Raw genomic sequence first — 57671 nt, 5'->3', positions numbered from 1 at the left:
TCAGCTAATATTTCAGGAAGACCAAGTCCGACAGAAGTTGAAAGATGTATTGAGGATTTAAATGGAAGAGTTGACTATATTGTTGGAGGAAAAAGAAGCAATGTTGGAGTGGAATCTACTATAGTTGATTGTACAGTTAATCCACCAGTAGTATTGAGACCTGGTGGGATAACATTAGAAATGTTAAAGGAAGTTAATAAATATATAGATATTGATGAAGCTATAAAAGGAAAACCAAATGAAAATTTAAAGCCCAAAGCTCCTGGAATGAAGTACAGACATTATGCACCAAAAGCAAAATTAAAAATAATAAAGGGAAATAAAGAAAAAACTATTGAAAAAATTAATGAAATGGTACAAAATTATATAGATAATCAAAAAGAGGTTGTAATATTATCAACTGATGAAATATATAATAATTTTAATGGTTGTAAAGTAATTTCTTTAGGAAGTGAAAAAAATCTATACGAAGTAGCAAGGAATCTTTTTGAATCACTTAGAACTTGTGATGATTTAAATGTTGATGTTATTTTATGTCAGGCTTTTGATGAAAAAGGTGTAGGGCTAGCTATAATGAATAGATTAAATAAGGCATCAGGTTTTGATATAGTAGAAGTATAATTAGGGAGGGAAGGGGGAGACCTTTTCCTTTTTATTATATAAAATTTACCATTATAATGGTTAGGAGGTACATTCTTATGAAGATAGCATTAGGCTCAGATCATGGTGGAGTTGAATTAAAGGAAGAAATAAAAAAATATTTAACTCAAGAAGGATATGAAATAAGGGATTTTGGAACTAGTTCCAATGAATCATGTGATTATCCAGATTATGCTATACCAGTAGCAGAAGCAGTAGTAGCAAAAGAATTTGATTTTGGAATTTTAGTATGTGGAACAGGAATAGGAATAGGAATTGCAGCAAATAAGATTCCAGGTGTAAGAGCAGCTTTATGTAGTGATACGTTTAGTGCACATGCCACAAGAGAACATAATGATGCAAATATATTAACTATTGGACAAAGAATTGTTGGGCCTGGATTAGCTTTAGACATAGTAAAAACATTTTTAAATACTAAATTTGAAGGTGGAAGACATCAAAATAGAATTAATAAAATAACAGAGTTAGAAAAAAGATATAATAAATAATATAATTGTTAATGCAATAGGAGGAATATAAATGAGTAAAGTAACACAAATAGATCATCCATTAATATTACATAAGTTGGCTTTTATAAGAAGTAAGGAAACTGGTTCAAAGGATTTTAGAGAACTAGTAGAAGAAGTTTCAATGCTTATGGCTTACGAAGTAACAAGGGATTTAAGTACAGAGGAAGTAGAAATAGAAACTCCAATTTGTAAAACAAAGTGTAAGATGTTAGCAGGTAAAAAAATGGCTATAGTTCCTATCTTAAGAGCAGGCCTTGGAATGGTAGATGGTATGCTAAAGCTTATACCAGCAGCAAAGGTTGGTCATGTAGGATTATATAGAGATGAAGAAACTCTTCAACCAGTAGAATACTTCTGTAAGTTACCTCAAGATATAGCAGAAAGAGATGTAATAGTAGTAGATCCAATGTTAGCTACAGGTGGATCAGCAGCAGATGCTATAACTATGCTAAAGAAGAGAGGAGCTAAGAATTTAAGACTTATGTGCTTAATAAGCTCTCCAGAAGGTATAGAGTTTGTTCAAAAAGCTCATCCTGATGTAGATATATATGTTGCTGGAATAGATGAAAAATTAAATGAACATGGATATATAGTTCCTGGGCTTGGAGATGCAGGCGATAGATTATTTGGAACTAAATAATTAAATTAATATAAATAAGGAGTAGCTTTTTATAAGTTGCTCCTTATTTAATGTCGAGGAAAGTATAAAAATTTAAAGTTTTGAAAATGTGATTATATAAGGCTTTTAGTAATTCAATGTAAAAAAGTAGAGTTGTTTTATACTTTCCTAACCTTCAGTTTGTAAGTGACATATGTAAGTTTGCGTTGACTTGGAGCGGAGCGAAGGAATAAGTAAACTTACATATGGCTACTTTTTTATTATTGAGCATAAAAAAGATATCTCAAATATATTTAAAAAAGTTAGATTAATAGAGTTTAAATGTAGAAAAATTAAGGCTTAAGATAGAGCAATATTTGTTTATTTGCTAGTAAGAGTGTATAATTATATAAGCATTGAATTTACGAAAATATGTAATAATTAAACTAGAATAAAGCTTATAAAAAATAGAAATAGTAAATATTAATAATGGAAATAATTTAATTTATATATAAATCAGGAGGAATCTAGAATGAATAAGAAAAAAGTTATAACTATATTTGGAACCAGACCAGAAGCTATAAAGATGGCTCCTTTAGTAAAAGAACTAGAAAAAAGGGAAGGAATAGATTCAAAGGTTTGTGTAACAGCACAACATAGAGAAATGTTAGATCAAGTATTAGATTATTTTGATATAAAACCAGATTTTGATTTGAACATAATGAAGAGCAAGCAAACTTTAACTGGAATAACTAATAGGGTTCTAGAAGGATTAGAAGAAATATTTTTAGAAGAAAAGCCTGATATGATACTTGTTCATGGGGATACGACTACTACATTTTCAGGAGCACTTGCAGCCTTCTATCAACAAATTAAAGTTGGGCATGTTGAAGCAGGTCTCAGAACCTTTGATAAATATTTTCCATTCCCTGAAGAAATGAATAGAAAACTTACGGGAGCATTAGCAGATTTACATTTTGCACCAACAAAAGGTTCTAAAGCAAATCTTTTAAGAGAAGGTGTTAATGAGAGAGATATCTACATAACTGGTAACACTGTTATTGATGCTATGCTTCACACAGTAAAGGAAGAATATATATTTGAAAATGATATACTAAACACGATAGATTTTGAAAATAAAAAAGTTATAATGATTACTGCTCATAGAAGAGAAAATTGGGGGCAAGGAATAGAAAATATATGTGATGCATTAAGTAAGATAGTAGAAGAAAATAAGGATGTAGAGCTAGTATATTTAGTGCATTTAAATCCAGTTGTTAAGGATGTTGTAAACAGAAAATTAGGAGACAAGGAAAGAGTTCATTTATTATCACCATTAGATACTAAAGAAACTCATAATTTAATGAATAAGTGCTTTATGGTAATGACCGATTCAGGTGGACTACAAGAGGAAGCACCACACCTAGGAAAACCAGTATTAGTTCTTAGAGATGTAACAGAAAGGCCAGAAGCAGTTGAATATGGAACTGTAAAATTAGTAGGTACTGATATTGAAAAGATAATAACTGAAGCTAATAATTTAATAAATAACAAAGATGAATATACTAAAATGAGTAAGGCGGCTAATCCTTATGGAGATGGTTTAGCATCAAAGAGAATTGCAAATATAATTGAAAATTATTTTAACATAAGAACGTTAGAAATAGAGGAATTTTTAAGATAGATTTTGAAAATTATGGTTGAATAAAAGGGATAAAGTGATATAATTAAATTGTGTTAATTGTTTAACAAATTAGATGATTCTGACTATTATATGGAGGAGATGTGGATTATGAGAGAAGTTATAATTGCAAGTGCAGTAAGAACTGCTATTGGTTCATTTGGAGGAGCATTAAAAGACGTATCAGCAGCAGAATTAGGAGCAGTAGTAATAAAGGAAGCTGTAGCTAAAGCAGGTATAAAGGGTGAATTAGTAGAAGAAGTTGTAATGGGTAATGTTATTCAAGCAGGACTTGGACAAAATGTTGCAAGACAAGCAGCTATAAAAGCTGGATTACCAGTAGAAGTACCTGCTATGACAATAAATAAAGTTTGCGGATCAGGTTTAAGAACGGTTGCATTAGCAGCTCAAATGATAAAAGCAGGAGACGCAGACATAGTTGTAGCTGGTGGTATGGAAAATATGTCTCAAGCACCTTATCTATTAAAAACATCTAGATGGGGCCAAAGAATGGGCGATGGAAAAATGGTTGATTCTATGATAAATGATGCCTTATGGGATGCATTTAACAATTATCACATGGGAGTAACTGCAGAAAACATATCTAAAGAATGGAATTTAACAAGAGAAGAACAAGATGAATTTGCACTTAACTCACAATTAAAGGCTGAAGTTGCTATTAAGGCAGGTAAATTTAAAGATGAAATAGTACCAGTTGTTATACGACAAAGAAAGGGAGAGCCAAAGGTAGTTGATACTGATGAATATCCAAGATTTGGTGCTACAATTGAAGGAATGGCTAAGTTAAGGCCTGCATTTATAAAAGATGGCACAGTAACTGCAGCTAATGCATCTGGTATAAATGATGGAGCAGCAGCTTTCGTAGTTATGAGTGCTGAAAAAGCAGAAGAATTAGGTATTACACCATTAGCAAAAATAGTTTCCTATGGACAAAAAGGATTAGATCCTTCAATTATGGGATATGGACCTTTCCATGCAACAAAAAAAGCTTTAGAAGTAGCAAATTTAAAAATTGAAGATTTAGATTTAATAGAAGCCAATGAAGCTTTTGCAGCTCAAAGTTTGGCAGTTGCAAAAGATTTAAATTTTGATATGAGTAAAGTTAATGTAAATGGAGGAGCCATAGCATTAGGCCATCCAGTTGGAGCATCAGGTGCAAGAATATTGGTTACATTACTTCATGAAATGCAAAAGAGAGATGCTAGAAAAGGTTTGGCAACTTTATGCATAGGTGGAGGAATGGGAACAGCTCTTATAGTTGAAAGAAAATAACTTTATATATAAAAGCTCTCGATATAAAATCGAGAGTTTTTATTTTGATATGAATTATAAAGATATTAATAGATAATAATAATAAATGAGAAAATATAATATTTACAATATAAAAGTGATATGTAGAACTGTATAAAATTTAAAGTAATATCTATAATAAGATTATTAAAACCTATATAACTGTTATATATATATAAAATATAAATACATACAAAAATATTTAGGAAAAATTATAAAGAAAAAAACTAAAAAATGAATAATCGAATAAATATTTATTCATCCTTTAAAATAGGCACTAATAAATTATTACAGTATAAATGAATAAAAATTCATATAAACAAACAAAAATTGAAAAAAATGTAAATTTAATTTGAAAAAACTATTATGAAAATGATAACAACGGTAAAAATCTATATTTATAATATTCTGAATATTCTTTAAAATGAATAATAATTCTTTGATATTACTACACTAGAAGAAAATAGATGTAAAAATGAAGTTTGTTAAGTAAATAGAACTTAAATACTTAAAATCGTTAAATATAGATGTTAAATGTATTATATGAATAAATATAAGATTTTCATTAATGTTTTTAGAGTAATATAATAACAAGAGTTAGTTGGGAGTGAGGATAAAATGAGTAGAGAAATGAATAAGTTAATTTCTAATATGATAAAATATGATTTAATAGCAGGATTCATTTTTGTACTTATATTATCCTTTCTAATAGACTTAAAAGTGGCTTGTGTATTTTTATTAGGATTAATAGTATCATTAACAAATTCTATAGTTAGTGGATTAATCTTAGAATATTCTTTAAATAATGGTAAAAGTATATTTTTAATTCTTGGATATATTATAAGAATATTTACTATCATTGTTATAGCATTGCCATTTTTAAATAACTTAATACAACTTATATCATATCTTACAGGATATTTATCACATTTTGTTTTGATAGTATTCTATTGGATAAAAACAGGGAAAGGAAGTGATTAAGTGGAACCACTAGAACCAATATGGTCTTATGTTGCTGGGCCAATTAAGATTGAAATAGTTCCAGAGGTGGTAATGCAGTGGATAACCATTGTGTTAATAGCTATTATTGCTATATGGTCAACAAGAAATATGAAGCTCAGACCTAATAAAAAGCAAGCAATAGTAGAATCTATATATACTATGTTAAAAAATGTAGTAACGGCTAATATGGGAGAAGAGTTTTTAGACATTATTCCTTTTATAGGAAGTTTAGCGGTATTTTTATTGTTTATGAATTTTACTGGATTAATAGGACTTCCTGTACCAACAAAGAACTTTACTGTAACAGTGGCATTAGCCTTAATAACTTTTTATATGGTACAATTTTATACTATACGAAAATACGGTTTGAAAAGTTATTTCGGAGGGTATACATTCCCTCTTGCTATAATTACACCAATAAATATATTAGAGAGAATAATGCTTCCAGTATCATTGGCACTGAGACTATTTGGTAATATACTAGCAGCTACATTCTTAGTAGAATTGTGTTATGAAGCATTGCATCACATAGGATTTATAGCACAGATAGGAGTTCCTGTACCATTACATGCATATTTTGATATTTTTGACGGTGGTATTCAAACAGTAATATTTGTAATGTTAACGATGATAAATATTAAAATGATAGCAGAACATTCAGGACATACAGAACATTAATTTTTAGTTAAGTATTATATTAATTTATTAATTATATAATTATTATATTGTTTTATATTAAAGGAGGATTTTATTATGGAAATATCAATGAGAGCATTAGGAGCAGCTATAGCTGTATTAGTAGGTATAGGAGCTGCAATTGGAATAGGAAATGCAACAGCTAAGGCTGTAGAAGGAATATCAAGACAACCAGAAGCTAGTGGTAAGATAACTACTGCATTAATGCTTGGATCAGCTTTTGCAGAAGCAACTGCGATTTATGGCTTATTAGTATCAATCCTTTTAATATTCGTTGGAGTAAAATAGTGTCTTATGGCTCCAGAAGGGAGGTAGTTATATATGTTAATGGAAATAAATCCTAGCACCCTTATAGCCACTATAATTAACTTTATTATTCTTTTTGCAATTTTAAAATATTTCTTTTTTGCTAAGGTTGAGGCTATTGTTAGTGAAAGGGAAAATCTGATTAATGACCAACTAGATAATGCAGAAGAAGAATCAGAAAAAGCAAGAATGCTAGCAATAGAAAATGAAAGAGTATTAAAAAATGCTAGAGAAGAAGGTAAAAAAGTTACTGAAAGATATAAACAAAAAGCAGAAAAAATATATGAAGAAATAGTTGAAGAGGCTAATCAAGAAGCTAAGGTTATTTTAGAGAGGGCAAAAGTAGAAATCAATAGAGAAAAGGAAAAAGTAGAATATCAATTAAAGAAAGAGGCTATAGATTTAGCTATTGAACTTTCTAAAAAGGTTATAGAGAAAAATATAGATGAAGAAAAGAATAGAGAGTTAATTGGAGAATTTATAACCAAGGTAGGTAATTCATAATGTATGAATATTTAGACCGTAGATATGCATTAGCTCTTTACGAAGTAGCAGAAGAAAAAGGAAAAGTTCAACAGTATCTTCAAGATTTAAGAGAAATTTGTAACCTTATAGAAACAAATAAAGAATTCTACGAAGTAATTAAACACCCTCAAATTAGTACAAAAAAGAAAAAAAGGACTTTTATAAATATATTTAAAGGTCATATAGATGAGGAATTATTATCATTTTTATTAATTCTTATAGAAAAAGATAGAATACTTTATTTAAAAGAAAAGTTAAAGGAAATGGAAAAAATAGATTTAGAGAGAAAAAACACTCTAAATGGAATAGTAAAGACTACAGTTCCTTTAAATGAAGAAGAGTTCAGTAATTTAAAGTCTAAATTAGAAGAAAAGTATAATAAGAATATTATACTTGAACAGATTATTGATGAAAGCATTCTTGGAGGAATATACGTAAGAGTTAATAATGATGTTATAGATGGAACAGTTAAATCTAAATTAGATGAGCTAAGAGATTTGATGCTTAGAACAGAATAGAGGTGAAGGTATGAATATTAAGCCTGAAGAAATAACTTCCATAATCAAAAAGGAAATAGAGAGATATGAAAAAGAAATAAAAACTGTAGACTCGGGTACTATAATTCAAATTGGTGATGGTATAGCAAGAGTTTACGGGTTAGATGATTGTATGGAAGGTGAATTATTGGAATTCCCTAACAATGTTTATGGAATGGCTTTAAACTTAGAGCAAGATAACGTAGGTTGTGTTCTTTTAGGATCAGAAGAAGGAATAAGAGAAGGCGATATCGTTAAAAGAACTAATAAAATTGTTGAAGTACCAGTAGGTGAAGCTTTATTAGGAAGAGTAGTTAACTCATTAGGAGATCCTATAGATGGAAAAGGTCCTATAAATAATTCTGGTTATAGATCGATAGAAGTACCAGCTCCTAGTATTATAGACAGAAGCTCTGTTAATGAGCCTTTACAAACAGGTATAAAAGCAATAGATTCTATGATACCGATAGGAAAAGGCCAAAGAGAGCTTATAATTGGAGATAGACAAACAGGTAAAACAGCTATAGCTTTAGATACAATATTAAATCAAAAAGGTAAAGATGTAATTTGTATTTATGTTGCTATTGGACAAAAACAATCAACTGTTGCAAATATAGTTAATACTTTAGAAGAGTTTGGTGCATTAGATTATTCTATAGTAGTAAGTGGTACAGCTTCAGAATCAGCACCATTACAATATTTAGCTCCATATGCAGGATGTAGTATGGGTGAATATTTTATGCATCAAGGAAAAGATGTACTTATAATTTATGATGACCTTTCTAAGCATGCAGTAGCTTATAGAACAATGTCATTATTACTTAGAAGACCACCAGGTAGAGAAGCATATCCAGGAGATGTTTTCTATATTCACTCAAGATTACTAGAAAGAGCAGCTAAGCTTTCAAAAGAGAATGGTGGAGGATCTTTAACAGCTCTTCCGATAATTGAAACCTTAGCAGGTGATGTAACAGCATATATACCAACTAACGTTATCTCAATAACAGATGGTCAAATATTCCTAGAAGCAGATTTATTCCACTCTGGACAAAGACCAGCAGTAAATGCAGGTATATCAGTATCAAGAGTTGGGGGAAATGCTCAAATTAAAGCTATGAAACAAGTATCTGGTACTTTAAGATTAGAGCTTGCACAATATAGAGAGCTTGAGTCATTTGCTCAGTTTGGATCTGACTTAGATAAAGATTCTAAGAAGAGATTAGAAAAGGGCAAGAGATTAGTAGAGATATTAAAGCAAGATCAATATTCACCTATGGCAGTTGAAAAACAAATAGTAATTTTATATGCAATAGTGAAAGACTTTTTATCAGATGTCAAAGTTAGTGATGTTAGAAAGTTTGAGAGAGAGCTTTTAGAATATATGGATACTCATAATAGAGAATTATTAAAGAAAATAGTTGAAGTTAAGTCTTTAACTGATGAAATAAATGTAGAATTAGAAAAATCTATATTAGAGTTTAAGAAAATATTCTTACAAGATGCATAGCTTAAATAGCTATGCACTTCTTTAGGAGGTGGAAATTTGGGATCAGCAGGACTTATAGAAATAAAAAGAAGAATAAAGTCGGTTGAAAGTACAAGAAAGATAACAAAAGCTATGAATCTTGTAGCCACTTCTAAACTTAGAAAAACAAGGAAAGAACTTAATGATAATGAACAATACTATAGTTTATGTCAAGAAATATTAGATAATCTAATGGCTGTTTTACCACAAGATTATGAAAGTCCTTTCTTTAAAGAAGATTCTAAGAATTTAGATAAACTATATATTGTTATAGCTTCAGATACAGGTCTTTGTGGAGGCTTTAATGGTAATATAGCTAATATAATGAATGAAATGATTAAAGATAAAGGGTCATCAAAGGTAGTTGTGGCAGGAAGTAAGGGAATTTCTTATATGAAAAAATACGGATTTGATACTGTAAGAGAATATGTAGAAATTCCAGATATCCCTACTATAAAAGAAGTAAGGGCTATATACGAAGATTCTTTATATATGTTTAAAAGGGGAGAAATTGGAGAAGTTAATATAGTTTTTACAGAATTCATATCCCCAATAAAGCAAGAGGTTAGAATAGAGAAATTATTTCCTTTGGAAATAGAAAGTAAAGAGTCACAACAATTTTTAATTGAGCCTAGTTTAGAAGAGGTTTTAAATTCAAGTTTAGATGCATATTTTAAAAGCAAATTAAGAAGAGCTATGTTGCATTCAAAAGTTAGTGAGCAAAGTGCTAGAATGACTGCTATGGATGGAGCAACACGAAATGCTAATGATATATTACAATCTTTAAATCTTAAGTATAACAGAATAAGACAAGGAATGATAACACAAGAGATATCTGAGATTGTAGGAGGAGCAGAAGCTCAAAAATAGTAAGGAGGTATTGCTATGCCTGAAAAAGTAGGAAAAGTAGTTCAGGTAATTGGACCTGTAGTAGATATAAAATTTAATTCAGATGATTTACCTAATATCTATAACGAAATAAGAATAGATATGGAAGAAAAGTTATTAGTAGTTGAAGTTGAACAACATATGGGAGATGACATTGTTAGAACTATAGCTATGGAATCTACTGATGGATTAAAAAGAGGTATGAAAGCTGTTGACATGGGAAGATGTATATCTGTTCCCGTAGGTAGGGAAGTTTTAGGAAGAGTATTTAATGTTCTTGGTCATCCTATAGACAATGCTGGTAATGTAGAAATTAAAGAGATGTATCCAATTCATAGACCAGCGCCTAGCTTTAAAGAACAAGCATTAGAACCACAAATGTTTGAAACTGGAATTAAAGTTATAGACTTATTAGCTCCATATCAAAAGGGTGGTAAAATAGGTTTATTTGGAGGAGCTGGAGTAGGTAAAACAGTTCTAATACAAGAGCTTATTAATAATATAGCTAAAGAACATGGAGGTCTTTCTGTATTTACAGGGGTTGGAGAAAGATCAAGAGAAGGTAACGACTTATATTATGAAATGAAAGAATCAGGAGTTATCGATAAGACAGCTCTAGTATTTGGTCAAATGAATGAGTCACCAGGAGCTAGAATGAGAGTATCATTAACAGGTCTAACTATGGCTGAATATTTTAGAGATCAAGGTCAAGATGTTCTTTTATTTATAGATAACATATTTAGATTTACTCAAGCAGGATCAGAAGTTTCTGCTTTATTAGGAAGAATTCCTTCAGCTGTTGGATATCAACCAACTCTTGCAACTGAAATGGGAGCACTTCAAGAAAGAATAACATCAACTAAGAATGGATCAATAACATCTGTTCAAGCAGTATATGTACCTGCAGATGACCTTACAGACCCAGCTCCAGCTACAACATTTAGTCACCTTGATGCAACAACAGTTTTATCAAGAAGTATAGCAGAGCTTGGAATATATCCAGCAGTTGATCCATTGGAGTCTAATTCAAGAATATTAGATCCAAGAATAGTAGGAAGAGAGCACTACGATATAGCTACAGAAGTTAAAAATATTTTAGAAAGATATAAAGAGTTACAAGATATAATTGCAATCTTAGGTGTAGATGAATTATCAGATGAAGATAAAAAAGTAGTTGCAAGAGCAAGAAGAATTCAAAGATTTTTATCTCAACCATTTACAGTTGCGGAGCAATTTACAGGAATGCAAGGTAGATACGTTCCAGTAAAAGAAACAGTAAGAGGATTTAAAGAGATTTTAGAGGGCAAGTATGACGATCTTCCAGAATCAGCATTTTTATTTGTTGGATCTATAGAAGAAGCTATAGAAAAAGCTAAGACCTTAAGATAGGGGATGATGTTATGAGTAAAACTTTTAGTGTAACTATAATAGCCCCTGGAAGAGAAGCTTTAGTAATGGAAGCAGAAAGATTGACTACTTTAACTAAAGATGGTGAAATTGAATTTAGAGCAAATCATACTCCAATAATAGTAAGTACTATTCCAACTACAACATTAGTAGTTAATGGAGGTAATAAGCAAGAAATGTTTACATCATCAGGAATAATTTATATAAAAAATAATGAATTAAAGTTCTGTTGTGATGCCGTAGAGATGCCTTCAGATATTGACATTGATAGAGCACAAGAATCAAAGGTCAGAGCGGAAAGAAGATTAAAAGAAGGTAAGGATATAGACGTTGAAAGAGCTAAAAGATCATTAGCAAGAGCAAATGCAAGAATTGGTACCTTAGATACGAATAATTAACTTTAAGATTAAAAATAGAGTAATAAAAGAATTATGAAATTCTTTTATTACTCTATTTTTCATTTTGCTAAAATACTATAAGTGTAAATAGTGACAATTAATCACAAAATTCAACCTAATCTATATATTATATTATAGCTATAGATTTTGAATAAAAAAGAATAAATTGGACAATACTTAAAAAAGAAAGGTATGGGGGGGAATTTATGAAAAAAGTCATAAAAGTTATATCTTCTTTAATCTTCTCTTTGTTAATTATTGGGGCATTTCCAATTAAATCTGAGTCCATTTCCAATAAATTTAATTTAATAGAAACTCAGTTAATGGATACAAATGACTTTGTTGAAAATGGCGTTAAGATCGAATATAGTGTAAATAAATCTATATATAAAGAGAAAATTCTAATTGAAGAGCAATTAAAAAAAGCCTTTGGAGAAAATGTAGATATAAATAATAATAGTATTATTTATAGAGATGACTCCAAAGAAATAAAAGTATTATTATGGAGTGATAATGAAAATACAAAAGTTCAAATCACTTATATAAATAATAATAAAAACACCAATACTCTTGAAATTAGAAAAAAATTAAAAAAAATCCAAAATATTTCGGCAAAAAATATAAAATATTTTGATTTTGTAAGGGTAAAAATAATAGAGGATCAAAAACAACATCTGTTGGAGGTACTAAGGAACAATATAAAACAGGATACTTTAGAAATATTAGATATTTATAATGGTTCTGTAGCAAAGGGAAGATTATATGATGGAAATAGAATCAGTATAGGTCATATTAAATATGATACAGGAGAATATCTAATTATAGGAACACCAGTGATATTCGTAACATACTAACAATTCATTATGGAGGATAATATGGAAAAAATTGTGGTTGAAGGTGGTAATAAACTAAGAGGTGAAGTGAATATTAGTTTAGCTAAAAATTCTGTTTTACCAATAATAGTTGCAGGTATTTTAAGTCCAAATGATATTATTATCAATAATGCACCTATGTTAGAAGATGTAGTAGTTTTAACAGATTTGTTATTAGGAATGAACTGTGATATAGAAAATGACTCAAAAGGTAATTTAAAGATAAATACTTCTAATATTAAAGCAATTGATATGAATACTGAGTTAATAAGAAAAATGAGGGCATCTTTTCTAATTATGGGACCAATGCTATCGAGATTTGGAAGATGCAAAATTTCCATGCCTGGAGGGTGCAATATAGGTAGTAGGCCTATAGATCTACATTTAAAAGGATTTAAGCTTTTAGGAGCAGAGATTGAAATAGGACATGGTTTTGTAGAAGCAAAGGCTAAAAAACTTAAAGGAAATAGAATATATTTAGATTTTCCATCTGTAGGGGCAACTGAAAATTTGTTAATGGCGTCTGTTTTGGCTGAAGGCACAACAATTATAGAAAATGCTGCAGAAGAACCAGAAATATGGGACTTAGCTAATTTTTTAAATTCAATGGGAGCTAAAGTTCAAGGAGCAGGAATGGGGAAAATAACAGTAGAAGGCGTAGATTCTTTGACTGGGATAAGCTATAAACCTATATATGACAGAGTTGAAGCAGGAACCTTTATGGTTGCAGCAGCTATAACAAATAGTAAGATAATCATAAATGGAGCTAATGAAGACCATTTAAGACCTACAATAGAGAAATTAAAAGAGTGTGGAGTAAAGTTTGAGAGTATAAAAGAAAATGTTATGTTAGTTGATGGAACAGATAAAAAGAGACCTGTTGATATAAAGACATTACCGTATCCTGGTTTTCCAACTGATATGCAAGCTCAAATGATGACATTATTGTCGGTAACAAAAGGATCAAGTATTATAACAGAAACGATATTTGAAAATAGATTTATGCATGTTGCAGAATTAGTAAGAATGGGAGCAAATATAAAAATTGATGGAAGAACAGCAATTATAGAAGGAGTAGATTCTTTAACAGGATGTGATGTTAAAGCTACTGATTTGAGAGCTGGAGCAGCTATGATACTAGCTGGGTTAGTGGCTCAAGGAAATACAGAAATTAGTGATATATATCATATAGATAGAGGTTATGTGAATATAGAAGAAAAATTTAGAGGCTTGGGAGTTAATGTATATAGAGTTGATAAATAGATATATTATAAATAATTATAGCTATATTAGCCTAATTAAAGAACTTAGATTTATTCTAAGTTCTTTAATTTTATACTTTAATATATAGGAAAGCATAAAGATTTGAAATTTTGAAAATATCAATATATAAGGCTTTTAGGAATTAGATCTAGAAAAGTAGATTTGTTTTATACTTTTCTTACCTTCAGTTTGGAAGTGGACATATGTAGGTTTGTGTTGATTTGGAGCGGAGCGACGGAATAAGTAAACTTATATATGTTCACTTTTTTTATTATAATGATTTAAATAACTCAACATAAAGAATAAAAAATAAAGTATAATTAGGAAATTTTAACATATATTAAATTGTATTAGTTAAAGGGAGGCGATGTTTTTGAAAAATAAAATAAGTTCAATGAGAGATTTAGTAGAACTTGGACTTTTCAGTACTTTAGTTTTAATATTTATGATTGTAATTCCAATGATTGTAATCAAATCTTCTTCAGTAAGTGCATTAGAGGAAATTTCTCAAAATGGTATAGAAGATAATGTTGGTTCAAACGAAAATAAGTTTATAACTTTATCTGGAAATGATGTTATAAAAGTTTATATAACTAATGAAGACAAGATAGTAGATATACCTTTAGAAGAGTACGTAAAGAGCGTAGTTTCAGGAGAAATGCCAGCAAGCTTTGAAATAGAAGCTTTGAAAGCACAAGCTATAGCAGCAAGAACTTATGTATCTGCAAAAATAACTAGACCCTGTAATAATGCTAAAGGTGGCGATGTTTGTGATACTACACATTGTCAAGTGTATATAAGTAAAGAAATTAGGTTAGAAAAATGGGAGAATAGTAGTAGTGAGAACTGGTCAAAAATTTCAGAGGCTGTTGATGCTACAAAGGGACTGGTTTTAGCATATAATAGTGAATTAGTTCAATACCCACAATTTTTCTCTACAAGTTCAGGAAAAACAGAAAATGCTGTGGATGTATTCTCGAGCGATGTTCCTTATTTAGTTTCTACTGAAAGTAAAGGGGAAGAAATAGCTCCTAAATACACAGATGAATCCAAATTTAACATAGATGATTTTGTAAATAAAATAAATTCCAAATACGCAGATGCAAATATTAGTAAGGATAATTTACAAGGTAATATAGAGATTTTATCTAGAAGTGATGCTGGTGGGGTAAAAGAAATAAGATTTGGTAAAGCAAAAGTAAAGGGAACAGATTTCAGGTTATCTTTTGGCCTAAACTCAACAAATTTTGATTTTAAAATAAGTGGAAATGAAGTAATATTCAATTGCAGGGGCTATGGACATGGAGTTGGTATGAGCCAATGGGGAGCAAATGTTATGGCTAAGGATGGTAAAAAATATGATGAAATTTTAAAACATTATTATACAGGTATTGATTTAAAGGAAGTAAAATTTAATTAAGAATCATAAGTATGTTTAAGTAAGTAGTAAAAAGTAATGGAAATTTAATTAAAAGTTTTAATTTTTAAAAGACAATATACATGTTTATTTTAAATAGGCATATATATTGTCTTTTTATATTTTACATATTTAAAGTGAATACAACAACTAGTTAGATGATAGTTTAGATGAGGTTTTTTGTTATTAAATGTAGAAATTTGATGTAAATAAATCAATTTGCATTTGTATTAATTTATGATAACGGGCAAGAATACAAAAAGGAGGTGTTGATATGGACCAAAATAAGAAAGACAAGGTAAAAGACTTTTTCAGAAAGGAGGGCTTTTATTTAGTACTATTCCTTTGTTTGTGTGTAATTGCAACTGTTGCAGTAGTTACAACGAAAAGAAATAAAGCTTTAGAACAAAGTAATAAAGCAGAAAATGAATTCACTTTAAATATTGATGATAAATCTACTTCAGAAGTTCAAAAGCAAAATGCTGACAGGGTTGAAAATAATCAAAACAATGAATTAGCACAAGAACAAGAGGTAGCATCTACAGAACAAGATGTTAATGTTTCTGCTGGAACGAATGTAGAGGTTAAATTTAAAAAACCTTTAGAAGGATCAATTGCAAGAGAATATTCTTATCCAAAGCCACAAGCTATGAGTGATGGAAGCAGTAGGAATATTAGAGGAATAGATATAAAAGCTAGTGTTGGAACTGAAGTTAAATCTGCTGCAGTGGGAGAAGTGAAAGAAGTTTCAAGCAAAGTTGAAGAAGGAAGCTATGTAGTTATTGCTCATGCTAATGGATTATATACAAAGTATTGTAATTTATCCAAAGACATAAGAGTAAATGTTGGAGATAAAGTAACAGAAGAAACTGTTATAGGAACTGTTGGAAACAGCTCAAAAATATTTACCAATGATGAATTCGGTGAACATTTGAATATACAAGTTCAAGATGTAAATGGAAAAGATTTAAATCCAACAACATATTTTACATTTAATCAAGAATAATAAATAATTCATCAGTCATTTGGTTTAAATGACTGATGAATAAATTAGATACTAATGGTCACATATTAATAGTTTATCCAAAGGGAGGTAATATTTTGAAGGATTATATAGAAGAAAGAGTTTTAGAGGTTGCTAAATATATAATAGATTCTAAAGATACAATTAGGAAGACAGCTAAGGTATTTGGAGTTAGTAAAAGCACTATTCATAAAGATATGACAGAAAGATTACCAAAGATAAATCCAGCTATAGCAGAACAAACTCACTCTATATTAGAGTTAAATAAAGCAGAAAGACATATTAGGGGCGGAAAAGCCACTAAAATGAAATATAAAACAGCAGAGTAAGTAAATGATTACGAATTTAAGTACAAACATATTGAAGGATTACCATATTCCATATATAATAATAAATATGCTAATAATGCAAAATAAGAGAAATTTTGAAAGATTTTATAGTGCGAAAAGAGTAGGAGTGAACAAGGAATGTGGTTTTGGAGAAGTGGGAGCGATCTAGGAATAGATTTAGGAACAGCAACAGTTTTAGTTTATGCAAAAGGTAAGGGGATAATATTAAAGGAACCATCAGTTGTTGCAATAAATAAAAATAATAATAAAATACTTGCTGTTGGAGAAGAAGCAAGGAAGATGATTGGAAGAACTCCAGGTAATATAGTTGCAGTAAGGCCATTAAGAGATGGTGTTATATCAGATTATGACATAACTGAAAAAATGTTAAAAGAATTTATTAGAAAAGCATATGGAAAAAGTAAAATTACAGCTCCTAAAGTAATGGTATGTGTTCCATCACAAGCAACGGAGGTGGAAAAAAGAGCAGTTATTGATGCTGCCAGAAATTCTGGAGCAAAGAAAGTACATTTAATAGAAGAACCTTTGGCTGCTGCAATTGGTGCAGGATTAGATATAACTAAACCTAGTGGCTCTATGGTAGTAGATATTGGTGGTGGAACTACTGATATAGCTGTAATATCCTTAGGGGGAGTTGTAGTAAGATCATCAATAAAAGTAGCTGGAGATTCATTTGACGATGCTATAATAAAGTATGTACGAAATAAGTACAAGATAATGATAGGTGAGAAAACGGCAGAAGAGTTAAAGGTAAATATAGGATCAGCATTTAATGGATCAAGAAACTTAACTGCTATGATGAAAGGTAGAAATTTAATTACTGGATTACCAGATGAGGTTTCTATTACATCAGAGGAAATAATTTATGCACTAAAAGAATCAGTATCGTTAATTGTCGATAATGTTAAATTTGTATTAGAAAAAACACCACCTGAACTTGCTGCTGATATAATAGAAAAAGGCATTTTAATGACTGGTGGAGGATCTTTATTAGATGGATTAGATAAGCTAATAGAGCATGAAACAGGAGTCAATGTCGATGTTGCTAATAACTCTGTAGAAGCAGTAGCAGAGGGTACAGGCAAGGTTTTAGGATATCTAGATAAAATAGAATCTAGTCTATCAGACAAGGAAATAACTTTGATAGAGTAGTAGAATATTATACATAGTATATATAATTGATTGTAAAAGGGAGTATTTTATTGCTCCCTTTTATTTATTAACAATCTTATATGCTTCAATAATTGAAGAAGAAATCACTTTAGCCATTTCCATAACTAAATTTAGACGAATGCTTCTAGATGTGAAAATTTCTGCATTTTCACTTGAATCTATTATTCCTATTATTGAGGCAATTCCAACATCAGGTAAATTTTTACCAACACCTTTTCCAGGATGTATTGGATAATCTCTGGTATGTATTTCACCAATTGAGCTATATTCACCTAAGCAAGCATCTATACCTATAGTTAAGGATTTAGGATGCAATTTATTAATTTCATTCAATCTTTTATTTATATTTAAAGCATGTATTGGAGATTCTATTGTTCCGTACACTGGGAGAGGGAAGGCTTTTTCTGTTAGAAATGTGCCAACCATTGGACCTAAGCAATCACCAATACATTTATCTGTTCCTATACAAACTATTATAGTATTTTCCGTAATATAATTTTTAATAGAATTTGCTATTTCAATATGAGAATTATAAGAGTTATATAATACTTTACGCTTCACTAAAATTCACCCCCGCCATAAAAGTATATGTTTGATAAAGATTAATTATAATAAAATGTATAAAAATCATAAAAGAGGAAATTAATCAAATAAAAGGAGATGAAATAGAATGAAGAGATTACTATTTTCTACCATTACCATAATAATTAGTATAGTTATCCCAATATATTTTTTATTAGTGTGGGAGCCATTAAAAAGTGAAGAAGTTATTAGTGAAAATGTAGTAAAATACAATAAAGAAGAAGAGTTTATTAGTGAGGAAAAAAATAAATCTACAATTATTATAAATCAAGTAGATTCCTCTAATAATTTGTTTGGACATTTAGATAAAGCTAGAAAAGAAAAAATAAATGTATTAATTAGAAATTTAGCTATAGTAGATATAATAAAAGTTAATGACTATTTTTCGTATAGAGAAAATACAGTTAACATTACAAAAGGTATGTCTTTAGTAAAGCAAAGAATGTCAAATAAAGAATATGAAGAGTTTAAGGATATTATAAGTGATTATATTGATTTAGATATTATAGAAAAAGAAGTATAAGAAATTATTATTTAAAAAATTATTTTACTTATAGCAATATATATTTATTAAAAATTATTACAAGTTGAAGGGATGTTTATTTAATATCTAATATAGAATAATTATGACAGAAAAATTGTTAATAAAAAAGATATTAGTATTAATTAGAAGAAAATAAAAGAAAAACAGAATAAATTAAATATAGTTTCTTTAAATGAGTGAAAATTGTACTTGAAATTAAGATATAATAAATATATACTAATCATTGTCGGTTGAGAAGATACAAAGTTTACTTAACTGAAATTAAATAAATTTTAAACGGGGGAGTTCCCGAGTGGCCAAAGGGGGCAGACTGTAAATCTGTTACGTTTCGTTTCGATGGTTCGAATCCGTCCTCCCCCACCATTTGAAATTTATTAATTTATAATATGCTGGCATGGCTCAACGGTAGAGCAGCTGACTTGTAATCAGCAGGTTGTAGGTTCGATTCCTATTGCCAGCTCCATAAAATGGGGGAGTTCCCGAGTGGCCAAAGGGGGCAGACTGTAAATCTGTTACGTTTCGTTTCGATGGTTCGAATCCGTCCTCCCCCACCATTTTATAAAATTTTATTCTTATGGAAGCATAGCTCAGCTGGGAGAGCATCTGCCTTACAAGCAGAGGGTCACAGGTTCGATCCCTGTTGTTTCCACCATTTTAAAAATTAAATATGCTGGCATGGCTCAACGGTAGAGCAGCTGACTTGTAATCAGCAGGTTGTAGGTTCGATTCCTATTGCCAGCTCCAAATGTGGGGGAGTTCCCGAGTGGCCAAAGGGGGCAGACTGTAAATCTGTTACGTTTCGTTTCGATGGTTCGAATCCGTCCTCCCCCACCACAAAAGGCAAGTTTACTTGTCTTTTTTTATATTTTTAAATAATTTAATATTTTATCAGTTAAAGAATCTAAATATGTAATTATTTTAGGTTCTGTAGTTGACTATTAATATTAAAGATGATATAATCTGAAAAGTAAAATTTGATATTAGTTCTTATCCAGAGAGGCGGAGGGAAAAGGGCCCGATGAAACCCGGCAACCTACTTCAGTAATTTTGAGTGTGGTGCCAATTCCTGCAAAGTAATTTTGCAAGATAAGAAAGATTATGACTTTTAACATCTCTTCTTATCGAAGAGATTTTTTTATTTTATAAATTAAATTAATTAGAATTAATATCAAATAAAATGAAAGGAGAAATGAAAATGAGAAGATTATTTACATCAGAATCAGTTACAGAAGGGCATCCAGATAAGATCTGCGACCAAATTTCAGATGCTGTATTAGATAGTATTTTAGCTAAAGATCCTATGGCAAGAGTTGCTTGTGAAACAGCTGTTACAACAGGAATGGTATTGGTTATGGGAGAAATATCAACTAATTGTTATGTTGATATTCCAAAGTTAGTTAGAGAAACTGTAAAAGAAATAGGCTATGATAGAGCTAAATACGGTTTTGACTGTGAAACATGTTCAGTACTAACATCAATAGATGAACAATCAGGTGACATTGCTATGGGTGTTGATGAAGCATTAGAATCTAGAGCAGGGCAAAAAGATGATGTTGAAGCAGTTGGAGCAGGAGACCAAGGAATGATGTTTGGTTTTGCAACAAATGAAACAGAAGAGTATATGCCATTACCAATAGCTATGGCTCATAGATTATCAAGAAGATTATCAGAAGTAAGAAAGAACGGAACTTTACCATACTTAAGACCAGATGGAAAGACTCAAGTTACAGTTGAATATGATGATAATAAAGTTATAAGAATAGATGGAATAGTAATATCAACTCAACATAGTGAAGATGTATCTCAAGAACAAATAAGAGAAGATTTAATGGAGCATGTAATTAAAGCTGTAGTTCCAGCAGAATTATTAGACGATAGCACAAAGTATTACATAAATCCAACTGGAAGATTCGTTGTTGGAGGACCACAAGGAGATAGCGGATTAACTGGAAGAAAGATAATAGTTGATACTTATGGTGGATATGGAAGACACGGTGGTGGTGCTTTCTCAGGGAAAGATCCAACTAAAGTTGATAGATCAGCAGCATATGCGGCTAGATGGGTTGCTAAGAATTTAGTAGCAGCTGGAGTAGCTGATAAATTAGAAATTCAATTAGCATATGCAATTGGTGTTGCTAAGCCAGTTTCTATAGAGGTAGAAACATTTGGAACTGGAAAGAAATCAGAAGAAGAAATAATTTCAATAGTTGAAAAAGTATTTGATTTAAGACCAGGAGCTATAATAAGAGATTTAGAATTAAGAAGACCAATCTACAAGCAAACAGCTGCATATGGTCACTTTGGAAGAAATGATTTAAACTTACCTTGGGAAGATTTAAATAAAGTAGAAGAAATAAAGAAGTATCTTTAAAATAAAAAATGCTCCAATTTTGAATTGGAGCATTTTTATTTATACTAATACTTTACCAGCAACTATAACATTTTTTACATTTATGTCTTCATCAAATAAAACCAAATCTGCATCGAAGCCTTCTTTTATAAGACCTTTTCTATCTTCAACTTTACAATGTCTAGCAGCATTAAAAGTTGCCATTTTTACAGCTTCGTTTAATGAAAGACCAACATTTTTATATACATTTTTAATAGCTTTATCTAGAGTTAATATTGAACCAGCTAAGCTTCCACTTAAAAGTCTTGCAGCTCCATCTTTAACAACAACCTCTTGACCTCCTAATGCATACATACCATCAGGCATCGCACATGCCATCATTGCATCAGTAACTAATAAAACTTTATCAGTTGTCTTTTGATTGTAAGCTATTCTAAGTGATGGATATGATATATGGATACCATCAGAAATTGTTTCTGTAGTTACTTCGCTATCAAATATAGCACCTACAACTCCAGGTTCTCTATGAGCAAATGGTGTCATTGCATTAAATAAGTGAGTTGAGTGGCAGCAACCACATTTAATTCCTTCCATAGCTTCATCGTAAGTAGCTTTAGTATGACCTATAGAGCAAACTATTCCTTTTTTTGATAACTCTTTTATTAATTCCTTAGCGCCAGGAACTTCAGGAGCAATTGTAATTGATACAACAGCATCTTCAGCATCTCCTACCATAGCATTAAAGTTTTCTATTGTTGGAGGAATCAAAAAGTTAGGGTTTTGAGCTCCAATAGCTTTTGGGCTTATGAAAGGTCCTTCAAGATGAGCACCTAAAACGATAGCACCATCAGTACCATTTTCTTTAGCTTCTTTTATAATTTCCATTGATTTTCTTATATCATCTATTGCTACAGTCATTGTAGTTGGAGTAAATGAAGTAGTTCCATGTTTAACTATAGTTTTAGAAATCTCATTAATTGCTTCAAATGTGCCATCCATCGTATCATGACCACCAGCACCATGGATATGAACATCTATAAAGCCTGGAGATAAATATAATCCTTCTGCATCAATTATTTCATTATCATTCGTATTCTTTGGGTTTATTTCTTTGATCTTTCCATTTTCAATTAAAACAGATCCCTTTTCTATCTTATCAAGATATATTATGTTGCAATTTTTTATTATCATGTAAGCACCTCCATATTGCTAATATTGTATAATATTAAGAATTTAAAATTTTTAAATTATGATATAATTATATAATAAAATTGTAAATATTAAAATATCATTGAAAGATTTGGAGAGATAGCATGGAATTTCTAAATGGAATAGTAGAATCTATTGTATTCAAAAGTGATGATACAGGTTATGTAGTATCAAAAATAAGATCAGATAAAGAGTGCATAAGTGCAGTTGGGATAGTTCCTTTTTTAAAAGAAGGGCAATATGTTAAATTAAAAGGACAATGGGTATTACATAAACAATTTGGGCGTCAATTTAATATAGAAGAATATGAAGAAATACTACCAGATTCTGTGGAGGGGATTGAGAAATATTTAAGTACTGGAATAATTCACGGAATAGGGCCTATAACAGCGAAAAAAATTGTCAAAAAGTTTAAAGAGAAAACATTAGATATATTAGATAACAATATAGAAAGATTACAAGAAGTTGAGGGTATTGGAGAAAAGAAGTTTAAGATAATATATGAATCATATATAGAACAAAAAGATTTAAAAGATATAATTATATATTTTCAAGGGCATGGTATGACTACAAATCAGTGTATAAAAATATATAAGAAATTTGGAGTAGATGCTAAGTCTATAATTTTAGAAAATCCTTACATACTTTCAGATGAAATATCAGGGATAGGGTTTATAACTGCAGATAGGATAGCAAAAAGCCTTGGTATAGAAACAATATCACCATTTAGAATACAAAGTGGCATAAGATATATATTAAATCAATTTTCAGCAGCTGGAAATACATATATGCCAAAAGAAAATTTAATAAATGAAGTATCAAAGATTTTAGTAGTTCCATCAGAGCTAGTAGAAGAAAGTTTGTATAATTTAGCTTTAGAAACAAAGATAAAAATTGAAAAGATAAATGATATAGAAGCAATATTTTCGCTACCATATTATTATTGTGAGCTTGGAGTAACAAATAAAATAATAACATTAAGCATAGAAAATTTTAGGACTATAAATTCAGACATTGAATTTGAAATTGAAGCTTTTGAAAGAAAAAATAATATAAAATTTGCTTCTTCACAAAGAGAAGCAATAATTGGAGCGTTTGAAAATGGAATAGAAATAATAACAGGGGGACCAGGAACAGGTAAAACTACGATAATAAAATCTATAATAGAAATATATGAGAATAGTGGAATGAAGGTTTTATTAGGAGCCCCAACAGGAAGAGCGGCTAAGAGAATGACTGAATCTACTGGAAGAGAAGCAAAAACAATACATAGATTGCTAGAAATGGGAGTAAGTGAAGAGGAAAATTCTTATTATGGAAAAGGAGAATCAGAACCATTAGAGGCAGATGTAATTATAATAGATGAGGCATCTATGATAGATATAATGCTTATGCATAGTTTGCTTAAAGCTATAAAGCTTGGAACAAGATTAATAATAGTTGGAGATGTAGACCAACTTCCTTCTGTTGGTGCTGGAAATGTATTAAAAGATTTAATAGAAAGTAATTTTATAAAGGTAGTAAGACTTAGAGATATATTTAGACAAGGAGAAGAAAGTCTAATTGTGACAAATGCCCATAAAATAAATAATGGAGAAATGCCATACATAAATAGAAGAGATGGAGATTTTTTCTTTGAAAATAAGGAAGACCTTGATGAAATATTACTTACAATAATTGATTTAATAAATAGAAGATTACCTAATTTTAATAAATCCTGGGATAAATATAGAGATATTCAAATACTAACACCTACAAGAAAAGGGATACTAGGAGTACAAAATTTAAATAATAAACTTCAAGAAATCTTAAATCCTAAATCTAGTAATAAAAGGGAAAAGGAATTAAAAGATGTTATTTTTAGAGAAGGTGATAAAGTGATGCAAACTAAAAATAATTACTCTTTAAAATGGATTAGAATCAATGGAGAAGGAGATAATGAAGGTGTAGGGGTATTTAATGGTGATATGGGGTTTATAAAAAGTATAAACGAAGAAGAAAAAACAATGACAATAATATTTGATGATGAAAGAAAAGTAGTTTATGACTATATTTATCTAGATGAATTGGAGTTAGCTTATTCCATAACAATACATAAAAGTCAAGGAAGTGAGTTTAAAGTAATAATTACACCTGCTTTTATGGGATCTCCATTTTTAATGAATAAAAATTTATTATATACAGCTATAACTAGAGCAAAGGAATTAGTAGTTGTGGTTGGAATCCCTAAGGCTTTAAAATATATGGTTTCTAATACAAAAAGTATGGAAAGATATTCTTCACTTAGAGATAGAATTGTAGATATTACAAGTAAAGATATTTTTATTGAATAATGAGGAGAGGTTAAATGTTAGATAAAAGGTTAATAAGCCTTAAAGAATTGAATGATTGTAAATCTAAGATAAATAAATGGTATAACAAGCAATCAAAAATATTAACTATTATAACTAATCCATACAATACTGCATTAGTGTATTTAGATCTAATAAGTTCATTATTAAAAGAGAATAAAAGAATATTGTATGTATGGGGTGAAACAGATGTAAATAAAGAAATAATAGAAGGTTTAAAAGAGAATGAATTAAAGTTTAAATATTCTTATATAAATGAAAAAGAAGGAAAAGAAAATTTAATTTTTACAAACTTTAAAAATATTAATAAAATAAATGATTATTATGATTTATGTATAATTGATGATATAAGTAAATTTTCTACAACTTCAAAAGAAGAGATTAGAGAGTACATGGAATACTTATACCTATATAGCAATAGAATTTTAATATTATCTGTAGAAAAAATAGTTAGTATGGGAAGAAGTATATTTTTATCAGACTTAACAAGAAATAAACCTTTTGTAGAGCCTAGGATAATAACTACTAGAGTAAAATTAGATGAAGATATGCCGTACACGCTATATGACTATTTAATGTGGTTTAAAAATAACAATAGAAAAGTTATAATTTTTATTCCATCGGAGGAAAAAATAAGTAAACTATATAATTACTATACAGAGGATTTAAAGATTGAAGATGTAAAAATAATCAAATTTTTAAAAAATGATAACCTAAAAAAAATAGATTTGCTTTACAAATCAAAAAACAGAAGCATATTTGTAATTACAAACAATATAAGAAGTTATGTTAAAGATACAAATGATATAGATATAGTAGTACTATTTTCAGACGATATATTTTATAGTTACAAAAAGATAATATATTTTTGTGCTGAGGTAGGAAAGAACATTAGTAATGATAGTAGAATAGGGGAAGTTCTTTTGGTGTCTAAAGAAATATCAGAAGACATGGACAAGGCTAAGGAAATAACAAGGGGTTATAACAAAGAGATATGGGAAAAAGGTTTATTAAATTATTAAAAGTATTTATTAATGAAGTATTAGATATACTATATCCACCTAAGAATAAATGTATAAGTTGCGATAATGAGTATATTGGTTTGTGTAAGACTTGTCAAAAGAGAATAATGAGAGTAAAAGAAAGTTCTAAAGTTTTATCATATGGATACTATAGTGGAGTAATGAAAAATTTAGTATTAGAATTTAAATATAGGAAAAACTTTTTGGCAGGAAATATATTAGCAAATTATTTATATGAATTAATAAAAGAAAATAATATTAAAGCTGATGGGATTTTTTTTATTCCAAGCAGTAAAAAGTCACTAAAAGAGAGAGGATTTAATCAGTGTGAATTTATAGCTAAAATATTAGGGGATAGACTAGATGTACCAGTTTATAAAGATATAATAAAAATAAAGAATATAAAAGAACAAAAAACATTGTCTAAAGAAGAAAGATGGAAAAATATAAGTGGAGCTTTTGAGGTTGTAAGCAATATTAATATAAAAAATAAAAAGGTAATTTTAATAGATGATGTGGTAACAACTGGGGCAACATTATTAGAATGTGAAAAATTATTTATAAAAAATGGAGCTTGTTCTATAAAAATGTTGACAGTTGCCAAAAGTTATATATAATAATTAATGTAAAGCTAGGTCTGTGGATGAAAGTCGATGCTAGTCGCAGGCGAAACGATCCACGTAAGTTGGAAAAAATTTCTAATGAGCATGGTGCGGTATAGAAGTAAGTCCTACCAAGAAAATTGAGAGAGTTAGTAGTGAGAGGTTAATTCCGAGTAGCAAAAGCTCCAGTAGGCGAGTGTGGGGGCAAAAGCCAGGTCAGCTAGTTTTAAAAAATATCCATTAGTTTTAAAAACTAATGGATATTTTTTTAGCAAAATTTATAAAATATAGAGAAAATAGAAGTTATGTTGAGTAAAATAAAGCGAATTTTCTGTCAATTAGCCTTGAACACTCTTGCTTAAAAAGATTTCAAGGTGGTATAATATATATATAAAACAAATAAAAATTTTAAATCTACTGAGTAAGATTTAATCTTACAGAGAGGGGATGAACTTATATGAAAGTTTCAGTAATAGCAAAAAATACTACAGCAACACCAGCATTAAAGGATATGGTGGAAAAAAAGCTTTCAAAGGTGAAAAGATACTTTGATCCAGAAGTAGAGGCAAAAACTACTTTATCAGTACAAAAAAATAAACAAAAGGTAGAAATTACAATACCATTTAATGGAGTAATATTAAGAGCAGAAGAATCAACTGAAGATATGTATAAATCAATAGACTTAGTAGTTACAAAATTAGAAAGACAAATTAGAAAGCAAAGAACAAAGTTATCTAGAAGAAATCATGAGTCATTAAGATTCCCGCAGTTAGATGAGGCTACTTTAAGTGATGAAGTGGTAGAAACCAATGGGGAGGTTGTTAAGGTTAAAAAGTTTGGAGTTAAGCCTATGTCAGTAGAAGAAGCTGTACTTCAAATGGAATTAATAGGACATAACTTCTTTGTATATCAAGATTCAGATGAAAATAAAATATGCGTTGTATATAAGAGAAAAGATGGAGATTATGGTTTATTAGAGCCAGAATACATTTAATTAATAAAAGGAAGTGCATTGCGCTTCCTTTTTAGTTATAATATTATTAAAAAGGAAGTTATTCCTTGAATTAATTGTTATTAAAATGGTATAATTTATAAATGAAATTTAATAATTAGAATCTTTAGGTACGATAAAACTAATCAAATAAAATAAAACGATTGGAAGGAAAATAAGTATGGGATTTTTGGAAAAAGTATTTGGTTCATATAGTGAAAGAGAAGTAAAAAAGTTACAAAAAGTAGCAGATAAAATAGAAGAACTAGATGAAAGTATGCAAAAGTTATCAGATGAGGATCTTAAAGCTAAAACTGATGAATTTAAAAAAAGAATACAAAATGGAGAAACTTTAGATGACATCTTACCAGAAGCCTTTGCAGTTTGTAGAGAGGCTGCATGGAGAGTTCTAGGAATGAAGCATTATAGAGTTCAACTTATAGGTGGTATGGTTCTTCACCAAGGAAGAATTGCAGAAATGAAAACTGGTGAAGGTAAGACTTTAGTTGCAACATTACCACTATATTTAAATGCTTTAACAGGAGAAGGAGTTCATTTAATAACAGTTAATGATTACTTAGCAACAAGAGACGTAGAATGGATGGGTAGGCTATATAATTTCTTAGGTTTAAGCACTGGCTGTATAGTTCATGGTTTAACATCTGAACAAAGAAGAGCAGCTTATGGAGCAGATATAACTTATGGAACTAATAACGAGTTTGGTTTTGATTACTTAAGAGATAATATGGTGATTTATAAAGAGGAAAAAGTACAAAGAAAGTTAAACTTTGCAGTTGTTGACGAAGTTGACTCAATACTTATTGATGAAGCTAGAACTCCACTTATAATTTCAGGAGCTGGAGAAAAATCAACTAAGTTTTATAATGTTGCAGATAACTTTGTAAAGCAATTATTAGCAGAAAAGGACTATACAATAGATGAAAAAGCTAATTCTGTAATGCTAACTGATTCTGGAGTAGAAAAAGCAGAAAAAGCATTTGGAATAGATAACTATGCAGATGCAGAGCATTTAGAGTTACAACATTATATAACTCAAGCATTAAAAGCAAATTATGGAATGAAGATAGATAAGGACTATATGGTAAAGGATGGTCAAGTAATAATAGTTGACGAGTTTACAGGTAGACTTATGGAAGGTAGAAGATACTCAGATGGACTTCATCAAGCTATAGAAGCTAAAGAAGGAGTTAAAATAGAAAGAGAATCAAAAACTCTTGCTACAATAACATTCCAAAATTACTTCAGAATGTATAAAAAGTTATCAGGTATGACAGGTACAGCATTAACAGAAGAAAATGAATTTAGAGAAATCTATGCACTAGATGTTATAGTTGTTCCTACAAATAGAGCTATTGCAAGAGCAGATAGAAGTGACTTAATATATAAAAATATAAAAGGTAAGTATAATGCTATTATAGAGGATATAATAGAAGCTAATAAAAAGGGTCAACCAGTTTTAGTAGGTACAGTAAGTATAGAAAGGTCAGAATATTTATCATCTCTCTTAAAAAAGAGAGGGGTTAACCATAAAGTACTTAATGCTAAGTATCATGAGCAAGAAGCTGAGATAATTTCTCATGCTGGAGAATTAGGTAGTGTTACTATAGCTACAAATATGGCAGGTAGAGGTACAGATATTAAGCTTGGAGAAGGCGTAAAAGAATCTGGTGGATTAAAGATAATTGGTACAGAAAGACACGAATCAAGAAGAATAGATAATCAGTTAAGAGGTAGATCTGGTCGTCAAGGAGATCCAGGGGAATCTGTATTCTATATATCATTAGAAGATGACTTAATGAGAATATTTGGCTCTGAAAAGATTCAAGGTTTAATGGATAAATTAGGTTTAGAAGATGATGAAGCCATTGACCATAAAATGGTGAGTAAGGCTCTAGAAAATGCTCAAAAGAAGGTTGAAGGTAATAACTTTGATATAAGAAAGAATCTTATAGGGTATGATGATGTTATGAACATGCAAAGAGAAGTTATTTACAAGCAAAGATCTGAAGTTCTAGAAGGTAAGGACTTAAGGGAACAAATTAACGGAATGGTAAATGAAATAGTTTCTGATGCTGTTAAGGCTCACTTAGATGGTGTAAATGAAAATTATGAAGAGGAAATAGGAAAACTAATTCAATACCTAGAAGATATATGTTTACCTCATGGTACAGTTAAAAGTGAAGATTTAATAGATTTATCTAATGATGAAATAATTACTAAATTAATAGATATATTAATGAAAGTTTATCTTGAAAAAGAATTAGAATTTGGTGAAGAGCAATTTAGAGAAGTTGAGAGAGTAATACTTCTTAGAGTAGTAGATCAAAAGTGGATGGATCATATAGATAATATGGATCATTTAAAACAAGGAATTGGATTAAGAGCATATAAGCAACTAGATCCAATACAAGCATACCAAATGGAAGGTAGTGCTATGTTCGAAGAAATGATAAATGGAATAAAGTTAGATACAATTAAGTTCCTATTCCATATTCAAGTTCAAAAGCCTGTTGAAAGAGAAAGAGTAGCAGAAGAAACTTCAGCAAGTCATGGCGAGGGTGGTTCAGAAACAAAGAAACAACCAGTTAGAAATGAACCTAAGGTAGGTAGAAATGATCAATGTACATGTGGAAGTGGTAAGAAGTATAAAAATTGTTGTGGAAGAGAAGTTTAAAAAAGTGCCTACATGGCACTTTTTTAAAACTTTAATATATTAATAATAAATAAAAAAAGATAGGGTGATTATATGATAATTAAGTTAGAAGCAGAATTACTAAAACTTAATGATATAAAAAAAGTTACAAAAGAAATGGGGGCTTCTCTTTGACAAGGAAGCACTTGAAAAGCAAGTAAAAGAGTTAGAACTTCAAATGCAAGAAAGTGGATTTTGGGAAGATATAAAAAGAGCTGAAGGAGTTACAAAGGAAAGTAAGAGAATTAAGGATAAAATAGACAGATACGAGTCATTAGTTTCTAGAATTGATGATGTTGAAGTATTATCAGAATTAGTTGATGATGAGGATCAAGAATCTATTGATGAAGTAATAAAGGAAATTAGATTAATAGAAAAAGATGTAGAAGAATATAGAGTAGAATTACTTTTATCCGGGGAATATGATAGAAATGATGCTATATTGAATTTACATGCTGGAGTTGGCGGTACAGATGCAAATGATTGGACTGAAATGCTTCTTAGAATGTATACAAGATGGTGTGAGAAAAAAGGATTTAAAGTTGAAACCATTGATTATCTAGAAGGTGATGAAGCTGGAGTAAAAAGTGTAACATTAAAAGTTAAGGGTGAATTTGCTTATGGCTATTTAAAAGCAGAAAAGGGAATACATCGATTAGTAAGAATATCTCCTTTTAATGCTAATGGTAAAAGGCAAACTTCTTTTGCGTCAATTGAAGTTCTACCAGAGCTAACAAAAGATCAAGATATAGAAATAAAATCAGATGACTTAAAAATAGATACATATAGGGCAAGTGGAGCTGGTGGTCAACATGTTAATAAGACAGAATCTGCAATAAGAATAACTCATATACCAACTGGAATAGTTGTTCAATGTCAAAGTGAGAGAAGCCAATTTTCAAACAAGGATACAGCAATGTCGATGTTAAAGTCTAAGCTTATAGAATTAAAAGAAAGAGCACATAAAGAAAAGATAGAAGACTTAACAGGAGAGTTAAAGGATATGGGATGGGGAAGCCAAATAAGGTCATATGTATTCCATCCATATAATTTAGTTAAAGATCATAGAACAAATGAAGAAACAGCAAATTTAAATGCAGTTATGAACGGAGAAATAGATAACTTTATTACAGCTTATTTAAAAAATAGCAATTAAAAGGATTTAGCAAAGCTAAATCCTTTTAATTATCCTAATTTTCTCTTTTTTATATGATTTATAAAAGGTGCAGAAACTAAGAAGCCGAATAGAATAGCAAATATAAATAAAGAAGCTTTACTATGAAAAAATACAGTAAACGGACTATAACAGTAGGCATTTATTTTATCTTCTATAACATTATAAGCACTATCTATAGCATCAGTACTTATATGTTCAACGGTGTCATTAGGGGTATGAATTTTAGACATATCGCTATGACAAAAGCTTAGAGCATCTATACCTAAATTATTAAAGCTTGCATGATCACTTGAATCCTCATATATAACATTTGTAGATACATTATTTTTCTTAGAAATCTTTTCAATAGACTTTAAAAGCTCTGATTCATTATCTTTAAATGAGGCTCCAAGCATTAAAGTAAGAGGATAGTCTTTACTACCAATCATATCAAAATTTACTACTTGAGCTCCTTTTAATTTATCAATATTGCTTTCAGCAAAACTTTTAGAGCCTAGCAGTCCAAATTCTTCTGCATTCAAAGCTGCAAAAATAATATCTCTCTTAGGAGTTCCATAATTAGATAATGTTTTTTGAAGTTCTAATAAAAATGCAGTGCCTGATGCATTATCTAAAGCCCCATAATAGGTATTCTTAAGTCCATCTTGGCCTAAGTGATCGTAATGAGCAGTTAAAACAAGTGGAGGAAGATTCTTAGAAGATCCTTTTAAAACTCCAACTATATTTACTAAGTCTTTTTCACATGTTGAAAATGGTAAATTAACAGATACAGTCAATCCTTCTCTTATAGAGTCTAATATTTTATTATAGGTATTAGTAGTTATTAAAACCATCATGTCATACGGGAAATTATTTATAAATGAACTTCTAAATGAAAATTCATTATTAGGAGCAACATAAAATAAACAATTACCGTCTTTTGTTATTACTTCTATAGAGTTTGTATAAATATTTACCTTATCCTCTTTAGAAAAACTTAAATTATGAATTCTAAAGTTAATCATATCTTCTTTATAATCAACACCATATTTTAAGGATTCTATAACTTTATCCTCTGAAGAAACTTTAAGATAAGGAGAGCTATTATTATTTATTGGACATGTTGTTTTAAAGTTTTCTTTAAAACTTTCATTAAGTGGAACTAATTTATTATCTTCAAAGTTTTTTCTTATTATTTCTCCCACAAGTAAATTTCCATTACTACCTGCTAGTCTACCGCCGTAAGTTTCTGAAGATAATATAGCAATATTTTCCTTTACGTTATCAGCATTAAATGGCGAATATGTAACGTTAAAAAATATAGAAGTACATAAAAGTACTAGACTGGTAATTAGTGATATTGAATAAAATATTTTCTTTTTCATAAAATATACCTCAAATAATAGTTATATTTAATACTATTACGTGAGGTATAAAATTATGAAAATAAATAAAAATAAGGAGATATATTTAAGCTTTTTTATAAATGAGCTCTATAAATCCATAAATTAAAGAAGACAGAATACAAATATAAATTAGAATGTTTATTTGATTTGTAACAATTGAAAAAACACCACCAACTATTGATGAAAATAATATTATACAATTTATAAATTTGGACAATCCTGATTTATTAATTATTATTTCTTTAGTTGATGATATAAGAATTAATATTAAGGTTAAGAAATATAAAACATATCTTAAAGTATTAGAAAATTCAATTATGTAATATTCATTTAGAATTATAAAAACTATGAAGAATATAAGTAAAATATTTATTATCTTATTAATTAAAATTATAAACTTATTCATATACATCACCCATCTGTAAAAATTTTACAATTATAATTATAAACCTTATTTTACATAATATCAATATTGTAATTGTATTTAATATTTAATATTTTATATATGTGTGCACAAAAAATGAATTATATGTTACATAAATGTGCAATATTGTATTATAATATCATTATGTAAATTTTGGAGAAAAATTTCTAATATATTTTAGGAGGACTTTATGGTTGATATTGTTGAAAGATTATCATCTGAATTAGGAATAAGTATGACTCAGGTAAATAACGTAATAACTTTACTTGATGATGGTAATACAGTTCCGTTTATTTCAAGATATAGAAAAGAGCAAACAGGTGCTTTAAGTGATGAAGTATTAAGAAAATTTCAAGAAAGACTTACATATCTTAGAAACTTAAAGGATAGAAAAGAAGATGTGTTAAGACTTATAGAGGAACAAGGGAAATTAAATGATGATATATTAAAAGCTTTAAAAAGCGCTAAGACATTGACAGAGGTAGAGGATATATATAGACCTTATAAACAAAAAAAGAGAACAAGGGCTACTATGGCATTAGAAAGAGGGTTAAAACCACTTGCTGATATAATATCTGGTGGTGAATTTAAGGGAGATGTTAATAGTGAGGCAGTTAAGTTTATAAACGAAGAAAAAGATGTTAGTAGCATAGAAGATGCAATTAATGGTGCTTTGGATATAATAGCAGAAGAAATATCAGATGAAGCAAAATATAGAAAATGGATAAGAGAATTAGTATTCAAAGAGGGAAAGATACAATCAACAGGAGAAAGTGATGAACATACACCTTTTGAAATGTATTATGAATATGGTGAAGAAATATCTAAAATACCACCACATAGAATTTTAGCTATAAATAGAGGAGAGAATGAGAAAATATTGTCTGTTAAGATAGCTGTAAATGAAGATAAAATAATAAATTATTTAGAGAAAGAAATATTAAAAAACATTACAGCTACTGATGAATATTTAAAAATAGCAATAAGAGATTCATTAAAAAGACTAATATATCCGTCTATTGAAAGAGAAGTTAGAAATGAACTTACTAACAGAGGTGAAGAAGGAGCTATAAAAATATTTAAGGAAAACCTAAAAGCATTATTAATGCAACCACCTATTAAAGGAAAAGCTGTTATGGGGTATGACCCAGGGTTTAGAACAGGTTGTAAAATAGCTATACTAGATAGTACTGGAAGATTTTTAGATAAGTCTACAGTATATCCGACAGCACCACAAAATAAAGTTAAAGAAACTAAGAAAATATTAAAAGAATTAATAAACCAATATAATGTTGAAGTTATTTCATTAGGTAATGGAACTGCTTCAAGAGAATCAGAAGAAGTAATATCTGAAATAATATCTGAAGTAAAAAAAGAAGCAGGAAAAGAAATAGCATATGTTATAGTATCAGAGGCAGGAGCATCAGTTTATTCAGCTTCAGAACTTGCTACAAAGGAATACCCAGATTTAGATGTTACGGTTAGAGGAGCTATTTCTATAGGAAGAAGATTACAAGATCCTATGGCAGAATTAGTTAAGATAGATCCAAAGGCTTTAGGTGTTGGACAATATCAACATGATGTTACTCCTAAAAAGCTTGATGAATCTTTAAAAGGTGTTGTTGAAGATTCCGTTAATAAAGTTGGAGTAGATTTAAATACTGCAACACCATCATTACTTACTTATGTTGCAGGAGTAAATTCAAGTATCGCAAATAATATAGTAAGTTACAGAGATGAAGTTGGTGCATTTAAAAGTAGAAAAGAATTATTGAAGGTTAAAAGGCTTGGACAAAAAGCTTATGAGCAATGTGCAGGTTTCTTAAGGGTTATGGAAAGTAAAGAATCTTTAGATAATACATCAGTACATCCAGAGTCTTACGATGCTGCAAGAAATTTAATACAATTACTGGGATATACTAAAGATGATTTAAAAGAAAATAATCTTAAAGATATAGATGAAAGAGTAAAGGATAAAGGGCTTTTAAATATTTCTAAAGAACTAGAAATTGGGGAACTTACTCTTTCTGATATAATAAAAGAGCTTAAAAAGCCAGGCCGTGATCCAAGAGAAGAAATGCCAAAGCCTATTTTAAAGACAGGAGTAATTGATTTAAAAGATTTAGCAGAAGGTATGATACTTATGGGAACAGTAAGAAATGTATCAGACTTTGGAGCTTTTGTTGATATTGGAGTTCACCAAGATGGTTTAGTTCATAAAAGCCAAATGGCAGATAGATTTGTAAAGCATCCGTTAGATATTGTAAAGGTTGGAGATATAGTAAAAGTTAAAATATTGGAAGTAGATAGTAAAAGAAACAGAATTTCCCTATCAATGAAAGGAATAAAAGAAGAAGATTGTTAAAAATCTGCTTGCAAAAATGTATAATTAAACATATAATAATAGTATAAATAAATTATCTTCAGGGCGGGGCGTAATTCCCCACCGGCGGTATAGCCCGCGAGCTAAATTTTAGCATGATTCGGTGAAACTCCGAGGCCGACAGTATAGTCTGGATGAAAGAAGGTAAGTGGTTAGATATTGCTTGATATTTATTTTAAGCACATCTTATTTCTTATGGATTTTATGCCCTGATATATTTTATATATCAGGGATTTTTTTATTAACATGAATCTAAATAAGATAAGATGGTAAAATTAATAAAGAAAATTGTTAAAATAATATCATTTTATTGAAGTGATCTAACCTATTGCCCCAGAGGATAGACTTTTGGGAGGAGAAAAAATGAACAATCAACAAAACAAAAACCTAAACAAATTTATTAAAATTTCACTTTTAGGTGCAATAGCAGTAGTGCTTATGTACTTCGATTTTCCAATACCGTTTTTACCATTTCCATGGCTTAAGATTGACTTAAGCGATATTCCAGCACTTATGGGAGCATTTGCATTTGGACCAATGGCAGGTATTGTTGTAGAATTGATAAAGAACTTATTGATTTTAATAGTTAAGGGAACAGCAACAGGTTTTGTAGGAGAAACAGCTAACTTTATAGTAGGTATTTCTCTAGTAGCTCCAGCGGCATGGGTTTATCACAGAAATAAAAGCAAGAAAACAGCTTTACTTGGAATGATTTTAGGAATAATATCAATAGAAATTGTAGGAATATTGGCAAATGTATATTTCTTATTACCGGCATTCGGAATGCAAATGGCAAAAGAAGAGTTAATAAGATATGTTACTTTAGGATTACTGCCGTTCAATGGTATAAAATCAATATTAGTATGTGGAATAACTTATGTTTTATACAAAAGGGTTTCAGTAGCAATTTTTAATGTAGATTCAAATTTTGACAATTGTAAAAAGAGAAAGTTAAATTCAATATAGCAATAGGGCTAACTGTTAATTTGTTTAATAGTTAGCCTTATTTATATTTATTATGTTTTTTAGATGTTTATTTTAATACACCGTATTGTATAAATAAAAATATCTTTATTAAATTGGAAATATAAAATAGTTGCATATACAACTAAATATGATATAATCTAAAATGGTTGTATATGCAACTATTTTGAAAGGTAGGTAAACATAGTGGGAAACTTGAAATGTGAAAATATAGCTAGATATATTTCTCAAATACAAAGGAAAGCAAATATATTTTTCTTAAAGGAATTATCCCATTTAGGAATTGGATATGGGCAATTTCTTTTTTTAATGGAACTATATAAAGAAGATGGCGTAAGACAAGAGGATTTATCCGAAAAACTTAATATAGATAAAGGCACAACTGCAAGAGCTATAAAAAAGTTAGAATGTGAGTCATTTATATATAGAAATGAAGATAAAAATGACAAAAGAGCTTATAGAGTTTTCTTAACAGAAAAAGGAATTGAATTAAAGGATGATATATATATAGTAGGTATAAAGTGGGAAAATAATCTCACTAAAAATCTAACATTAGAAGAAAAAAATATTATGTTAAACTTACTGAAAAAATGTATATAGATAAAATGTATATAGACAAAATGTTAAAAAAGAGGTGATTTAATGGGAACTCAACAATTACTTGCAAATGAATCAATAGGTAAATTATTATTGAAGTATTCTGTACCTGCAATAATAGGTATGATTGTAAATGCTTTATATAATGTTGTTGATAGAATATTTATTGGAAATATACCAGAGGTAGGTTCACTAGCTATTACGGGAGTTGGCGTAACTATGCCTATTACAACTATAATTCTTGGGTTTGCAATGCTTATTGGTATTGGTGCTACTACATCCATATCAATAAAACTTGGGCAAGGCAAAAAAGAGGAAGCATCTAAGGTAATTGGAAATGCAATAACTTTATCAGTAATTATTTCAGTTATATTAACTATTATAGGATTAGTTTTTGGCGATGTAATACTAAGTAAATTTGGAGCAAGCAGTGAAACTTTATATTATGCGAAATCATATATAAACATAATTTTACTAGGAACAATATTTAACTTAATAGCATTTACTATTAATAATACAATAAGAGGTGATGGAAATCCTAAATTATCAGCAATTATCATGGTAATTGGGTGTATAACAAATATAGTTTTAGATGCAGTGTTTATTTTTATATTTAATTTAGGCATACAAGGTGCAGCAATAGCAACTGTTATATCTCAGTTTTTAACTGCAGCTATAGGAATTGGCTATTATGTCAGTGGAAGATCTAACTTAAAATTTGTTAGATCAAGCTTAAGGCTAGATAAAGAAATAACTATTAAAATATTATCAATAGGGGCAGCTCCTTTTTCTATGCAAATAGCAGCAAGCTTAGTTCAAGTTATATCTAATAATGTTTTAAAGACATATGGAACTGATTTAGCAATAGGAGCAATGGCTACTATATCATCAGTAGCATTAATGTGTTTAATGCCTATATTTGGTATAAATCAAGGAGCACAACCTATAATTGGATTTAATTATGGAGCAAAACAAGAGGAGAGAGCTAAGAAGGCTTTTAAGCTTTCAGCTTTAGTAGCTACAATAATATTAACATTTGCATTTATAATAGTTCAAACATTCCCAGAAGCCATAATAGGAATATTTAATAAAGATCCTAAGTTTATGGAAATATCAGTTAAAGGGATGAGAATATACTTGCTTATGCTTCCTATAATAGGAATATCAATAACAGGATCAAATTATATTCAATCTATAGGAGAAGCAAAAACAGCAATGTTTTTAAGTTTACTTAGACAAGTAATTTTATTGATTCCATTTATATTAATCTTACCAAGAATTTTTGGATTAGGACTAAATGGAGTTTGGATTGCACAACCAGTTAGTGATGTTTTATCAACTATAATAACTGCATTAATATTAGTAAAAAGTATGAGAACAAAAGAAGAAAAAGAAGAGCCATTAATAAAAAAGGCTAATTAATAGAAAAAAGGTATAAACTTTACATAGAGTTTATACCTTTTTATTATTAAAGTAAGTCATTAAAATAGCATCTTCTTTAGTATCTTCATAATATCCTTTTCTAAGACCATTTTCAATAAAAGAAAATTTTTTATAAAGATTTTGAGCAGAAATGTTTGAAGCTCTTACTTCTAAGTTAATTAATGAACAACTTAGATCATCACATATGTTTATTAGTGAAGATAATAATTTACTACCTACTCCAAGTTTCCTATAGTTTGGATGAACAGCTATGTTAGTTATATCAGCTTCTCCAACTATAATCCAAACTCCAACGAAACCTATAACAGAGTTTTTTTCTATATCTTTAGCTATTATATATTTAGCTAATGGATTACTTAATTCACCTGAAATGGAACTTCTACTCCATGGGGTAGAAAAACATAAGTTGGTTATATTTAAGACGCCATCAATATCTTCGTCAGTCATTAAACTATAGCTTACCTTCATTTTCTAAAGCTAACCTCTTTTCTAGTTCCCTCTGAGCTTGAGGCTTTTTTAAATAAAATGGAGAAGAATTTAATTCATCATATTTATTATCTAGTAATAATTTAATGCCTAAGTCACCTAAAGATGAGGCTCTTATTACACTTAAATGATTAGGTGCAAAAGAAGCATTAGGAAGATTTTTTGATAAATAATCTCTATGCTTAATTAATCCATCACCTGTAAATATCACTTTTTCATTTTTGATTTTTAATAACTCAATTAATTCATCTAACTCAAGGGCAGAATAATCAATTAAAGCTTCTAAGTTTCCATTATTGTTTCTGTATAGACAGGTATATACACTATCTCTTAAAGCATCCATTATAGGGCATATTATTCCATCAAAGCTTATAAGAGAATATGCAAGAGCATCTAAACTTGATACACTAATATAAGGTTTATTTGACCCAAAACTTAAGCCTTTTATTGTAGCCATGCCAATTCTTAAACCTGTAAACGAACCTGGACCTTTTGAAACAACAAATCCATCTACATCATCAATCGATAGATTTGAATCTTTTAATAATTTATCTATAATATCCATTATCAAAGTTGAATGTTCCATTTTATTATTTAATGTATATTCGGCTATTAAAGCATTTTCACTTAAAAGTGCAGCGGTTGCTACTTTAGAAGCTGAATCAATACTTAAAACTATCATAAATTTAACTCCTTTATATAATTATATCGGTCTCCATATGGAGCAATTGAAATTTTTCTGAAATTTTCGCCTTTTGATAAGTCCTTCTCTATTAAAATATGTAAATATTCCTTAGGTAAAATTTCTTCTATGTAATTAGCCCATTCAATTATAGAAACACCTTCTGAGAATATATAGTCATCAAATCCAATTGCATAGATTTCATCTGGATCACTAACTCTATAAACATCAAAGTGATATAGTTTAAGCCTACCTGAATCATATTCATTAACAATAGTAAAAGTGGGGCTAGTTATATGTTCATCAATGTGTAATCCTTTAGCAATTCCTTTAGTTATATGTGTTTTACCAGTTCCTAAATCACCAGTTAAACAAATTATATCACCTGGATTTAAAAGTTTACCTATGGAATAACCTATATTAGTAGTTTCTTCCAAATTATTAACGTAAAAATGCATAAATGATCTCCTCTCTAAATATTCTATATTAATATATTCTATCCAAAATAATAAAAAAAGGAAAGTTAAAATAATATACATAATATGGTAAAATGAATTGAATTGTAGTAAAATATAAATAATTTACTGTATAAGTAATTTGTAATTTTTATATATTAATGATAAGATATGATAAAAGTAGAGAGAGATTATACATTCCTCGGAGGAAAATTTTATGAAAAAATTAACATATGCGTTAGTTATTTTTACTTCTATTTTATTTTTAGGACTAACTTTTTCTTATAATCCATTAATGGCTAATCCTACTGATGAGTTAGATGAGCAAAAGGATATTTTTTTAAACATATTAACTGTTAATAAAGAACAATATAAAATGGTTAAATCATTAGTTGGTGATAAACATAGTATTGAATATCTATTAAATACTGAAAAGGACATTAAAGCTTTTCAGGTTAATGATAATGTTCTAAATAATATCTTGAATATGGATTTATTTATATACAATGGATTGGGATATGAAAAATGGGTAAATGATATAATAGAAAGTTCTAAAAACTCAAATTTAGGAATTATAAATATGAGTAGAGGAATAAGGCCAATGGTAACAGAGTTAAAAGCAGTAAATGAAGAAAATCCATATTACCTATTAGGGTTTAATGAATATAAGATTGCACTATATAATATAAAATCTTCACTACAAGAGAAGGACATTAAAAATAGAAGCTATTATGAAGATAATTATAATAAGGTTGTTAAAGAATTAGATGATTTCTTGGCAAAGGCAAAAGAAGATTTAAAGAAGTATAAAGATTATATTATAGTTACAGATACAGATAAATTTGACTATTTGTTTAGAGATCTTGGAATACAAGCTAAGAAAATAAAAGATAATAGCATAAAAAATATTATTAATGATAGAGATATAAAGGAATCTAACATTGTATTTGTTCATGATAATGAATTAGGTGACATAGATGATTTAAAAAATAAAATAAAAGTCGATTGTATTTATATAGAGTTAAACACAGAAAGCAATGATAATGTATTAATTGATAATACAAGCAAGTTAATTAATAGCATAAAAACAAAAACTAATATTAATAGTTGATTTTTATGTCTACATAAGATATAATAGTTATTGTTGCAAAGGGGTATAGCTCAATTGGTAGAGTAGCGGTCTCCAAAACCGTTGGTTGTGGGTTCAAGTCCTACTGCCCCTGCCAAGTAAAAGCCAGCGATTTTAAATCGTTGGCTTTTTGTTTTGTTATGTTATATTATATAGTTATAGTTAATAGGTAATATAGTATTAAAATGAGACTTCATTATAAGTAATGAATTATTATCTTGACAAAGATTAAAATATCATGATAGAATAATTTTTGTTGGAGGGGTATAGCTCAATTGGTAGAGTAGCGGTCTCCAAAACCGTTGGTTGTGGGTTCAAGTCCTACTGCCCCTGCCATAAGAGAGTGTAAGATTTTACACTCTCTTATTTTTTCATGTTTTTTATTAGATTAAAGTCAACTGCAATTATTTATATAAAATTTGCCAAAATCTGATATAATTAATAATATATTTTAAAATTTATCTATGAGGGATGAGTATGAGGAAAAAACTATACAAGGTATCGTTTATAATTTTTATAAGTATTACTCTATTAATAAATATAAGTTATGATGCATTAGCATTAACTAATGAAGATAAAAATATTAATTTTAAAAGAATTACAATAGAGGATGGTTTATCTCAAACATCTGTTGAGTATTTATTTCAAGATAGTAAAGGGTACATGTGGATTGGTACAGCTGATGGATTAAATAAATATAATGGTAATAAATTTGAAGTATTTAGATATAGAAAAGATAAACCCAATAGCATAAGTGGTAATTATATTTCTGCGATAAATGAAGATAAAGAAGGTAATATATGGGTTGGAACTTCTAGGGGATTAAATAAAATAGATATTAATACAAAAGAAATAAAAATTTATTTACCTGGAGTAGACGGATGTAATTTGTCAAACTATAATGTAACAGAAATTTTAGTAGATTCAAAAGGTGAGATATACATAGCTACAGAAGATGGGTTAAATATTTATAATAAAGAAAGTGATAACTTTGAAAGGCTATATAACTCTAGTGAAGAAAAGAGCTCTTTAAGTAGTCAATTTGTTTATTCTATTGTTGAAGATTCTTATGGGAATTTATGGGTAGGAACAGAGGATGGATTAAATAAAATTGTAAATAGTTCAAAAGAAATTATAAAATATTACTCTAATGAATCAGTTAATTCAATTAGTGATAATTTTATTTTTAAATTATATGCAGATAAATCAGATAATTTATGGATTGGTACATATAGTGGAGGGTTAAATAAATTAAATTTAAAAACGAATGAAATAGAAACATTTATCAATGATCCTAAAAAAGATTCATCTATACCTGGTAATTTTGTAAGGTACATATTAAGGGATAGTAGAGGTCTTTTATGGGTAGCAACTAATAATGGATTAAGCAGATTTGATGAGAATGAAAAAAAGTTTATAACATACGAATCAAAAATATATGATCCTCAAAGTATAGTAAGTAATAATACATTAAGTTTATTTGAAGATAAATCTGGAACTTTATGGGTGGGAACCTATGATGGAATAAGTTTATTTAATCCAAAAACCTCATTTAAAAATTATAAGAATGATCCTTTTAATGCTAATTCGATAAGTGAAAACATGATTGCTGGAATATATGAAGATGATGATGGGCTTTTATGGGTAGGTACAGTACACGAAGGATTAAATGTAATAGATAGAAAAAAAGGTGATATAACAAAATTTAAAAGCTCAGATGATTTTAATTCCTTAAGTAATGATTATATTAGAGATATAGCGGGAATTGAAAATGAAATTTGGATCGCAACAGAACATGGATTAAATAAATATGATAAAAAAACCAAAAGCTTTACTAGATATTTTAACAATCATGATGAAAATAGTTTAGTCTCTAATGACGTAAGAACTTTATATATTGATGATGAGGGACTTTTATGGATAGGCACTAGAGATGGGTTATGTACTTTCGATAGAAAAGAGACCTTTAAATCATATAAAAATATTTTACTTAGTAATGAGATAACAGAAAATATATTTTCTGATATAGTACAGGATAAATCTGGAGTTATATGGATAGCATCTGGCTTAGATGGAGGTCTAATAGGTTTAGATAAAAAGACAGGAGTTATAAAAAACTATAGAAATAATGAAGACGATGAAGAAAGTATAAGTTTTAATGCAATAAAATCAATTGGAGTAGATAATAAAAATAATCTTTGGATAGGAACGCAATATGGACTAAATAAATTTAATAAATACACAGAAAAATTTCATAGATACACAGAAAGTGAAGGTTTATCAAATAACTTTATATATGGAATTTTAATAGATGATAATGGAAATCCATGGATGAGTACAAATTATGGAATATCTAAATATGATGTAGATAAAAACAAGTTCATAAATTTTAATGTTACTGATGGATTACAAGGAAATGAATTTAATGGTTTCGCCTCCTTTAAAAGCAAGAAAGGCGAAATGTTCTTTGGTGGAATTAATGGACTTACTTGTTTTTATCCATATGAATTAGAAGAAAAAAAGTTTTCTCCAAATGTAACTATAGATAAAGTTTATAATGGCGAGAAGGAATTATTAGATTTATCAGATATAAATATAGATTATAAAAATAACCATATACAATTTAATTTTTTTATGCCTGATTATAGAAATGTTAGTAAGATTCAGTATTCGTATAAATTAGAAGGACTGGATGAAAATTGGATTTTTTCTGATGATAGAAATTATGCAAGTTATACAAACCTAGATTCGGGAATATATACCTTTAAAGTAATTGCTAGAAACTCAAGTGGTGAATGGAGTATTCCAACTTCTGTAACATTTAAAGTTGGAATGAAGCCTTGGGAAACACCAATAGCATATTTAATTTATGGAATAATTATAGTTATAATAGTATACATAATATGGAATAGAGTGAAAATATTAGATAGCTTAGTAGAGCAAAGAACACAAGAGTTAAATAATAAGTTTAAAGAGAATAAGGATCTGTATGATAAACTTATTAAAAATGAAAAATATAAGAATAATTATTTTGTTAACTTATCTCATGAGCTTAGAACTCCACTTAATGTTATTATATCTACTCAGCAATTAATAACAAAACTAAATGAAGAGGATAAATTAATATCTAAAGAAAAGTTAGATTATTATATGACGACATTAAGAAGAAATTCGGATAGATTACTAAAATTAATAAATAATATAATAGATACATCAAAAATTGAATCAGGTTCATATAAGCTTAAAATAGAAGAAAATGACATAATTTATTTAGTGGAAGAAGTTGCATTATCTATGAAAGACTTTGTTGAAGCTAATGGAATAGAGCTCATTATTGACCCAGAAGTAGAAGAAAAGGTAATAGAATGTGATGAAAGTGAAATAGAAAAATGTATAGTAAATTTAATTGGAAATGCTGTTAAGTTTACTCCAAAAGGAGGAAAAATAGAAGTAAGAATAGTGGATATGGGGAAATTAGTAAGAATATCAGTTAAAGATTCTGGAATCGGAATAGATAAAAAATATCATAAAGCAATATTTGATAGATTTGGACAAGCTTATAATGATATATCAGAAGAACATGGTGGAAGTGGACTTGGATTAACACTAACAAAACAATTAGTAACACTTCACAATGGAAATATAGTTGTTAAGAGTGAGCCAGGATTAGGTAGTGAGTTTATAATTATATTACCAACTAAGCAAAATACCAAGTAATTAGAAATAGATTGAATATTAAAATGGTTACATTTTTTTATTGTCTGATATAATATACAAGAGTAATACTATCTTGACACTACATATTCTCAATGATAATATGATAGATATATGGGTACATGGATTTTTACTGTAAAGTAGATAATACCTAAATTAGGGTGATTTTTATCTTAATTTAGGTATTTTATTTTCCAATGCAAGGAGAATGAGAGAATATGATTGTAGAAAAAATATTAAACAATAATGTTGTTGTCTCAATAGATCCTAAAACTAAAAACGAAGTTATCGTTATGGGATCTGGAATTGCTTTTAAAAGAAAAGTAGGTCAAGAAATAGAAGAAGACAAAATTGAAAAGATATTTGTAGTAGATGATAAAAGAATGGGAAATAAGCTTAAAAAACTTATAAACCAAATACCAGATGGTATATTTGAATTGTCACATGAAATTATATCTTATGCTAATAAACAACTAGGTAGAAATTTGGATAAGCAAATATATATTTCTTTATCAGATCATATTGCATTTGCAATTAAAAGATATAAAAGTAATGTGCAAATAAAAAATGATTTTCTAAATGAAATAAGAAGAATACATAGGGAAGAGTATAAAGTTGCATTATGGGCTGTTGATTATATAAATAAAAGATTAAAGATAAACTTGCCAGAAGACGAAGCAGGGTTTATTGCATTACATTTAGTTAATGCAAGTTATCAAGAAACAGCAAAAGAATCATTAATATCAACTAATATAATTAAAGGGATTTTGAATATAATACGATATTATTATTCAGTTGAATTTGATGAAGAAGATATAAACTATGATAGATTATTAACCCACCTTAAGTATTTTGCGAAAAGAGTGATTACAAATAATCAAAATGAAGATAATAATAGTGAATTTTTAGAAATGGCATTAAAGAGCTATCCAGAGGCTTATAATTGTGCTGAAAAAATAAAATTATATATAGAAAGTAGTTATGATTACAAAGTAAATGAAGATGAAATAGTATATCTAACAATGCACATACATAGAGTTATTTCAGTGTTAAGAAATAATCATTAGCACACACAATGGGACTTAAGCTAAATATTTTGATGCTTAAGTCTTTATTTAAGTGTAGAGTTCTTAGGAGGAAACATGAATACTATATTTTTAAAGAAGTCATTTGGAATACTTCAAAGAATCGGTAAATCTTTGATGTTACCAGTTGCATTATTGCCGGCTGCTGGACTTTTAATAGGATTAGGCACAGTATTACAAAATCCAGATATAATAAATAATATTCCAATTCTAGCAGGGGATAAAATTCAATTAATAGCAAATATAATGTCATCTTCTGGAAATATTATATTTTCTAATCTTCCTTTAATTTTTGCTGTAGGAGTAGCAATAGGAATGAGTAACGGAGATGGAGTAGCGGCATTAGCATCAATAGTTGGATTTTTAATAATGAATATGACTATGGGAATAACTGCAGGCGTAGACTTATCACAGGTTGGTAAAAATCCAATGTATGCTACTGTATTGGGAATTCCTACTCTACAAACAGGAGTGTTTAGTGGAATAGTAATGGGAATAACTTCAGCAATAATATATGAAAAATTTTACGATATTAAATTGCCGGAATTTTTAGGTTTTTTTTCAGGGAAAAGATTTGTACCAATAGTCTCAGCTATATCAGGTGTCCTATTAGGAATTGTAATGGCAGGAATATGGCCACCAATTCAAAATTTTTTACTTAACTTTTCTAGAAGTATGATAGGAGCAAATGAAACAATTTCGGCATTTATATTTGGGGTAGTACAAAGAGCATTAATACCCTTTGGATTACATCATATATGGTATAATCCATTTTGGTATCAATTTGGTGAATACACAAATTTAGCAGGTCAACTTGTAATTGGAGATCAAGCAATATTTTTTGCTCAATTAAAAGATGGAGTTGAGTTTACAGCAGGTACATTTATGACAGGCAAATTTCCCTTTATGATGTTTGGGCTTCCAGCAGCAGCTTTAGCGATGTATCATGAAGCTGATGAGGATAAGAAAAAATTAGTTTCAGGAATATTATTTTCAGCAGCATTAACATCATTTTTAACAGGTATAACAGAACCAATAGAGTTTATGTTTTTATTTGTTGCACCAATATTATTTGCGATACATTGTGTATTTGCAGGATTATCTTTTATGATAATGCAGCTATTAAATGTAAAAGTTGGATTAACCTTTTCAGGTGGACTTATAGACTTTATATTATTTGGTGTATTACCTAACAGAACAAAATGGTGGTGGGTAATAATAGTTGGAATAATATTTGCAATTATATACTATATAGGTTTTAGATATGTAATAAGGAAGTTAGACTTAAAGACTCCTGGTAGGGAAAGGGAAGAAAGTGAAGTAGATATAGATATATCAGATGGAGATTTAGCTTATAAAATTTTAGATGCCTTTGGAGGCTCTAAGAATATAACATATTTAGATGCATGTATAACTAGATTGAGGGTTACTGTAAGAAACTTGAAATTAGTAAATAAGAGCAAACTTAAAACTTTTGGATCAGCAGATTTAATGATAATAGGAGATAATATACAAGCTGTATTTGGACCGAAATCTGATATGCTTAAAGAGCAAATGAAAGATATTATTAATGGAAAAGAAGTTATAGTTAAAAAAGAAAAGAAGATAGACCTAATTAAAAAAGGAATAAAGATTGAGAGTTCAATTATGATTCCTGTCACTGGAAAACTTTTAAGGTTAGAAGAAGTTCCTGATGAAATATTTTCTATGAAACTTATTGGTGATGGATTTGCTATAAACCCTAAAAAAAATATTTTAATATCGCCTATAAAAGGTACTATATTAACTATATCACCTACAGGTCATTCAATAACTGTTAGAGGATTAGATGGATTTGATATATTTATTCACATAGGAATAGACAGTATAAATTTAAAGAGTAATGAATTTAAAGCATTTGTTAAAGAAGGAGACTTAGTAGAAGAAGGTGACTTGTTAATAGAGTTTTCATTAGAGGAAATGATAACAAAACTAAAATCACCTATTATACCAATAATATTTAAAGGTTTGCCAAAAGAAAAAATTATTTATTTTAATAGTGATATAGATGTAATTTCTGGAGATATAAATAAAGTAGAAATACATAAAAAATATGATTAATTAAATATAACAAAATATCTATAAATTACTAAGTATACAAATTTATATTCAGGTTAATATAATAATGTAAACAAAAGAACTTTTAAACGAGAGGGAGTTCAACTTTAAAAGTATGTTTACAAAACCAAAAGCCAAGGGAGGGATTACAAATGGCAAAAACATTAGTTCCAGAAGCAAGACGAGGGTTAAGCGTATTCAAGAATGAAGTTGCAGCAGAGTTAGGAGTACCATTTAGTGATTATAATGGTGACTTAACATCAAAACAATGTGGTTCCGTAGGTGGCGAAATGGTAAAAAGAATGGTTGAACAATACGAAAATTCAATAAAGTAAGCCACAGGAACAATTTAACTAGGGTTTAATAGACAGGATGGATATACCGCCAAAGAATTAAGTATTGTAACCATTCAAAAAAAGAGAAGGCTATTTCAAAATAAAAACTATGTTTTAATTTTGAGTAGCTTTCTTTTTTAATTTCTAGGAAAGTATGAAAGGTTAAAGTTTTAAAAATGTGATTATATAAGGATTTTAGTAATTCAATGTGAAAAATAGATTTGATTTATATTTTCCTTACCTTCAGTTTGTAAGTAAACTTACATATGTCTACTTTTTTATATAATAAAGTTATGATAATAATATATAACATTAAATTTATTCTTATAATATATTAGCATGAAAAATAAAGAAAATGCATAAAAAATAGAGATAAACTAATTTAACATCAAATTATTGTACTAAATAAAAGTAGCAATAAACTCAGTATTAGTGTACTATTTAATTAATACACTAATACTGTCGAGAAAGGAGATAAGCTAATGGTACTTGAATTAAATTCAAAGGAGCCTATATATCTTCAAATAATTGCTTATATAAAAAAGAAAATAGTTTCAGGTGAATTAAGAGGGGGAGAGAGAGTCTTGTCAGTAAGAGAATATGCAACTGAATTAAAGGTTAATCCAAATACAGTACAGAAAGTCTATGCAGAGTTGGAAAATCAAAATTTAATATATACTCAAAGAGGAATAGGAAAATTTGTTACGGAAGATGAAAATATAATTAATGATTTAAGACAAGAGCTATTTAATGAAACTATAGATAAATTTATTGAAGACTCTAAAGCACTAGGATTCACAAGACAAACAATATTAGCAATTATATCAGAACGATATAAGGAGGATAAAAATGAGTAATTTATTAGAGGTTAATGATATATGCAAAAAAATTAAAGGAAAACAAGTTTTAAATGGACTGAGTTTCAATTTAGAAAAGGGTAAAGTACTAGGAATTATGGGGCCTAATGGCCAAGGAAAAACAACATTATTAAATATAATACAAGGTTTTCTAAAAGTTGATAAAGGAACTATAAAACTTGATGAAATTTCAATAGGAACAGAAACTAAAAAATATATTGCTTTTTTACAAGATAGAAATATTTTTGATAAATCAATGAAAATAAAAGATGCTATAAATTTATACTCAGATTTTTTTAAAGATTTTAATAGAGAAAAAATGAAAAATTATTTAAAGTTTATGAGTTTAGATGAAAATGCAAAAATAAGAGATTTATCAAAGGGAATGAGCGAGAAATTTAGCTTATCTTTAACTCTAAGTAGAAAAGCTAAGTTATATATGTTAGATGAGCCTATATCAGGAGTAGATCCTGTTTCAAGGGAGAAAATTCTTGATGCCATATTAGAAAATTTATCAGAAGAAAGCTCCATGATAATAACAACGCATTATATTGGAGAGCTAGAAAGAATTTTTGATGAAGTTGCATTTTTAGGAGAAGGTAAAATAATAGAAAGTGGAGATGCAGAAGAACTAAGAGAAAAATATAAATCATCAATAGATGAAATTTATAGAAAAGTATTTGCAGAATAAAAGGGGGAATTGCATATGAATAATGTTTTAAATATTTTAAAATATAATTTCGGAAAATATAATTCAGGAATAAGCAAAATATTATATATTATAGCTTTTATAATTTTATGTTTATTATCCTTTGGAACTTTCATAAAAATACCTTTTATAGGAGAGATTGTTTCAGCAATTAATATTGCAGTTATTTCAACATTTTTAGCTGTTAACCTAATAGTATCAATAATAAAGTTTTCATTACAAATTTCTAAAGAGCAGGGGAAACTACTATTTACATTACCAGTTAATTCATGGGAATATATAATCGCTAAATATATAGAATTTGCAATCTTACAAGGCAGCATAGTTCTTGTAGTATATATAATATCAATTTTCTCAAGAAATTCTATGGCTAATATAATTAATTTAGTTTCAGCATCAACTGCCTTTGGAACTTTAATTGCATATATTATAATTACGTCATTTATAACAATCTTTTCATCATATATTCATAATACAGCATTGTGTGTACTAGCAGTTATATTTTTAGGTGGAATTATCCAAAGTACTGTTGAGATAATTAAATGGATTATAACTGGATTACTTCCATACGTTTATTTAAGAATAGGATCTTTTATAGAAATTGATTTAATATCAACAATGTTAGGAGCAGTATGGCTAGTTGTTATTGCTTTATTATCAGTAAATCATTTAGATAAAAAATTAGATATTAGATAGGGGGAAATAATATGAAAAAAGTTGTAAAAATACTATTGGCTTTATCACTAAGTACAATACTAGCAGGATGTAGCATAAAATTTGGTGTTGAAAGTAGAAAATCAAGTAATTATTCTGGTAAAAGTATAAATCAAATAGAGTCTATCGAAGGAATAAATAATCTTAATATAAATATAGATGTTAGTAATGTTGATATCAGATATTATGAAGGAAAAGATATAGAGATTTCTGGAGTACTAGGAAATTTATCTAAGGGAGTAACTGTAGATAGAAACTCTAGTGAGTTGGATATAAATGAAAGGGCTAATAGAAGTGTAAGCATTAAGAAAGATACAACAAGTAATTTAAAGATTAATATACCAAATAGCTATAATGGAAATATAAAGCTTACATTGGGAGTTGGGGAATATAAAGTAAATGATGTAAAAGCTGATAATATGAAAGTAGAAACAGGTGTAGGTAAATTAAGTATGAGCAATATATCATTTAATAGATTGGATTTAGAAAGTGGTGTTGGAGAAGTTGATATTGATACAAAAGAGAAGACAGGGGAAATAATTATTGATGCAGGGGTCGGAGATATTAATATAAAGCTAGGTAATATAAATGGTAACTTAAAATTTGATGGTGGCATGGGGAGCACAAGAATAAGTATCCCACCTGATGCACCAGTAAATATAAAAACAAGTTCTGGACTAGGAGAAAGTAAGGTAACTGCAAAGACATCAGGAGAAAATAAGTACACTTTCGATGTTAGTATGGGAATTGGAGAATTAAATATAACAAACTAATTGTTTGCAGGTGAATATCACCTGCATTTTCTATTTTAAAATATCAATACAAATATAAATTTTATTAATTTAATTTGTTATAGTTAATAACTCAATAATACGTTTTATTATTGTCTATTCAAAAGAAAAATGATAAAATGAGAACAAAAGTTCGTTTGAAATATTGAAAATAAAGGTGATAATATGAAAAAAGTTAAGATATTACAAGCTGGAGATTTACATTTTGATACTCCATTTAAGGATTTAAATAAAGAAATATCACTAATAAGCAAGGAAGAGCTTTTAGAGGTATTTAGCAAAATAATTAGCTTATGTTTAGATAATTGTGTTGATATTTTATTATTAACTGGGGATATTTTTGATAACTTAACAGTAAATAAGAAAACATTAGTTTTTATCAAAGACCAATTAAAGAGAATAGATACTATAAAAGTATTTATAGCACCAGGAAATCATGATCCATATAATGAAAAATCATTTTATAAAATGGTAGATTGGCCTAGTAATGTACATATTTTTAAGGGAAATGTTGAAAAAGTGTTTTTAGATAATTTAGGTGTAGTTATATGGGGAGCAGCATTTAATTCCCATCATATCCAAAAAAGTATGCTTAAAAATATAGAGGTTGATGATAAGCTTATAAATATTATGACTATTCATGGAGACATATCTAATAATGATGAAGGAAATGAGTATAATCCAATAACTTTAAGGGATATAGAAAATAGTAAATTAGATTACATAGCAATAGGACATAGACATAATTACAGTGGTATATTAAGAGAAAAAAATACTTGTTATGCATATTCAGGATGTCCGCAAGGAAGAGGATTCGATGAACTTGGAGATAAAGGAGTAATAATTGGGGAAGTATCTAAAGAAACTGTAGACTTAAGGTTTATTAAAACATCTAAAAGAAATTACTATGTAATAGATATTGATATAAGTAATTCTATTAGTTACGAGGAAATTAAAGATAAAATACTAGCCTCTATAAATGAAGAAGAAAGAAATAACAATTTATATAAAATCATTTTAAAAGGAGAAATAGAATCATACATAAAATTAAATGAAAATGTGATACTTGAAAAAGTAAAAGATTACTTTTATTTTGTAAAAATAGTAGATAATACAGAAGTTAAATTAGATTTTGATAAAATATCAAAGGATTATTCAATTAAAGGAGTTTATGCAAAGAAACTTCTAGAGAAATTAGAAGATGATAATTATGATGATGAAATTGTAAAAATGGCTTTGAAAATAGGAATACAATGCCTATCTGATGAGGAAGTGAATTTAAATGATTATAAATAAAATACATATAATATCTTTTGCTGGTCTAAAGGATAAAATAATAGATTTAACTGATGGAATAAATTTAATATATGGTGAAAATGAAAAGGGAAAAAGTACAATTCAAAATTTTATAAGAATTTGGTTATATGGAATGAGTTCTAAAAGGAGTAAAGATATTAAAAATAATGATAGAGTTAGATACATGCCTATCGATGGGGATAAAATAAGAGGAGAACTATATGTTTTTCATAATGGAAGAAAATATATTATAAGAAGAAGCTTTGGAACAACTAAAAAAGAAGATATAGCAGAAGTTTTAGATGCAGAATCAGGGGAAGTAGTTTTAAATATACCAAATGATGAACCAGGAAAATATTTTTTTAATGTAAACTCATCAACTTTTGTAAAAACCTTATTTATAGGTCAATTAGGAGTATCCATATCTAAAGATAAGGAAGAAGAAATAATAGATAAAGCTGCTAATCTATTAGGAAGTGGAGAAGAAAAGGTATCAGTACAAAAGGCTTTAGAAAAATTAGAGGTTATAAAGAAGTCTCTAACTACTTCAAGGAAAACAGGGGAATTAGATTTACTTAGAAATAAATATAATTCATTAATTGAAGAAAGATATGAAGGATATAAACTATCGGAAGATAACATAGAAAAAGAACAAAGATTAATAAACTTAAAAGAAAAAAGAGAAGGGTTAAGAAAAGAACTTAAAAATTTAGATATATATAAGAAATATATGAAAAAAATAAAGCTTCAAAAGGAATATGAAGAAATAACTGAGTATTTAAAGAAGAGAGAGGAACTAATAAAGAAAGAAAGATACATTGAGGAGAGTATTTCCTCAAAAAATGGAGTAATAGATGAAGGATTATTAAATGATATAAAAGACGAAAATTCCTTATATCTTAGTATCCTAGACATGTATAAGGAAGCAGAAGAAAAATTAATTAATAGTAAAGAGATTTATATAATAAAGAAAAATGAGTTTAAGGATATATTTTTTATAGATGATTTATCCAGTGAAGATAAAAATAAATTTATAAAATCTGTTATGGAGCAGGAAACTTTAAATGAGAAAATAGAAAGCCATGATTCTTTAGTCGATGATATAAATATAATAAAGAATGATATACAAAAAAAGAAAGAATTTATAGGAAGTTCAATAAAGTTTAATGAAATAAGAGAAGAAGTTGGGAATCTATTAGAAAAATACGAAGACAAATTAAAAGAGCTTAAGTTTAAAGTTGAACATTATTCACATAGTTCAAAGGATGAAAATATTAGTAATAAAACTGATAATAGATATAAGTATATAAATATTTTCATTGCTATAGTATCTATTTTATTAACATTAACTATTATTAAAAATAACTTACTTTTAATAATACCTTTATTTAGTCTATTAATATTTTTAATCTTCAAATTCATAACTCTAAAAATAGCAAAAAAGTCTACTGGCAAATTAAATAGTAATATATTTAGCATAGATAAATTAGAAGAAGCTATAAATGAAATTGAAAAAGAAATATTTAGATATACAAAGGTAGTAGGGGCAACTTCATATGAAGATTTTATTAGAAAGATAAAACTTTTTGATGAATTTACTTTATACGAGGAAAAGCAAAATATAAAAATAAATGAAAAAGAAATTCAATTATCCTTAATAGATATAAAGGCTATAAAAAATAATTATAGAATTAATGAGGAGTATATAAATCACATATTAGATTTAGCTCAAACATCAGATGTAAATCAAGTAATATGTATGTTATCGGAATATGAAAAAGTTAGTAAAGAAATTTTATCAATAAAAATAGATATAGAAAAGGAAGAAGAGTCAATAAAAAAATTAGAAAAAGAACTGGCTATAAGAGAAAAAAGAATTAGGGAAAAGCTAGAATTTATTGGTTTAGAAGATATAGGTTTATTTAGTTTAGAAGAAAAATTACTAGATCTGAAAGAAAAAATAAATCAAAGGCATGAAATAATAAGAAGTTTAAAAAGCATAGAAGAAACCTATAAAGCATTAACTAAAGATAAGGATATAGAAACAATAAAAGAAGACTTAAAAGATATAATAAATGAAAATATAAATTATACTTATTCTTCAGAAGAAGAGATAGATAAACAAGTATCATTGAAATCAAATGAATTAATTGAAGCTGAAAAGACTATAAAAGATGTAGAAAATGATATAAATAATAGGTTTATAGGAAAAAGATTTATACCACAAATTGAAGAAGATATAGAAGAGGTTAAAGAAAATATTAATAAACTTGAGATTAAACTGAAAGCAATAGAATTAGCTATAGAAAAAATGAATGAAGCTTTAAGAGAAGTTAGGGGAAATTTCGGAAATATTTTAAACTCTAATGTTATAAGTTATTTTAAGGAGTTAACAGCCGAAAATTATGATGATGTCATGGTTTCGGATTCATATGAGATGAAAGTAAGGAAGGGGACAGAGGTATTACCTGGTGGTATATTAAGCAATGGAGCTAATGATCAACTATACCTATCGTTAAGATTAGCTTTTATATATATGATATATAAAGATATAGAATTTCCAGTTATATTAGATGATGCATTTATTCAATATGATGATAATAGAACGGAAAAAGCAATTGATTTAATAGTTAGATGCAAATTTAAACAACTAATAATATTTACATGCCAAAGAAGAGAGGAAAGTATATTAATAAATAAAAATATAGAAAGTAATTATATTTATTTGTAGTATTGACAATAATAGTATAAGAGTATAGAATTATATCAGTAAATAATGCGAATCATTTGCAAGAAGAGGTGAAAGAATGAAGAAAAAGTTATTAGCTGTAACTCTTATACTAGGAGTTATACTTTCCTTTTCTGGATGTATAAATAAAGGGAATAATGATAATGGAGAAAAATTAAGAGTTGGGGTTACTATAAGTCCTCTTAAGGATTTCACAGAAGCTATAGGGGGAGACAAAGTAGAGGTGTTTTCAATAATCCCTAATGGAAGTGATGCACATAGCTTTGATCCTAAGCCAAAGGATTTAAAGGACTTAATAAACACTGATATGTTTATATATAACGGACTTGGAATGGAAGAATGGATTGATTCTGTTTTAGGAACTATAGAGGGAAAAAACATAAAGATAGTGGAAGCAAGCCAAGGTATAGATTTTATAAATGCATCAGAAGAAGATTTACATAGTGATGAACATGGAGAAGAAGAACATAATCATGGAGGAAAAGATCCTCATGTTTGGTTAAGTTTAGAGGGCGCAACAAAGGAAGCAGAAAATATAAAAAATGCTTTAGTTGAAATAGACCCAAAGAACAAAGAATACTATGAAAAAAATTATCAAAAATTAAAAGAAGATTTCAGTACTCTTCAAGCTGAATATAGAAATAAGTTTTCAGAATTAAAAAATAAGGATTTTGTTACTGGACATGCGGCCTTTGCTTATTTATGTAGAGATTTTGGATTAACTCAAAAAAGTATAGCAGATGTATTTGGAGAAGGAGAGTTAACGCCTAAAAACTTAGAATCTCTTATAAAGTATTGCAGAGAAAATAATGTTAAAGTAGTATTTAACGAGTCAGCAGCAAGTTCAAAAGAATCAGAGACTTTAGCAAAAGAAGTTGGAGCAAAGGTAGAAAAAATATATAGTCTTGAAACTAAAGAAGATGATAAGAGTTATTTAGAAGGTATGAAATATAATTTAGATACTATATATAACTCATTAAAAAAATAATAACATTTAAAAGAGTGGATTTAATTCTACTCTTTTTATAGTATAGAAAATTATAAAATTTCTACTTTAGTAACCTTAAGTGTGGATAGTAGTTTTATGGGACTTGGAGCGAAGTGACAGAGTAAAGAAAATTACTATCCACACTTTTCAATTAGATTAAATATATTTTCATTAGATTAAATATATTTTCATGTGGTAAAATAATGGAATAAGGGTGGTGTAAATATGAGCAAAGCTTTAGAGTTTTATGAAGAACAAATAGAAAAATATAATAAAGATATAAAAGAGTTAAATGGTGATATATCTAAATTTTCTATTTTAAGATTAATTATAGTTATAATGGTAGCTATAACTTCTTATTATTTTTATAGAAAAGAAAATATTATTTATTTAATTTTATCCATATGTATATTCGTGACAATATTTATTTTAGTGGCCTATTATCATAATAGAAAAATAAATAAGAAAAAAGAATGTGAAGTATATGTAAAAGTAAATGAGACTGGAGTTTCTAGAATAAATGGAAGTTTTAAAGATAAAGAAGACAATGGGGAAGAGTTTATAGATGATAAACATGCCTTTATAAATGATTTAGATGTATTTGGCAGAAACTCTCTTTTTCAAATGATAAATTCAACTAAAACCAAATTTGGTAGAATAAAATTATATGAGATGCTAAGCTTGAA

52 protein-coding genes, 8 tRNA genes and 2 riboswitches (2 of these 62 cut by a window edge) are annotated in these 57671 nt (G+C 28.4%); of the genes, 53 read left to right on the top strand and 7 right to left on the bottom strand.

Annotation, left to right across the window (positions count from 1 at the left end):
* The 20 genes from ACH36K_RS18250 to ACH36K_RS18155 all read left to right on the top strand — a co-directional run.
* Positions 1–621: the 3' portion of an L-threonylcarbamoyladenylate synthase gene (locus ACH36K_RS18250; RefSeq protein ID WP_411168995.1), read on the top strand. It extends 429 nt beyond the left edge of the window; only the last 621 of its 1050 coding nucleotides appear in the window; its start codon lies beyond the left edge, outside the window; the stop codon is at positions 619–621.
* A 77-nt stretch (positions 622–698) separates the two neighbouring features.
* Positions 699–1148, top strand: a complete 450-nt coding sequence (rpiB, locus tag ACH36K_RS18245) for a ribose 5-phosphate isomerase B (RefSeq protein ID WP_411168994.1) — start codon at positions 699–701, stop codon at positions 1146–1148.
* 31 nt (positions 1149–1179) lie between these two features.
* The gene (gene upp, locus ACH36K_RS18240) at positions 1180–1809 is read left to right on the top strand and encodes a uracil phosphoribosyltransferase (RefSeq protein WP_411168993.1); all 630 of its coding nucleotides are present in this window, start codon (positions 1180–1182) and stop codon (positions 1807–1809) included.
* 490 nt (positions 1810–2299) lie between these two features.
* Positions 2300–3451 carry a non-hydrolyzing UDP-N-acetylglucosamine 2-epimerase gene (gene wecB, locus ACH36K_RS18235; RefSeq protein WP_411168992.1) on the top strand — a complete coding sequence of 384 codons (1152 nt, stop codon included), beginning with the start codon at positions 2300–2302 and terminating at the stop codon, positions 3449–3451.
* A gap of 108 nt (positions 3452–3559) precedes the next feature.
* A complete protein-coding gene (locus ACH36K_RS18230; RefSeq protein ID WP_411168991.1) occupies positions 3560–4741 on the top strand; it encodes an acetyl-CoA C-acetyltransferase in 1182 nt (393 codons plus the stop codon).
* Positions 4742–5377: 636 nt separating this feature from the next.
* The gene (locus tag ACH36K_RS18225) at positions 5378–5740 is read left to right on the top strand and encodes an ATP synthase subunit I (RefSeq protein ID WP_411168990.1); all 363 of its coding nucleotides are present in this window, start codon (positions 5378–5380) and stop codon (positions 5738–5740) included.
* A complete protein-coding gene (locus tag ACH36K_RS18220; RefSeq protein WP_322412599.1) occupies positions 5741–6439 on the top strand; it encodes a F0F1 ATP synthase subunit A in 699 nt (232 codons plus the stop codon).
* Positions 6440–6514: 75 nt separating this feature from the next.
* Positions 6515–6745, top strand: a complete 231-nt coding sequence (gene atpE / locus ACH36K_RS18215; protein ID WP_008676605.1) for an ATP synthase F0 subunit C — start codon at positions 6515–6517, stop codon at positions 6743–6745.
* Positions 6746–6784: 39 nt separating this feature from the next.
* The gene (locus ACH36K_RS18210) at positions 6785–7267 is read left to right on the top strand and encodes a F0F1 ATP synthase subunit B (protein ID WP_411170729.1); all 483 of its coding nucleotides are present in this window, start codon (positions 6785–6787) and stop codon (positions 7265–7267) included.
* Complete coding sequence (locus ACH36K_RS18205) at positions 7267–7806, top strand: F0F1 ATP synthase subunit delta (protein ID WP_411168989.1); 540 nt, start codon at positions 7267–7269, stop codon at positions 7804–7806. The genes ACH36K_RS18210 and ACH36K_RS18205 overlap by 1 nt, the downstream gene beginning before the upstream one ends.
* Before the next feature lie 10 nt (positions 7807–7816).
* On the top strand, positions 7817–9331 hold the full coding sequence (atpA, locus tag ACH36K_RS18200) for a F0F1 ATP synthase subunit alpha (RefSeq protein ID WP_411168988.1): 1515 nt from the start codon (positions 7817–7819) through the stop codon (positions 9329–9331).
* A 36-nt stretch (positions 9332–9367) separates the two neighbouring features.
* Entirely contained in the window at positions 9368–10219 is an 852-nt protein-coding gene (gene atpG, locus ACH36K_RS18195; RefSeq protein WP_411168987.1) for an ATP synthase F1 subunit gamma, read from the top strand.
* A 15-nt stretch (positions 10220–10234) separates the two neighbouring features.
* Positions 10235–11626, top strand: a complete 1392-nt coding sequence (gene atpD, locus ACH36K_RS18190) for a F0F1 ATP synthase subunit beta (protein WP_411168986.1) — start codon at positions 10235–10237, stop codon at positions 11624–11626.
* Positions 11627–11637: 11 nt separating this feature from the next.
* Positions 11638–12042: an ATP synthase delta/epsilon chain alpha-helix domain-containing protein gene (locus ACH36K_RS18185; RefSeq protein ID WP_411168985.1), complete on the top strand. Its 405-nt coding sequence runs from the start codon at positions 11638–11640 to the stop codon at positions 12040–12042.
* Between the two features lie 206 nt (positions 12043–12248).
* Positions 12249–12896 carry a hypothetical protein gene (locus tag ACH36K_RS18180; RefSeq protein ID WP_411168984.1) on the top strand — a complete coding sequence of 216 codons (648 nt, stop codon included), beginning with the start codon at positions 12249–12251 and terminating at the stop codon, positions 12894–12896.
* Positions 12897–12917: 21 nt separating this feature from the next.
* Entirely contained in the window at positions 12918–14177 is a 1260-nt protein-coding gene (murA, locus tag ACH36K_RS18175; RefSeq protein ID WP_411168983.1) for a UDP-N-acetylglucosamine 1-carboxyvinyltransferase, read from the top strand.
* Between the two features lie 373 nt (positions 14178–14550).
* Positions 14551–15597 carry a stage II sporulation protein D gene (gene spoIID, locus ACH36K_RS18170; RefSeq protein ID WP_411168982.1) on the top strand — a complete coding sequence of 349 codons (1047 nt, stop codon included), beginning with the start codon at positions 14551–14553 and terminating at the stop codon, positions 15595–15597.
* 271 nt (positions 15598–15868) lie between these two features.
* Positions 15869–16600, top strand: a complete 732-nt coding sequence (locus ACH36K_RS18165) for a peptidoglycan DD-metalloendopeptidase family protein (RefSeq protein WP_411168981.1) — start codon at positions 15869–15871, stop codon at positions 16598–16600.
* Between the two features lie 95 nt (positions 16601–16695).
* Positions 16696–16947 (top strand): sporulation transcriptional regulator SpoIIID, encoded by a 252-nt coding sequence (gene spoIIID / locus ACH36K_RS18160; protein ID WP_195262752.1) that lies wholly within the window; start codon positions 16696–16698, stop codon positions 16945–16947.
* Between the two features lie 138 nt (positions 16948–17085).
* Positions 17086–18120 (top strand): rod shape-determining protein, encoded by a 1035-nt coding sequence (locus ACH36K_RS18155; RefSeq protein ID WP_411168980.1) that lies wholly within the window; start codon positions 17086–17088, stop codon positions 18118–18120.
* Positions 18121–18180: 60 nt separating this feature from the next.
* Here ACH36K_RS18155 and yyaC read toward each other — a convergent pair whose 3' ends face one another.
* Positions 18181–18702, bottom strand: coding sequence for a spore protease YyaC (gene yyaC, locus ACH36K_RS18150; RefSeq protein ID WP_411168979.1), 522 nt, complete (start codon positions 18700–18702; stop codon positions 18181–18183).
* Between the two features lie 109 nt (positions 18703–18811).
* On the opposite strand from yyaC, the gene ACH36K_RS18145 reads away from it, so the two are divergent.
* From ACH36K_RS18145 to metK, 8 genes are all read left to right on the top strand, one after another.
* Entirely contained in the window at positions 18812–19246 is a 435-nt protein-coding gene (locus ACH36K_RS18145) for a hypothetical protein (protein WP_411168978.1), read from the top strand.
* A gap of 299 nt (positions 19247–19545) precedes the next feature.
* Positions 19546–19630: transfer RNA gene (locus ACH36K_RS18140), tRNA-Tyr, on the top strand.
* Between the two features lie 25 nt (positions 19631–19655).
* Positions 19656–19730 (top strand) — tRNA-Thr (locus ACH36K_RS18135).
* Positions 19731–19736: 6 nt separating this feature from the next.
* Positions 19737–19821 (top strand) — tRNA-Tyr (locus ACH36K_RS18130).
* Positions 19822–19843: 22 nt separating this feature from the next.
* Positions 19844–19919, top strand: a tRNA-Val gene (locus tag ACH36K_RS18125).
* Between the two features lie 17 nt (positions 19920–19936).
* Positions 19937–20011, top strand: a tRNA-Thr gene (locus ACH36K_RS18120).
* 5 nt (positions 20012–20016) lie between these two features.
* Positions 20017–20101 (top strand) — tRNA-Tyr (locus tag ACH36K_RS18115).
* A gap of 150 nt (positions 20102–20251) precedes the next feature.
* Positions 20252–20360: riboswitch (SAM riboswitch) on the top strand.
* Positions 20361–20462: 102 nt separating this feature from the next.
* Entirely contained in the window at positions 20463–21638 is a 1176-nt protein-coding gene (gene metK / locus ACH36K_RS18110; RefSeq protein WP_411168977.1) for a methionine adenosyltransferase, read from the top strand.
* 39 nt (positions 21639–21677) lie between these two features.
* Here the strand turns inward: metK and nagA are convergent, their stop codons facing one another.
* Positions 21678–22808 carry an N-acetylglucosamine-6-phosphate deacetylase gene (gene nagA / locus ACH36K_RS18105; RefSeq protein WP_411168976.1) on the bottom strand — a complete coding sequence of 377 codons (1131 nt, stop codon included), beginning with the start codon at positions 22806–22808 and terminating at the stop codon, positions 21678–21680.
* 122 nt (positions 22809–22930) lie between these two features.
* Here nagA and ACH36K_RS18100 point away from each other — a divergent pair, with 122 nt between their 5' ends.
* From ACH36K_RS18100 to prfB, 6 genes are all read left to right on the top strand, one after another.
* Entirely contained in the window at positions 22931–25159 is a 2229-nt protein-coding gene (locus tag ACH36K_RS18100) for an ATP-dependent RecD-like DNA helicase (RefSeq protein WP_411168975.1), read from the top strand.
* A 14-nt stretch (positions 25160–25173) separates the two neighbouring features.
* Entirely contained in the window at positions 25174–26199 is a 1026-nt protein-coding gene (locus ACH36K_RS18095) for a hypothetical protein (protein ID WP_411168974.1), read from the top strand.
* A complete protein-coding gene (locus ACH36K_RS18090; protein WP_411168973.1) occupies positions 26172–26816 on the top strand; it encodes a ComF family protein in 645 nt (214 codons plus the stop codon). Before ACH36K_RS18095 ends, ACH36K_RS18090 begins: the two co-directional genes overlap by 28 nt.
* Before the next feature lie 442 nt (positions 26817–27258).
* Positions 27259–27795, top strand: coding sequence for a ribosome hibernation-promoting factor, HPF/YfiA family (hpf, locus tag ACH36K_RS18085; RefSeq protein ID WP_411168972.1), 537 nt, complete (start codon positions 27259–27261; stop codon positions 27793–27795).
* A gap of 178 nt (positions 27796–27973) precedes the next feature.
* The gene (secA, locus tag ACH36K_RS18080; protein ID WP_411168971.1) at positions 27974–30487 is read left to right on the top strand and encodes a preprotein translocase subunit SecA; all 2514 of its coding nucleotides are present in this window, start codon (positions 27974–27976) and stop codon (positions 30485–30487) included.
* A 72-nt stretch (positions 30488–30559) separates the two neighbouring features.
* A protein-coding gene (prfB, locus tag ACH36K_RS18075) for a peptide chain release factor 2 (protein ID WP_411168970.1) occupies positions 30560–31661 on the top strand; the annotation gives its coding sequence in 2 pieces (ribosomal slippage) (positions 30560–30634 and positions 30636–31661; 1101 coding nt in all).
* Positions 31662–31690: 29 nt separating this feature from the next.
* Here the strand turns inward: prfB and ACH36K_RS18070 are convergent.
* Together ACH36K_RS18070 and ACH36K_RS18065 are read right to left on the bottom strand one after the other, a co-directional pair.
* Positions 31691–33046, bottom strand: a complete 1356-nt coding sequence (locus ACH36K_RS18070; RefSeq protein WP_411168969.1) for a M28 family metallopeptidase — start codon at positions 33044–33046, stop codon at positions 31691–31693.
* A gap of 85 nt (positions 33047–33131) precedes the next feature.
* The gene (locus ACH36K_RS18065; RefSeq protein ID WP_411168968.1) at positions 33132–33473 is read right to left on the bottom strand and encodes a hypothetical protein; all 342 of its coding nucleotides are present in this window, start codon (positions 33471–33473) and stop codon (positions 33132–33134) included.
* A 208-nt stretch (positions 33474–33681) separates the two neighbouring features.
* On the opposite strand from ACH36K_RS18065, the gene ACH36K_RS18060 reads away from it, so the two are divergent.
* The 4 genes from ACH36K_RS18060 to ACH36K_RS18045 all read left to right on the top strand — a co-directional run bounded on the left by ACH36K_RS18060 (position 33682) and on the right by ACH36K_RS18045 (position 38877).
* A complete protein-coding gene (locus ACH36K_RS18060) occupies positions 33682–35856 on the top strand; it encodes a Tex family protein (protein WP_411168967.1) in 2175 nt (724 codons plus the stop codon).
* A gap of 50 nt (positions 35857–35906) precedes the next feature.
* Positions 35907–36024, top strand: a riboswitch (FMN riboswitch).
* A 213-nt stretch (positions 36025–36237) separates the two neighbouring features.
* Positions 36238–36840 carry an ECF transporter S component gene (locus tag ACH36K_RS18055; RefSeq protein ID WP_411168966.1) on the top strand — a complete coding sequence of 201 codons (603 nt, stop codon included), beginning with the start codon at positions 36238–36240 and terminating at the stop codon, positions 36838–36840.
* Between the two features lie 204 nt (positions 36841–37044).
* Positions 37045–37458, top strand: a complete 414-nt coding sequence (locus ACH36K_RS18050; protein ID WP_411168965.1) for a MarR family winged helix-turn-helix transcriptional regulator — start codon at positions 37045–37047, stop codon at positions 37456–37458.
* 42 nt (positions 37459–37500) lie between these two features.
* A complete protein-coding gene (locus ACH36K_RS18045; RefSeq protein WP_411168964.1) occupies positions 37501–38877 on the top strand; it encodes an MATE family efflux transporter in 1377 nt (458 codons plus the stop codon).
* Between the two features lie 30 nt (positions 38878–38907).
* On the opposite strand, the gene rimI is transcribed toward ACH36K_RS18045, so the two are convergent.
* The 3 genes from rimI to tsaE are packed head-to-tail and all read right to left on the bottom strand — an operon-like array spanning position 38908 to position 40524.
* Positions 38908–39366 (bottom strand): ribosomal protein S18-alanine N-acetyltransferase, encoded by a 459-nt coding sequence (gene rimI / locus ACH36K_RS18040; protein ID WP_322379154.1) that lies wholly within the window; start codon positions 39364–39366, stop codon positions 38908–38910.
* Entirely contained in the window at positions 39350–40066 is a 717-nt protein-coding gene (gene tsaB / locus ACH36K_RS18035) for a tRNA (adenosine(37)-N6)-threonylcarbamoyltransferase complex dimerization subunit type 1 TsaB (protein ID WP_411168963.1), read from the bottom strand. Before tsaB ends, rimI begins: the two co-directional genes overlap by 17 nt.
* The gene (tsaE, locus tag ACH36K_RS18030; RefSeq protein ID WP_322458877.1) at positions 40063–40524 is read right to left on the bottom strand and encodes a tRNA (adenosine(37)-N6)-threonylcarbamoyltransferase complex ATPase subunit type 1 TsaE; all 462 of its coding nucleotides are present in this window, start codon (positions 40522–40524) and stop codon (positions 40063–40065) included. Before tsaE ends, tsaB begins: the two co-directional genes overlap by 4 nt.
* A 214-nt stretch (positions 40525–40738) precedes the next feature.
* Here tsaE and ACH36K_RS18025 point away from each other — a divergent pair, with 214 nt between their 5' ends.
* The 15 genes from ACH36K_RS18025 to ACH36K_RS17955 form a co-directional block, all read left to right on the top strand.
* Complete coding sequence (locus ACH36K_RS18025) at positions 40739–41632, top strand: metal ABC transporter substrate-binding protein (RefSeq protein ID WP_411168962.1); 894 nt, start codon at positions 40739–40741, stop codon at positions 41630–41632.
* Positions 41633–41671: 39 nt separating this feature from the next.
* Positions 41672–41747 (top strand) — tRNA-Trp (locus tag ACH36K_RS18020).
* 163 nt (positions 41748–41910) lie between these two features.
* Positions 41911–41986: transfer RNA gene (locus ACH36K_RS18015), tRNA-Trp, on the top strand.
* 141 nt (positions 41987–42127) lie between these two features.
* Positions 42128–45367 (top strand): two-component regulator propeller domain-containing protein, encoded by a 3240-nt coding sequence (locus ACH36K_RS18010; protein WP_411168961.1) that lies wholly within the window; start codon positions 42128–42130, stop codon positions 45365–45367.
* Between the two features lie 215 nt (positions 45368–45582).
* On the top strand, positions 45583–46431 hold the full coding sequence (gene licT, locus ACH36K_RS18005) for a BglG family transcription antiterminator LicT (RefSeq protein ID WP_411168960.1): 849 nt from the start codon (positions 45583–45585) through the stop codon (positions 46429–46431).
* Positions 46432–46506: 75 nt separating this feature from the next.
* Complete coding sequence (ptsG, locus tag ACH36K_RS18000) at positions 46507–48549, top strand: glucose-specific PTS transporter subunit IIBC (protein ID WP_411168959.1); 2043 nt, start codon at positions 46507–46509, stop codon at positions 48547–48549.
* Positions 48550–48698: 149 nt separating this feature from the next.
* On the top strand, positions 48699–48881 hold the full coding sequence (locus ACH36K_RS17995) for an alpha/beta-type small acid-soluble spore protein (protein ID WP_322389989.1): 183 nt from the start codon (positions 48699–48701) through the stop codon (positions 48879–48881).
* A gap of 482 nt (positions 48882–49363) precedes the next feature.
* Positions 49364–49738, top strand: coding sequence for a GntR family transcriptional regulator (locus ACH36K_RS17990; protein WP_411168958.1), 375 nt, complete (start codon positions 49364–49366; stop codon positions 49736–49738).
* Positions 49731–50429, top strand: coding sequence for an ABC transporter ATP-binding protein (locus tag ACH36K_RS17985; protein ID WP_411168957.1), 699 nt, complete (start codon positions 49731–49733; stop codon positions 50427–50429). Before ACH36K_RS17990 ends, ACH36K_RS17985 begins: the two co-directional genes overlap by 8 nt.
* A 15-nt stretch (positions 50430–50444) precedes the next feature.
* Entirely contained in the window at positions 50445–51143 is a 699-nt protein-coding gene (locus ACH36K_RS17980; protein ID WP_411168956.1) for a hypothetical protein, read from the top strand.
* Positions 51144–51154: 11 nt separating this feature from the next.
* Positions 51155–51934, top strand: a complete 780-nt coding sequence (locus ACH36K_RS17975) for a DUF4097 family beta strand repeat-containing protein (RefSeq protein ID WP_411168955.1) — start codon at positions 51155–51157, stop codon at positions 51932–51934.
* Between the two features lie 183 nt (positions 51935–52117).
* On the top strand, positions 52118–53248 hold the full coding sequence (locus tag ACH36K_RS17970; RefSeq protein ID WP_411168954.1) for a metallophosphoesterase family protein: 1131 nt from the start codon (positions 52118–52120) through the stop codon (positions 53246–53248).
* Complete coding sequence (locus tag ACH36K_RS17965; protein WP_411168953.1) at positions 53235–55979, top strand: ATP-binding protein; 2745 nt, start codon at positions 53235–53237, stop codon at positions 55977–55979. The genes ACH36K_RS17970 and ACH36K_RS17965 overlap by 14 nt, the downstream gene beginning before the upstream one ends.
* 76 nt (positions 55980–56055) lie before the next feature.
* On the top strand, positions 56056–56985 hold the full coding sequence (locus ACH36K_RS17960) for a metal ABC transporter substrate-binding protein (protein WP_411168952.1): 930 nt from the start codon (positions 56056–56058) through the stop codon (positions 56983–56985).
* Between the two features lie 225 nt (positions 56986–57210).
* Positions 57211–57671, top strand: the beginning of a protein-coding gene (locus ACH36K_RS17955; RefSeq protein ID WP_411168951.1) for a MutS-related protein. 1342 nt of this gene lie beyond the right edge of the window; the window shows 461 of its 1803 coding nt (coding positions 1–461); its start codon is at positions 57211–57213; its stop codon lies beyond the right edge, outside the window.

Source organism: Clostridium sp. MB05, from assembly GCF_046581255.1.
Lineage (GTDB): Bacteria > Bacillota > Clostridia > Clostridiales > Clostridiaceae > Clostridium.
The sequence above is the reverse complement of the archived record's forward strand: the minus strand, read 5'-3'. Positions and strand labels throughout refer to the sequence as shown.

Coding starts and splice junctions, on each gene's coding strand:
- rpiB (WP_411168994.1), top strand. CDS start 699: ATGAAGATAGCATTAGGCTCAGATCATGGTGGAGTTGAATTAAAGGAA.
- upp (WP_411168993.1), top strand. CDS start 1,180: ATGAGTAAAGTAACACAAATAGATCATCCATTAATATTACATAAGTTG.
- wecB (WP_411168992.1), top strand. CDS start 2,300: ATGAATAAGAAAAAAGTTATAACTATATTTGGAACCAGACCAGAAGCT.
- ACH36K_RS18230 (WP_411168991.1), top strand. CDS start 3,560: ATGAGAGAAGTTATAATTGCAAGTGCAGTAAGAACTGCTATTGGTTCA.
- ACH36K_RS18225 (WP_411168990.1), top strand. CDS start 5,378: ATGAGTAGAGAAATGAATAAGTTAATTTCTAATATGATAAAATATGAT.
- atpE (WP_008676605.1), top strand. CDS start 6,515: ATGGAAATATCAATGAGAGCATTAGGAGCAGCTATAGCTGTATTAGTA.
- ACH36K_RS18210 (WP_411170729.1), top strand. CDS start 6,785: ATGGAAATAAATCCTAGCACCCTTATAGCCACTATAATTAACTTTATT.
- ACH36K_RS18205 (WP_411168989.1), top strand. CDS start 7,267: ATGTATGAATATTTAGACCGTAGATATGCATTAGCTCTTTACGAAGTA.
- atpA (WP_411168988.1), top strand. CDS start 7,817: ATGAATATTAAGCCTGAAGAAATAACTTCCATAATCAAAAAGGAAATA.
- atpD (WP_411168986.1), top strand. CDS start 10,235: ATGCCTGAAAAAGTAGGAAAAGTAGTTCAGGTAATTGGACCTGTAGTA.
- ACH36K_RS18185 (WP_411168985.1), top strand. CDS start 11,638: ATGAGTAAAACTTTTAGTGTAACTATAATAGCCCCTGGAAGAGAAGCT.
- ACH36K_RS18180 (WP_411168984.1), top strand. CDS start 12,249: ATGAAAAAAGTCATAAAAGTTATATCTTCTTTAATCTTCTCTTTGTTA.
- murA (WP_411168983.1), top strand. CDS start 12,918: ATGGAAAAAATTGTGGTTGAAGGTGGTAATAAACTAAGAGGTGAAGTG.
- ACH36K_RS18165 (WP_411168981.1), top strand. CDS start 15,869: ATGGACCAAAATAAGAAAGACAAGGTAAAAGACTTTTTCAGAAAGGAG.
- ACH36K_RS18155 (WP_411168980.1), top strand. CDS start 17,086: ATGTGGTTTTGGAGAAGTGGGAGCGATCTAGGAATAGATTTAGGAACA.
- ACH36K_RS18145 (WP_411168978.1), top strand. CDS start 18,812: ATGAAGAGATTACTATTTTCTACCATTACCATAATAATTAGTATAGTT.
- metK (WP_411168977.1), top strand. CDS start 20,463: ATGAGAAGATTATTTACATCAGAATCAGTTACAGAAGGGCATCCAGAT.
- nagA (WP_411168976.1), bottom strand. CDS start 22,808: ATGATAATAAAAAATTGCAACATAATATATCTTGATAAGATAGAAAAG.
- ACH36K_RS18100 (WP_411168975.1), top strand. CDS start 22,931: ATGGAATTTCTAAATGGAATAGTAGAATCTATTGTATTCAAAAGTGAT.
- ACH36K_RS18095 (WP_411168974.1), top strand. CDS start 25,174: ATGTTAGATAAAAGGTTAATAAGCCTTAAAGAATTGAATGATTGTAAA.
- ACH36K_RS18090 (WP_411168973.1), top strand. CDS start 26,172: ATGGGAAAAAGGTTTATTAAATTATTAAAAGTATTTATTAATGAAGTA.
- hpf (WP_411168972.1), top strand. CDS start 27,259: ATGAAAGTTTCAGTAATAGCAAAAAATACTACAGCAACACCAGCATTA.
- secA (WP_411168971.1), top strand. CDS start 27,974: ATGGGATTTTTGGAAAAAGTATTTGGTTCATATAGTGAAAGAGAAGTA.
- ACH36K_RS18070 (WP_411168969.1), bottom strand. CDS start 33,046: ATGAAAAAGAAAATATTTTATTCAATATCACTAATTACCAGTCTAGTA.
- ACH36K_RS18065 (WP_411168968.1), bottom strand. CDS start 33,473: ATGAATAAGTTTATAATTTTAATTAATAAGATAATAAATATTTTACTT.
- ACH36K_RS18060 (WP_411168967.1), top strand. CDS start 33,682: ATGGTTGATATTGTTGAAAGATTATCATCTGAATTAGGAATAAGTATG.
- ACH36K_RS18055 (WP_411168966.1), top strand. CDS start 36,238: ATGAACAATCAACAAAACAAAAACCTAAACAAATTTATTAAAATTTCA.
- ACH36K_RS18045 (WP_411168964.1), top strand. CDS start 37,501: ATGGGAACTCAACAATTACTTGCAAATGAATCAATAGGTAAATTATTA.
- rimI (WP_322379154.1), bottom strand. CDS start 39,366: ATGAAGGTAAGCTATAGTTTAATGACTGACGAAGATATTGATGGCGTC.
- tsaB (WP_411168963.1), bottom strand. CDS start 40,066: ATGATAGTTTTAAGTATTGATTCAGCTTCTAAAGTAGCAACCGCTGCA.
- tsaE (WP_322458877.1), bottom strand. CDS start 40,524: ATGCATTTTTACGTTAATAATTTGGAAGAAACTACTAATATAGGTTAT.
- ACH36K_RS18025 (WP_411168962.1), top strand. CDS start 40,739: ATGAAAAAATTAACATATGCGTTAGTTATTTTTACTTCTATTTTATTT.
- ACH36K_RS18010 (WP_411168961.1), top strand. CDS start 42,128: ATGAGGAAAAAACTATACAAGGTATCGTTTATAATTTTTATAAGTATT.
- licT (WP_411168960.1), top strand. CDS start 45,583: ATGATTGTAGAAAAAATATTAAACAATAATGTTGTTGTCTCAATAGAT.
- ptsG (WP_411168959.1), top strand. CDS start 46,507: ATGAATACTATATTTTTAAAGAAGTCATTTGGAATACTTCAAAGAATC.
- ACH36K_RS17995 (WP_322389989.1), top strand. CDS start 48,699: ATGGCAAAAACATTAGTTCCAGAAGCAAGACGAGGGTTAAGCGTATTC.
- ACH36K_RS17990 (WP_411168958.1), top strand. CDS start 49,364: ATGGTACTTGAATTAAATTCAAAGGAGCCTATATATCTTCAAATAATT.
- ACH36K_RS17985 (WP_411168957.1), top strand. CDS start 49,731: ATGAGTAATTTATTAGAGGTTAATGATATATGCAAAAAAATTAAAGGA.
- ACH36K_RS17980 (WP_411168956.1), top strand. CDS start 50,445: ATGAATAATGTTTTAAATATTTTAAAATATAATTTCGGAAAATATAAT.
- ACH36K_RS17975 (WP_411168955.1), top strand. CDS start 51,155: ATGAAAAAAGTTGTAAAAATACTATTGGCTTTATCACTAAGTACAATA.
- ACH36K_RS17970 (WP_411168954.1), top strand. CDS start 52,118: ATGAAAAAAGTTAAGATATTACAAGCTGGAGATTTACATTTTGATACT.
- ACH36K_RS17965 (WP_411168953.1), top strand. CDS start 53,235: ATGATTATAAATAAAATACATATAATATCTTTTGCTGGTCTAAAGGAT.
- ACH36K_RS17960 (WP_411168952.1), top strand. CDS start 56,056: ATGAAGAAAAAGTTATTAGCTGTAACTCTTATACTAGGAGTTATACTT.